General features: G+C 72.9%; 46 protein-coding genes. 24 read left to right on the top strand and 22 right to left on the bottom strand.

Features of this window, described 5'->3' with window-relative positions; all coding sequences use genetic code 11:
• Positions 1 to 742 (top strand): Rid family hydrolase (locus HF577_RS13670; RefSeq protein ID WP_211174229.1); only part of this gene is annotated, 742 nt, incomplete at its 5' end.
• A gap of 34 nt (positions 743 to 776) precedes the next feature.
• Here the strand turns inward: HF577_RS13670 and HF577_RS13665 are convergent.
• A complete protein-coding gene (locus HF577_RS13665) occupies positions 777 to 1610 on the bottom strand; it encodes an HD domain-containing protein (protein WP_211174228.1) in 834 nt (277 codons plus the stop codon).
• Positions 1611 to 1664: 54 nt separating this feature from the next.
• A complete protein-coding gene (locus HF577_RS13660) occupies positions 1665 to 3368 on the bottom strand; it encodes an AMP-binding protein (RefSeq protein ID WP_169396201.1) in 1704 nt (567 codons plus the stop codon).
• 325 nt (positions 3369 to 3693) lie between these two features.
• Between HF577_RS13660 and HF577_RS13655 the strand changes: the two genes are divergently transcribed.
• Entirely contained in the window at positions 3694 to 4881 is a 1188-nt protein-coding gene (locus tag HF577_RS13655) for a nitroreductase family protein (RefSeq protein WP_169396200.1), read from the top strand.
• Positions 4882 to 4918: 37 nt separating this feature from the next.
• Here the strand turns inward: HF577_RS13655 and HF577_RS13650 are convergent, their stop codons facing one another.
• From HF577_RS13650 to HF577_RS13635, 4 genes are all read right to left on the bottom strand, one after another.
• Positions 4919 to 5383, bottom strand: a complete 465-nt coding sequence (locus HF577_RS13650) for a winged helix-turn-helix transcriptional regulator (RefSeq protein ID WP_169396199.1) — start codon at positions 5381 to 5383, stop codon at positions 4919 to 4921.
• 95 nt (positions 5384 to 5478) lie between these two features.
• Positions 5479 to 6936: a GntP family permease gene (locus HF577_RS13645; RefSeq protein ID WP_169396198.1), complete on the bottom strand. Its 1458-nt coding sequence runs from the start codon at positions 6934 to 6936 to the stop codon at positions 5479 to 5481.
• A 45-nt stretch (positions 6937 to 6981) separates the two neighbouring features.
• Positions 6982 to 8589: an N-acyl-D-amino-acid deacylase family protein gene (locus tag HF577_RS13640; protein WP_169396197.1), complete on the bottom strand. Its 1608-nt coding sequence runs from the start codon at positions 8587 to 8589 to the stop codon at positions 6982 to 6984.
• 14 nt (positions 8590 to 8603) lie between these two features.
• Positions 8604 to 9956: a type III PLP-dependent enzyme domain-containing protein gene (locus HF577_RS13635; protein ID WP_312859121.1), complete on the bottom strand. Its 1353-nt coding sequence runs from the start codon at positions 9954 to 9956 to the stop codon at positions 8604 to 8606.
• Positions 9957 to 10081: 125 nt separating this feature from the next.
• Between HF577_RS13635 and HF577_RS13630 the strand changes: the two genes are divergently transcribed.
• Positions 10082 to 10486: a RidA family protein gene (locus HF577_RS13630; protein ID WP_169396195.1), complete on the top strand. Its 405-nt coding sequence runs from the start codon at positions 10082 to 10084 to the stop codon at positions 10484 to 10486.
• 14 nt (positions 10487 to 10500) lie between these two features.
• On the opposite strand, the gene HF577_RS13625 is transcribed toward HF577_RS13630, so the two are convergent.
• The gene (locus tag HF577_RS13625) at positions 10501 to 10746 is read right to left on the bottom strand and encodes a hypothetical protein (RefSeq protein ID WP_169396163.1); all 246 of its coding nucleotides are present in this window, start codon (positions 10744 to 10746) and stop codon (positions 10501 to 10503) included.
• A gap of 8 nt (positions 10747 to 10754) precedes the next feature.
• Complete coding sequence (locus HF577_RS13620; protein ID WP_169396194.1) at positions 10755 to 11807, bottom strand: aromatic ring-hydroxylating dioxygenase subunit alpha; 1053 nt, start codon at positions 11805 to 11807, stop codon at positions 10755 to 10757.
• A 265-nt stretch (positions 11808 to 12072) separates the two neighbouring features.
• Here HF577_RS13620 and HF577_RS13615 point away from each other — a divergent pair, with 265 nt between their 5' ends.
• Both HF577_RS13615 and HF577_RS13610 read left to right on the top strand, forming a co-directional pair.
• A complete protein-coding gene (locus tag HF577_RS13615) occupies positions 12073 to 13410 on the top strand; it encodes an MFS transporter (RefSeq protein ID WP_169396193.1) in 1338 nt (445 codons plus the stop codon).
• Positions 13411 to 13454: 44 nt separating this feature from the next.
• Positions 13455 to 14111 carry a TetR/AcrR family transcriptional regulator gene (locus HF577_RS13610; protein ID WP_312859120.1) on the top strand — a complete coding sequence of 219 codons (657 nt, stop codon included), beginning with the start codon at positions 13455 to 13457 and terminating at the stop codon, positions 14109 to 14111.
• Here HF577_RS13610 and HF577_RS13605 read toward each other — a convergent pair.
• From HF577_RS13605 to HF577_RS13570, 8 genes are all read right to left on the bottom strand, one after another.
• A complete protein-coding gene (locus tag HF577_RS13605) occupies positions 14104 to 14997 on the bottom strand; it encodes a diacylglycerol/lipid kinase family protein (protein ID WP_169396191.1) in 894 nt (297 codons plus the stop codon). The genes HF577_RS13610 and HF577_RS13605 overlap by 8 nt on opposite strands.
• Complete coding sequence (locus HF577_RS13600) at positions 14994 to 15272, bottom strand: hypothetical protein (protein ID WP_169396190.1); 279 nt, start codon at positions 15270 to 15272, stop codon at positions 14994 to 14996. The genes HF577_RS13605 and HF577_RS13600 overlap by 4 nt, the downstream gene beginning before the upstream one ends.
• Positions 15273 to 15455: 183 nt before the next feature.
• On the bottom strand, positions 15456 to 15878 hold the full coding sequence (locus HF577_RS13595) for a VOC family protein (RefSeq protein WP_169396189.1): 423 nt from the start codon (positions 15876 to 15878) through the stop codon (positions 15456 to 15458).
• A gap of 57 nt (positions 15879 to 15935) precedes the next feature.
• Positions 15936 to 16310: a helix-turn-helix domain-containing protein gene (locus HF577_RS13590; RefSeq protein ID WP_169396205.1), complete on the bottom strand. Its 375-nt coding sequence runs from the start codon at positions 16308 to 16310 to the stop codon at positions 15936 to 15938.
• An 89-nt stretch (positions 16311 to 16399) separates the two neighbouring features.
• Positions 16400 to 19642: an HAD-IA family hydrolase gene (locus tag HF577_RS13585; protein ID WP_169396188.1), complete on the bottom strand. Its 3243-nt coding sequence runs from the start codon at positions 19640 to 19642 to the stop codon at positions 16400 to 16402.
• Positions 19639 to 20655, bottom strand: a complete 1017-nt coding sequence (locus tag HF577_RS13580; RefSeq protein WP_169396187.1) for a carbohydrate kinase family protein — start codon at positions 20653 to 20655, stop codon at positions 19639 to 19641. The genes HF577_RS13585 and HF577_RS13580 overlap by 4 nt, the downstream gene beginning before the upstream one ends.
• Before the next feature lie 62 nt (positions 20656 to 20717).
• Complete coding sequence (fucP, locus tag HF577_RS13575) at positions 20718 to 22055, bottom strand: L-fucose:H+ symporter permease (protein ID WP_169396186.1); 1338 nt, start codon at positions 22053 to 22055, stop codon at positions 20718 to 20720.
• Positions 22056 to 22212: 157 nt separating this feature from the next.
• Positions 22213 to 22515: a putative quinol monooxygenase gene (locus tag HF577_RS13570; protein WP_169396185.1), complete on the bottom strand. Its 303-nt coding sequence runs from the start codon at positions 22513 to 22515 to the stop codon at positions 22213 to 22215.
• 143 nt (positions 22516 to 22658) lie between these two features.
• Between HF577_RS13570 and HF577_RS13565 the strand changes: the two genes are divergently transcribed.
• Together HF577_RS13565 and mftD are read left to right on the top strand one after the other, a co-directional pair.
• On the top strand, positions 22659 to 23120 hold the full coding sequence (locus HF577_RS13565; RefSeq protein ID WP_169396184.1) for a hypothetical protein: 462 nt from the start codon (positions 22659 to 22661) through the stop codon (positions 23118 to 23120).
• 39 nt (positions 23121 to 23159) lie between these two features.
• Complete coding sequence (gene mftD / locus HF577_RS13560) at positions 23160 to 24338, top strand: pre-mycofactocin synthase MftD (RefSeq protein WP_169396183.1); 1179 nt, start codon at positions 23160 to 23162, stop codon at positions 24336 to 24338.
• Here mftD and HF577_RS13555 read toward each other — a convergent pair.
• The gene (locus HF577_RS13555; RefSeq protein WP_211174227.1) at positions 24316 to 24579 is read right to left on the bottom strand and encodes a carboxymuconolactone decarboxylase family protein; all 264 of its coding nucleotides are present in this window, start codon (positions 24577 to 24579) and stop codon (positions 24316 to 24318) included. The genes mftD and HF577_RS13555 overlap by 23 nt on opposite strands.
• 156 nt (positions 24580 to 24735) lie before the next feature.
• Between HF577_RS13555 and HF577_RS13550 the strand changes: the two genes are divergently transcribed.
• Positions 24736 to 25140: a MerR family transcriptional regulator gene (locus tag HF577_RS13550; RefSeq protein WP_169396204.1), complete on the top strand. Its 405-nt coding sequence runs from the start codon at positions 24736 to 24738 to the stop codon at positions 25138 to 25140.
• 55 nt (positions 25141 to 25195) lie between these two features.
• Here HF577_RS13550 and HF577_RS13545 read toward each other — a convergent pair whose 3' ends face one another.
• Positions 25196 to 26326, bottom strand: a complete 1131-nt coding sequence (locus HF577_RS13545) for a DegT/DnrJ/EryC1/StrS family aminotransferase (RefSeq protein ID WP_246266329.1) — start codon at positions 26324 to 26326, stop codon at positions 25196 to 25198.
• 77 nt (positions 26327 to 26403) lie between these two features.
• Here HF577_RS13545 and HF577_RS13540 point away from each other — a divergent pair, with 77 nt between their 5' ends.
• From HF577_RS13540 to pucL, 6 genes are all read left to right on the top strand, one after another.
• The gene (locus HF577_RS13540) at positions 26404 to 28062 is read left to right on the top strand and encodes an FAD-dependent oxidoreductase (protein ID WP_169396182.1); all 1659 of its coding nucleotides are present in this window, start codon (positions 26404 to 26406) and stop codon (positions 28060 to 28062) included.
• Between the two features lie 110 nt (positions 28063 to 28172).
• A complete protein-coding gene (locus HF577_RS13535; protein WP_169396181.1) occupies positions 28173 to 29174 on the top strand; it encodes a TIGR03560 family F420-dependent LLM class oxidoreductase in 1002 nt (333 codons plus the stop codon).
• 78 nt (positions 29175 to 29252) lie between these two features.
• Positions 29253 to 30893: a peptide chain release factor 3 gene (locus HF577_RS13530; protein ID WP_169396180.1), complete on the top strand. Its 1641-nt coding sequence runs from the start codon at positions 29253 to 29255 to the stop codon at positions 30891 to 30893.
• Between the two features lie 95 nt (positions 30894 to 30988).
• Entirely contained in the window at positions 30989 to 31477 is a 489-nt protein-coding gene (uraD, locus tag HF577_RS13525; protein ID WP_169396179.1) for a 2-oxo-4-hydroxy-4-carboxy-5-ureidoimidazoline decarboxylase, read from the top strand.
• Positions 31478 to 31621: 144 nt separating this feature from the next.
• Positions 31622 to 31945, top strand: a complete 324-nt coding sequence (uraH, locus tag HF577_RS13520; RefSeq protein ID WP_169396178.1) for a hydroxyisourate hydrolase — start codon at positions 31622 to 31624, stop codon at positions 31943 to 31945.
• A gap of 3 nt (positions 31946 to 31948) precedes the next feature.
• Entirely contained in the window at positions 31949 to 32821 is an 873-nt protein-coding gene (gene pucL, locus HF577_RS13515; RefSeq protein ID WP_169396177.1) for a factor-independent urate hydroxylase, read from the top strand.
• 17 nt (positions 32822 to 32838) lie between these two features.
• On the opposite strand, the gene HF577_RS13510 is transcribed toward pucL, so the two are convergent.
• From HF577_RS13510 to HF577_RS13500, 3 genes are all read right to left on the bottom strand, one after another.
• Positions 32839 to 33378: a GNAT family N-acetyltransferase gene (locus HF577_RS13510; RefSeq protein WP_169396176.1), complete on the bottom strand. Its 540-nt coding sequence runs from the start codon at positions 33376 to 33378 to the stop codon at positions 32839 to 32841.
• Positions 33379 to 33453: 75 nt separating this feature from the next.
• A complete protein-coding gene (locus tag HF577_RS13505) occupies positions 33454 to 34047 on the bottom strand; it encodes a TetR/AcrR family transcriptional regulator (protein ID WP_169396175.1) in 594 nt (197 codons plus the stop codon).
• A 115-nt stretch (positions 34048 to 34162) separates the two neighbouring features.
• Complete coding sequence (locus HF577_RS13500) at positions 34163 to 35716, bottom strand: PucR family transcriptional regulator (protein WP_169396174.1); 1554 nt, start codon at positions 35714 to 35716, stop codon at positions 34163 to 34165.
• 92 nt (positions 35717 to 35808) lie between these two features.
• Between HF577_RS13500 and HF577_RS13495 the strand changes: the two genes are divergently transcribed.
• From HF577_RS13495 to HF577_RS13460, 9 genes are all read left to right on the top strand, one after another.
• The gene (locus HF577_RS13495) at positions 35809 to 36681 is read left to right on the top strand and encodes an FAD binding domain-containing protein (protein ID WP_169396173.1); all 873 of its coding nucleotides are present in this window, start codon (positions 35809 to 35811) and stop codon (positions 36679 to 36681) included.
• Between the two features lies 1 nt (position 36682).
• Complete coding sequence (locus HF577_RS13490; protein WP_169396172.1) at positions 36683 to 37156, top strand: (2Fe-2S)-binding protein; 474 nt, start codon at positions 36683 to 36685, stop codon at positions 37154 to 37156.
• Positions 37153 to 38502 (top strand): 8-oxoguanine deaminase, encoded by a 1350-nt coding sequence (locus tag HF577_RS13485; RefSeq protein WP_169396171.1) that lies wholly within the window; start codon positions 37153 to 37155, stop codon positions 38500 to 38502. The genes HF577_RS13490 and HF577_RS13485 overlap by 4 nt, the downstream gene beginning before the upstream one ends.
• A gap of 2 nt (positions 38503 to 38504) precedes the next feature.
• Entirely contained in the window at positions 38505 to 40826 is a 2322-nt protein-coding gene (pucD, locus tag HF577_RS13480; RefSeq protein ID WP_169396170.1) for a xanthine dehydrogenase subunit D, read from the top strand.
• A gap of 69 nt (positions 40827 to 40895) precedes the next feature.
• A complete protein-coding gene (locus HF577_RS37450) occupies positions 40896 to 41273 on the top strand; it encodes an allophanate hydrolase-related protein (protein WP_211174231.1) in 378 nt (125 codons plus the stop codon).
• On the top strand, positions 41270 to 42583 hold the full coding sequence (allB, locus tag HF577_RS13475) for an allantoinase AllB (protein ID WP_312859119.1): 1314 nt from the start codon (positions 41270 to 41272) through the stop codon (positions 42581 to 42583). Before HF577_RS37450 ends, allB begins: the two co-directional genes overlap by 4 nt.
• Positions 42580 to 43623, top strand: coding sequence for an allantoicase (gene alc, locus HF577_RS13470; protein WP_169396168.1), 1044 nt, complete (start codon positions 42580 to 42582; stop codon positions 43621 to 43623). Before allB ends, alc begins: the two co-directional genes overlap by 4 nt.
• 66 nt (positions 43624 to 43689) lie before the next feature.
• Positions 43690 to 44466 carry a hydroxypyruvate isomerase family protein gene (locus HF577_RS13465; protein ID WP_169396167.1) on the top strand — a complete coding sequence of 259 codons (777 nt, stop codon included), beginning with the start codon at positions 43690 to 43692 and terminating at the stop codon, positions 44464 to 44466.
• Positions 44463 to 45368, top strand: coding sequence for a 2-hydroxy-3-oxopropionate reductase (locus HF577_RS13460; RefSeq protein WP_169396166.1), 906 nt, complete (start codon positions 44463 to 44465; stop codon positions 45366 to 45368). Before HF577_RS13465 ends, HF577_RS13460 begins: the two co-directional genes overlap by 4 nt.
• A gap of 15 nt (positions 45369 to 45383) precedes the next feature.
• Here HF577_RS13460 and HF577_RS13455 read toward each other — a convergent pair whose 3' ends face one another.
• On the bottom strand, positions 45384 to 45869 hold the full coding sequence (locus HF577_RS13455; protein WP_169396165.1) for a MarR family winged helix-turn-helix transcriptional regulator: 486 nt from the start codon (positions 45867 to 45869) through the stop codon (positions 45384 to 45386).
• A gap of 103 nt (positions 45870 to 45972) precedes the next feature.
• Between HF577_RS13455 and HF577_RS13450 the strand changes: the two genes are divergently transcribed.
• The gene (locus tag HF577_RS13450; protein WP_169396164.1) at positions 45973 to 49941 is read left to right on the top strand and encodes an efflux RND transporter permease subunit; all 3969 of its coding nucleotides are present in this window, start codon (positions 45973 to 45975) and stop codon (positions 49939 to 49941) included.
• Positions 49942 to 50010 lie beyond the last annotated feature (69 nt).

The following is a 50010-nucleotide window of genomic DNA, read 5'->3' as shown; positions in this document are numbered from 1 at the left end:
GCACCCCCAGCACCCCCAGCCCCGACAGGAGCACCCGATGCCGCACCGACCGAGCCTGCAGCGCCAGAAGACATCTCCGCTCGCCCGCAGGCGGGCGGTCGCGGCGGGAGCGGCCGTGCTCGTGCTCGCCGCCGGATGTTCGACCGGCGGTGCCGCCGCGGCCGCCCCGGCCCCGCCGGAGGTCGTGTCGCAGGCGGTGCTGGAGCCCGGGCAGGACAACCCCATGATCGCCCAGGGTGTGGCGCTCGGCGCGGGTGCCGCCCTCTACAAGACCAGCGGGCTGGGGCCGACGCAGCTCAACGCCGCCGTCGCGGACGGGACCCCGGAGTCGTTCATCGACACCGACCAGTTCACCGGCGGCAGGCTTCCCGCCGGGGTCACGATCACCGAGGCGCAGGGCATGAACGTGCTGCGCAACATCCGGGAGAACCTGGAGGCGCAGGGGCTGACGCTCGAGAACGTGACGACGATGCGCGTCTTCCTCGACAACGCCCCCGGCTCCGACCGCGCCGACTACGCCGGCTGGAACCGCGCCTACCGGCAGTTCTTCGCCAACACCAACCTCGCCAGCGGCGACACGGAGCTCGTCCCGCTGGGCACCGCGGCCCCCGCCGCGCCGCTCGTGCGCAACCCCGCCCGGCCGAGCCGCTTCGCGCTCGAGGTGCAGAGCCTGCCCGTGGCGGGCTGGCTGGTGGAGGTGGAGGTGGACGCCGTGTTCCCCGCGGGCACCGGCCCCCGCTGAGGGCCGGGGCCGCCGGGGCGCCCCTGCAAGTGGCTCACAGGAAGTTGTTGGGCCAGATCATCGTGCGCCACATGTGCGCCACCGGCGACCCGTCGAACCCGAGCCCTTCCGCGGGCTGGCGGAAGTTGCGCCCGACGATGTCCTCGAACTCCTCGAACCGGACCTCCGCGGCCGGGTCGAACGAGTAGACGTCGTTGATCGTGACCAGCCGGGACGTCATGTACCAGCGGTGCTTGCGCGCTGCCTCGTGCTCGCGGTGGATGTACTCGGGCGGGTCGTAGTCCTCGCCGAAGTACCTGATGTACGCCTCCGGGTAGGAGTAGCCGACCGACTCGTCGGCGAAGTACCGCAGGGCCTCGTGCTTCTCGACGGCCCAGGCCACCTCCTCGTCGACGTAGGGCGCCAGCAGCTGGGCGCCCCAGTACCCGTGGTCGCTGGAGATCAGTCCGGCCACGGCGATGTCGTGGAGCAGGCAGGCCATGACGACGTTCTCGTCCAGGCCGCGGTCCTTGGCGATCTTCGCGCTCTGCAGCATGTGCGAGGTGGAGAAGGCGTCGAACCGCAGGCGGAAGAAGTCGCCGAGCGTCGGGCGCTCGGGCATCTTCGGCAGCGCGGGGTTGTCCCCCATCATGAAGACGGTGTTCGGCTGGTCGAGCTCGGCCTTCAGTGCCGCCTTGGCGCCGTGCGCGGGGGTGCCGATCGTCGCGGTCGAGGGGGGAGCGATCACCCGCCTGCGGCCCCGCACCGCGTCGTCCAGCGGCTCGCGCACCCAGGCCATGGAGCCGATGTAGCGCACGGTGCTCGGGAGTTCCTCTGCCGGGACCTCGGTGGAGGGGACGGGCTCGCCGAGCGTTTCATCGACGGACATGCAAGCTCCTCGGGGTGGTGGGGTGTGCGGTGGTGTCCCGACGTGACCGGCCCGTCATCCGGGAGGGCACTGGTCGAGCGCGGTGCCGTCCCGCAACCACCGCCGGAGCCGGTCCTTCTCGACCTTGCCCATGGTGTTGCGCGGCAGCGCAGGCAGGATCTCGAGGCGGCTGGGCCGGTACCACTCGGTCATCTGCAGGGTCGCGAGATGGTGGCGCAGGTCGGCCAGGGTGACCGGCGCGTCGGGCACGACCACTGCGCATGCCAGCTCTCCGCCGTGCGGATCGGGATAACCCACCAGGGCCACCTCTCGTACTGCCGGATGACGACGCAGCGCCTGCTCCACGTCGAGCACCGGAATCATGGCCAGTCCGCCGATGCGGTCGCCCGTCCGGCCGACCAGCCGGATGCCGTCGCGGCCGTCCGGGACAACGATGTCCCCCGTGTCGTACCACCCGTGGTCGTGCTCGGCCAGCACGACGGTCGCTCCCGTGTCGCGGTTCACGGTGGCGAGGCAGACGCTGGCGCCCCGCACGTAGAGCCGGGCCGGCCGTTCCGGGGTGATCTCCCCGTCACCGCGCAGGTCGATCTCCAGGTCGGCGCGCGGGCAGCCGTCGCTGCGGGTCGGCCAGTCGACCGGGTCGGTGATCCGGGTCCGGGTGCCGCCGATGACCTCGGACATTCCCCACGCCGTCTGCGGGACCACGCGGAACCACTCGCCGACCTCGGTGATCACCTCGGGCGGGACGGGGACGGCGCCGGTCACGATCCGGCGCACGGTCGGCAGCCGCTCGCACCGCTGCCGGGCCACTGACGTCAGTTCGGACAGGAACGCCGGGGTGGCGACGAGGGCCGTCGCGCCGCTGCTGACGAGCAGGCGCAGCGCCGTATCCGGCTCCCAGGTGTCCATGACCACGGAACGGGCGCCGGCGAGCAGGGGGAGGAGGACCCCGAACTTCACCCCCCACCCGTGCGTGAGGGGGTGCGGGGTGAACAGCCGGTCGTCCGGTCCGAGCTCGTCCTCGATCGCGATGGGCGAACAGCCGGCATGGAACGTGTTGAACGTGTGCAGCACGGCCTTCGGTGACCCGGTGGTGCCGGAGGTGAAGGTGACCAGGGAGACCTGGTCCGGGTCCTCGCCCGGGTCGTCGAGGCTGATGCCGTGCCACTGTTCCCACGGCACGTCCTCGAAGTGCCGGACGAAGTCCACCTCGCCGTCCTGCACGTGATCACCGAGCACCACCCGGTGCCGCAGGTGCGGCAGCCGCGGGGCGATCTCGGCCAATGCCGCGGAATGGTCGAATCCGAGCCAGCGGTCGACGGTCACACAGACCGCCGCCCCGAGCATCGCGAGCATGCGTTCCAGCTCGCGGGGACGAATGCTGGTGGTGATCGGAACCGTCACGGCACCGATCCGGGCACACGCCAGAATCAGAGTACTGACCTGCCACCAGTTGGGCAGCTGGATCGCGACCACGTCCCCGCGGCGCACGCCCAGCTCGTGCAGCGCGCCGGCGAACCGTTCGACGTAGGCGGCGTACTCACGGTAGGTGAGGTGCCGGACCCCGTGCTCGGCGCGGTGGGCGGTGATCGCCACGGCGTCCGGGGTCCTCCGGCGCCATCGCCGCAGGTCGGAAACAGGTGTCTGGTCGCGCCAGACTCCGCGTGAGCGGTAGATCCGGGCCCATCGCGGGGTCGGTCGCAGCCCCAGCGGCGCCGTGACCCCGCGCCGCACGACCTCTTCGGTCAGGTTGGCCATCGCATCTCCTCCCAGGACGGAGTCGCACCTTTCGAGGCACTTATGAATTACACGTGAAGGCCGGTGGTATGGATCAGATCATCGGGGGACTGTGATCTTTATCCCACCTGATCAGGCCTGCCCATTGCGATGAGCAGCGGGGAAGAGGAATGCCGTTCTCGTCCCATTCGGAACAGGTATTCGGTCGGACTGGGCAAGATGGCGCAACGTACCGATCAGCGCTGTTCCGTGTGTGGTGCGTAGGAAATCCGTCGATAGATTATGGCAACTATATTGACGGGGTGGGTCAGTCGATCCGCATCGACCAGCTATCGGGAGGGATCTGATGACGTCCTTCGACCTCGACCGGATCGACCACGTGCTCAGCACCACGAGGGCGGTGCGGAAGCGCCTGGACCTCGACCGGCCGGTGCCCGACGAGGTGGTGCTGCGGTTGATCGACCTGGCCGAGCAGGCGCCGTCCGGCTCCGACCAGGCCAGCCGGCGGTGGGTCGTCGTCCGCGATCCGGCCACCAAGGAACGCATCGCCGAGCTGTACCGGAAGGCCGGATCCAGCCTGTTCGCCGGGCTGCGGGCCGCGGCCGAGCAGGCGGACGGGCGACGGCAGCGGGTGGCCGGCTCGGCGACGTACCTCGCCGACAACCTGGAGCGGGTGCCGACCCTGGTCATCGTCACTATCTACGGCACGCACGACGGCAGCGGCAGGCCCGGCCTGTTCGACTCGGTGATCCAGTCGGCCTGGAGCTTCTGCCTCGCGGCGCGGGCTCGCGGTATCGGGACCTCGTGGACGACGCTGCACCTGCACCGCGCGCAGGAGGTGGCCGAGCTGCTGGGCATCCCGGACGGCGTCACGCAGATCGTGTTGTTCCCGGTGGCCTACACGACCGGCGGCGACTTCCAGCCGGCCCCCCGACGTCCGGCGAGTGAGATCGCGTTCTTCGACCAGTGGGGGTTCACCACCAGCACGGTGCCCGAGGAGCAGCGGACCCATCCCGGCGAGGGCCGGGGGGTGAGCCTCGACGTGGACGTGCAGGCGCCGGCCGAGCGCGTGTGGGAGTTGGTCAGCGACATCACGCTGCCGTCGCGGTTCAGTTCCGAGGCCACCGGCGCCACCTGGGACGGGAACGAGCAACCCGGGTCCGGTGCGGTGTTCCGCGGCTCGAACGCCTGCGAGGACGCCGGGCATCCGGCGATCAACCGGCTGGCGGAGGGCACGCTGTCCTGGACCACGTCCTGCCGGGTCGAGCGGTGGGAGCCGCCGCACGAGTTCACCTACGTCGTCGGCGACAGCGACAGCCCGTCGGCCCGCTGGACGTTCCGCCTGCATCCGCTGCTCGGCGGCCGGACCCGGGTCACCCACGCGATGCAGGTCGGACCCGGGGTCACCGGCACGGCGGCCGTCGTCCAGAAGCATCCCGAGCAGGCCGAGGAGATCTGGACCGGGCGGTTCCGTGTCATCCGGGCGAACATCGCCGCCACCCTCGCCGGCGTCAGGACGCTCGCCGAGAGCTGAGTGCGTCCTGGACGCATGGCCGCCGCGCGGCGTGGCGTCAGGCGGGTTGGGAGACCTCCGGCGTCGCGGCCAGGAACACCAGGTCATCTTGCGGGACCTCCGCGCCGGTCTCGTCGACGAGGGCGACCCGCAGGGGTCGTCCCGTGGTACGGGAGCGGCGGAGGGAGGACGGTCCGGCGGGCCGGGGCCGCTCCTCGTCCCCCCACTGCTGCAGGGCCGCCAGGATGAGGCGCAGCCGCATGGCGGACGGGGTGAGGTGATAGCCGACGCGGGAGCGGCTGCCGGGTTCCTGGTACCCGCGTGTCTCGAGGAGGCCGGCGTCGACGAGCGTCCTCAGCCGGGTGCTGAGGAGGTTCGGGGCGATCCCGAGGCTGCGCCGGAAGTCGGCGAACCGGTGCAGGCCGCGGAACGCGTCGCGCAGGATGAGCAGCGTCCATCGCTCACCGAGGATCTGCAGGCTCCGCTCGATCGAGCACGTCGGCTCGTTCCCGTCCACGTCCATGCCGTGAAGACTAGGACGATCCGCTCGATCGGCGGCAGCTGGCTTTAGGCCCGCAATGCAGGAGCGCGCCCCGGCCTGCCACCTCACCCCGGGCGCTACACCACCTGCCACACGAGAACGGCCATGGCGAAGCCGACCACGGACAGGATCGTCTCCAGGACCGTCCAGGTCTTGAGCGTGTCCTTGACCGACATGTTGAAGTACTTGGCGACGATCCAGAAGCCACCGTCGTTGACGTGGCTCGCGATGATCGACCCGGCCGACACCGAGATGACGATCAGCGCGATCTGGGCGTGCGAGTAGCCGCCCGCCGTCACGATGGGTTCGATGATGCCCGCGGTGGTGACGATGGCGACGGTGGCCGAGCCCTGGGCCAGCCGCAGGGCCGAGCTGATCAGGTAGGCCGAGACGATCACCGGCAGCCCGCCTGCCGTCATCGAGCCGGCCAGTGCCTCACCGACGCCGGTGGCCCGCAGCACCGCACCGAAGAACGATCCGGCGCCCACGACGAGCAGGATCATCCCGATCGGCTTGAGCGACTCGCCGGTGAGGCGGCCGAGCTCGGTGACCCCGATGCCGCGCCGCACGCCGAGCAGGTACATGGCCACGAGCACCGCGACGGTCAGCGCGATCGTCGGCGTCCCGAGGAAGACGAGCACCGACTGCGCGGGGCCCCCGTGGAGCGCGACGGTGCCCACGGTGGCCCCGAGGATCAGCACCATCGGCAGCAGGATGACCGAGCTGATCAGCGCCACCGACGGCGGCCGGGTGCGCACCGCGGTGGCGACGCCCCCCGCCGGAGCGTCGTCGGGGCCGTCCTTCTCGGGGTTGCCGGGCCCGGCGCTGTCGGGCTCGGTGGGGACGAACTCGTCGGGCACGTCCACGAGCACCCGCCTGCCGATGTAGGAGCCCCACCATACGCCGCTGACCAGCCAGGCCGGGATGCCGCAGACGAGACCCATGATGATGAGCCAGCCCAGGTCGACCCCCAGCAGGCCGGCGGCGGCGACGGGCCCCGGGTGCGGCGGCAGGAACGCGTGCGTCATCGACAGGCCGGCGAGCATCGGCATCGCGTACAGCACCAGCGACCGGCCGCCGCGCTTGGCCGCCACGTAGACCAGCGGCGCCAGCACGAAGATGCCGATGTCGAAGAACACCGGGATGCCCAGGATCACGCCGGTGAGGCCCATGGCCAGGGGAGCGCCCTTCGGGCCGAACAGCTTCAGCAGCCGGGTGGTCAGCACGTCGGCCCCGCCCGAGCGCTCCATGATCGCGCCGAGCACCGTCCCCAGACCGATGATCGGGGCGATGTGGCCGAGGATCGAGCCGAACCCCGTCTCGAGCAGCGAGTCGGAGGACTTGATCGGGGTGCCCACCAGCTTGGCGATCGGCACGCCCGCGGCCAGCGCGACGAGCACCCCCACCACGATCAGGGCGATGAAGGGTTCGAGCTTGACCTTGATGATCAGCAGCAGCAGGACGGCGACGCTCAGGACGGCGAGCGTGAGCAGACCGGCCGTGTCGTGCTGCAGCCAGTGCACGAAGGCATTCATCAGCGGCTCCGAGGGGGAGGGGAGGGGAGGAGGGGGTCCGGACGGTCAGGTCACGTCGCCGCCGGGGCGGCGGCGCAGCGCCCGGCCCGCCATGGCGTCGGTGCGTGCGCCATCGGCCACGGCGGCCTCACCGTTGACGAAGACGTAGGGGATGCCGGCTGCCTGCTGCTTGGGGTGTTCGAAGGTGGTGGTGGCGGCGACCGTCGCGGGGTCGAACAGCACGAGGTCGGCGGCGTACCCGGGGCGGACCAGACCCCGGTCGCGCAGCCGCAGCCGGGCCGCCGCGCGGCCGGTGAGGTGCCCGACGCACTCCTCGAGCGTGAACAGGCCCAGGTCGCGCGCGTAGTGGCCGAGGTAGCGGGGGAACGTGCCCCAGGCCCGGGGGTGAGGCTTCGCGCCGACCAGGATGCCGTCGCTCCCCGCGGTGTGGCGGGGGTGGCGCATGATCGCCCGGACGTTCTCCTCGTGGCCGACGTGCTGCAGGATCCCGGTGCCCAGGTCGTCGCGGAGCAGGATGTCGACGAACACGTCGAACGGGGCACGCCGCTGCGCACGGGCGAGCTGCGCGATCGTCCGGCCGACGGTGTCGTCGAGCTCGGGGCGGGTCACCCCACTGATCTCGATGGTGTCCCACTCGGCGACCACGCCGTGGCAGCCGTCGGAGCCGTGCACCTCCAGGTCCTCGCGGATCCGGGCCAGGTCGTCGGGGTTGCGCAGCCGGGCCAGCGTGGCGTCCTGGCCGCCGGCCGACGACCAGCTGGGCAGCACCGCCGACAGCGTGGTGGCCCCGGGCAGGTAGGGGTAGGTGTCCAGGCTGATGTCGGTGCCGGCGTCGACGGCCCGGTCGAGCAGGGCGAGCAGCTCGCCCGCGCGGCCCTTGTTCGGGCCGAAGTTCATCGTGGCGTGCGACAGGTGCAGGGCACACCCCGACCGCGTGCTGAGGTCGATCATCTCCGCGTAGGCCTCGAGGGCTCCCTTGCCGTAGGAGCGGTGGTGCGGGGCGAAGAAGCCACCGAGCTCGGCGACCGTCCGGCACAGCGCGAGCAGCTCGGCCGAGTCGGCGTACATGCCGGGGGTGTAGGTCAGCCCGGCGGAGAGCCCCACGGCGCCCTCGGTCATGCCGGTGCGGACGATCCGCTGCATGGCCGTGATGTCGGCCGCGGTGGCCGGGACGTCGTCCCAGCCCAGGACGAGGGCCCGGACCACCCCGTGCGGCACCAGGTACGCGGCGTTGCCCGCGATGCCCTCGTCGAGCCGGTCGAGGTACTCCCCGACGCTGCGCCACGAGAAGTCGAAGCCGGCGGGGTCGCCGTTCCAGCCGGCGATCTTCTTCCGGAGCATGGCCAGCGCGGCGTCGTCGACCGGCGCGTAGGACAGCCCGTCCTGGCCGAGCAGCTCGGTGGTGACGCCCTGGGTGATCTTGGGCAGGTGCTCCGGTGCCGTCAGGATCTGTAGGTCGGAGTGGGCGTGCATGTCGATGAAGCCGGGCGCGAGCACCAGCCCGTCGGCATCGATGACCCGGTCGGCGCCGGGCGGCGTGCCCCCGTCGCGGGAGATCTCGGCGATCCGGGCGCCGTCGAGGAGCACGTGCGCGCCGTAGCGGGGCTGCTCGGTCCCGTCGACGACGGTCGCGGACCGGATGAGGGTGCGCACGCGGGTTCCCCTGCTCAGAAGTAGGTCCGGAGGAGATCGACCACGACCGGGTCGGTCTCGGCGTCGTCGGCGATCACGGGGATCCACTGCCACTTGTCGAACGCGGTGCACGGGTGCGAGAGGCCCAGGCGCACGACCTGCCCCACCCGCAGCGTCGAGGCCGGGTCGATGCGGAGGAAGCAGTGCTGGTCGTTCACGGCGGTGATCTCCGCGCCGGACAGCCGCGTGACCGGGCCGCCCAGCCGGTCGGCCACCAGCTGCGGCTCCGGCAGCCCCTCGTCGAACGGGACGTCACGCTTCCCGGCGTCGAGCAGGGCCAGCGCCGGCTCGGGGCGGGAGACGACCCGCGCCCAGGCGTGCATGGCCGAGCGCAGCGGCTCGCCGTGGTCCCGGGAGAACGGCGAGATGCCCCGGTAGAAGCCGTCGTCGTGGATCACGTAGGCGCCCGGGCGCAGCAGCACGCGGGTGGGCACGCCCGCCGCGCCCGCGGGATCGGCCAGCGGCCCGAGCACGCCGGCCACGTTGTCGAAGTAGGCGCTGCCACCCGCGGTGACGACCACCTCGGACGCTCCGGAGTAGGCCCCGGCCCCGACCAGTGCCCGGTGCAGCGCCGCGAGGTCGCCCAGGTAGCCGCGGACGGCGTGGAGCGCGCCGGGGGAGGCGTCGTGGGCGAGCGCGCCCTCGTAGCCGCTGACCCCGCCCAGGACGAGGTGCGGGCTCGCGGCCACGGCCGCGGCCACCGCCTGCGCGGTCGGCAGGTCGCGGGCACCCGTCCGGCCACCCGGTGCGCCCAGCTCCACCAGCACGGTGAGCGGGCGGCGTGGACCGACGCCGGCGAGCACGGTGGTCATCGCCTCGACGGCGTCGACCGAGTCGACCCAGCTGAGCACCTGCAGCCCCGCGTCGGCGTCCAGAGCGGCGCTGACCCGGGTCAGCCCGACCGGGTCGACCAGCGCGTTCGCGAGCTGGATGCGGCGCACGCCCGACGCCACCGCCACCCGCAGCTGGCTCGGCGTCGCCACCGTGATGCCCCAGGCTCCGGCCCGGAGCTGGCGCTGCCAGATGGCGGGCGCCATCGTCGTCTTGCCGTGCGGCGCCAGGTCCACCCCGCGCGCGGCGCACCACCGGGCCATCCGGGTCACGTTGGCGTCGATCACCGACGACGTCAGTACCAGGAGCGGGGTGCTGAAGGCCGAGAGCCGCGGGCGGCAGGCGAGGAACTCGGCGACCGTCGCCCCGTCCGCGGCAACGGGCAGCGACTTGTCCAGCGCGTCCGGTCGGCGGGCGTCGACGATCGTGGCCACGGTGAGTCCCTTCACGCTGCGTGGTTGCGTCAGGCGCAACGTCCGGTGCAGGGTGTGATCCACGGGTTGTAGCATTGCTAACCGAACGCGTCAAATGATCACATGCCCGTCACCGGGCGGATCTCCCGCGACTGCGGCTGGCAGCAGGCAACCGACACCCGGTCCCCGACCGAGACGAAAGGCCAGGCATGACCGGCAAGACCATCGTGAGCACGACGGACGCACCCGCCCCGGCGCACACCTACAGCCAGGGGGTGCGCAAGGGCGGCATCCTCCAGGTCTCCGGGCAGACCCCGATGGACCCGGCGACCCGCGAGTACGTCGGGGTGGGGGACGTCAGGGCACAGACCCGGCGCACGCTCGAGAACGTCCGCGCGATCCTGGAGGCCGGCGGCGCGGGCGTCGAGGACGTCGTGATGTTCCGGGTCTACCTCACCAGCCGCGGCGACTTCGCCGCGATGAACGAGGTGTACGCGCAGTTCCTGGCCGAGCACGTGCCGAGCGGCGAGCTGCCCGGCCGCACCACGCTGATCGTCGGCCTGCCCCACGAGGCCATGCTGGTCGAGATCGACGCGCTCGCCGTGGTGGGCTGAGACGCCCGCGCGGATCAGGCGAACGCGGGCACGGGCGACGGGGAGCTCCGCCCCGGGGTGGGCGGCTCCTCCTCGTCGGGCCGGCGGCCGGGGCCGTGCCCCACGGGGTGGGCGAGCAGCCAGTCCCACACCTCGACCGGCCCGTCGGCCACGTGCGCGGCGCCGCAGTGGCAGGTGCCCTGCAGCTGGTCGCTCCCCGGCAGCCACACCACCCGCAGCACCCCGGGCCCGGTGAGCATGCGGACGGGCTCGATGTCCATGCCCGGGCTCACCTCGCCGCCGCCGTGGCCGGCTCCTGCAGCATCGCCGTGAGCATCCGCCGGGCGGCGAGGCCGCCGGTGTCGATGTTGATGGACAGCTCCTGGTAGCCCGCCGGTTCGGTGGCGATCACCTGCTCCAGCACGTCGAGCGCGGCGACGTCCTGCAGCACGACGGTGCGGTTCTGCTCGGCGATGAAGTCCGAGACCGAGGTGTCGTCGAGCGCGAAGTCACGGGCGACCGCCCAGAAGTCGTGGGTGCGGTTCTCGGTCTCCGGTGTGATCGCGTAGACGACCTCGACGTGGAAGGCGTCGGGGTCGGTGCCGTCCGGGTTCGGCAGGGAGCCCACCGGCGCGATCCGGCTGTGCAGCTTGTACAGGCACGGCGGCGCGTACTCGATGTCCTGCCAGCGCGCGATCCGGCCGGTCAGGCCGGTCGAGTTCGCGTAGAAGGGCGGGCACTCGGCGTCGTCCATGTGGCGGCTCACGTAGACGATGCCGGCGGCGTCGTCGACCTCGGTGGTGATCGGCGTGCCGGCCACCTCGGGCGTGCCGATGTAGCCGCCGTGCAGGTAGGTCTCGTGCGAGAGGTCCATGAGGTTGTCCACCAGCAGGCCGAAGCGGGCCGCGAGCGGCTCCATGCCCGAGACCGTCGCGTAGTCGGGGGAGTCGAGCCACGGCGCGCGCGGGATGCGCGTGGCGTCGGCCCGCGCCGGGTCACCGATCCACACCCAGACGAAGGAGTCCTGCTCGACGACGGGGTAGCTGCGCAGCCGGGCGGTGCGCGGCACCCGGGTCTGGCCGGGCACCGCGACGCACGCGCCGTCGGCCCCGTAGGTGAAGCCGTGGTAGCCGCAGACCACCGCGTCGCCGACGAGCCGGCTCGGCGCCTGGGACAGGGGGAAGCGGCGGTGGACGCACCGGTCCGACATCGCCGTGACCTCGCCGGCCTCCGTGCGCCAGAACAGGATGGACTCCCCGCAGACGGTGCGGGAGAACAGGTCGTGCCCGATCTCGCGGCCGTAGGCCGCGACGTACCACTGGTCGCGCGGGATCGTTGTCATACCTATGCATGCTCCGGCGGGGAGGCCGGCGACCGAACCCCCTTGCCACATGGCGGAAAGGTAATCCGGGGTTGCCGAGCGGATCAACCGGTTGGTGCAGTCCGCCCCGGCGGCGGCGTGGCGTAGACGTTCGCGACGATCGCCGGAAATGCCTTTTCAGCATGCGGAAGTGTGATAGCGCACTGATCGTCCCCGGAGCAGGGTGCTGCCAACCGTCGCCGCGGCCGGGCGACGGGGGCCCCCGGCGTTCCACAGAGGAGTGCAGATGTCTTCGTCCACCGAGTACCCGCCGGATGCACCGGCCCCGGCGGCGACGCCGGCCGAGGTGCGCAGGGTGGCGGTGGCCAGCCTCGTCGGCACGTCCATCGAGTGGTACGACTTCTTCATCTACGGCCTCGCCGCCGTGATCGTGTTCCGCGGCCAGTTCTTCCCGGGCGCCTCTCCGCTGGCCGGCACCCTGGCCGCTCTCGGCACGTTCGCCGTCGGGTTCCTGGCGCGCCCCATCGGCGGGGTGGTCTTCGGCCACCTCGGCGACCGGATCGGGCGGAAGCGGACCCTCGTCACCACGCTCGTGTCGATGGGCGTCGCGACCGCGCTCATCGGGGTGCTGCCCAACTTCGCCCAGATCGGGGTGGCCGCCCCGATCCTGCTCGTGCTGCTGCGGGTGGTGCAGGGCCTCGCCGTCGGCGGTGAGTGGGGTGGGGCCGTGCTGATCTCGGTGGAGCACGCCCCGGAGAACCGGCGCGGCCTCTACGGCAGCTTCCCCCAGCTCGGCGTGCCGATCGGGCTCATCACCTCGAACCTCGTGTTCCTGGTGCTGGCCGCCACATTGAGCGACGAGCAGTTCACGTCGTGGGGCTGGCGCATCCCGTTCCTCGTCAGCGCCGCGCTGGTGGCCGTGGGGCTCTACGTCCGGCTCAAGGTCACCGAGAGCCCCGAGTTCGTGGCCGCTGCCGCCGCCGCGAAGGCCGCCCCGTCGATGCGGCTGCCGATCATCACGGTCGCGCGCGACCACTGGCCGCAGGTGCTCTGCGGCATCGGGATCTTCGCCGGCATCACCACGATGGGCTACATGGCGGCGACGTTCGCCATCCAGTACGGCACCGCCACCCTGGGGCTCCCCAACACCTTCATGATCTCCGCCGTGCTCGTGGCCGCGCTGCTGGAGATCCCGCTGTCGCTGTACTTCTCCTCGCTGTCGGACCGCATCGGCCGGCACCGGATGATCCTGTTCGGTGCCGTCTCCACCGGGCTCGTCGCGATCGTCTTCCTCCCGCTGCTGGCCACCGCGGTCCCGGTGGTCGTCTTCATCGCCGTGGTGCTCGGGCGCACGGGCGCCGCGCCGATGTACGGGCCGTCGGCCGCGGTGGCCGCCGAGGCGTTCCCGGTGGAGGTCCGCTACAGCGGCGCCTCGATCGGCTACCAGCTCGGCTCGGTGCTCGGCGGCGCACTGGCGCCGATCATCGCCACCCTGCTGCTGGCCTCAGCCGCCGGTGTCTGGGGCGTGTCGGTCTACCTCACGTTCATGGTGGTCCTCGCCGGGATCGGCACGGTCGTGGCCGGCCGGCTGCAGGCGAGGACGGCAGCCGTGCCGGCGGCGTGAGAGCCGGGGACGGAATGCGCGTCGCACCCCCCGCAGACCCACCGGTGACCGAAGCCGCGGCGAAGCGCCCCCGGCCCTCGCGGCCGGCTGCCGGCAAGTTCGCGGAGCGTCGCAAGGAACTGGCCCAGGCGGCGATCCAGACGCTGTCCGAGCTCGGCTACGCCCGCACGAGCCTGCGGGAGATCGCGCAGAACTCCGCGTTCTCCCACGGTGTCCTGCACTACTACTTCACCGACAAGGTCGACCTGATCACGTGCTGCGTCCGGGAGTACAAGGCGCAGTGCGTGCTCCGCTACGACCGGCTCGTGGTGGAGGCCGACTCACCCGAGGGGCTCGCCGTCCGGTTCGCTGACGGCCTCGTCGAGTCGGTGCGCGAGGAGAGCAAGCTGCACCGCCTCTGGTACGACCTGCGGGCGCAGGCACTGTTCGAGGAGTCCTTCCGCGCCGACGTCCTCGAGATCGACGCCAGCATCGAGCGGATGATCTGGCGGGTCGTCAGCCGGCATGCCGAGCTGCTGGGCGTGCGGCCGGGGCTCACGTCGTCGTCGGTCTACACGATGTTCGACGGCGCCTTCCAGATGGCGCTGCTGCGGCATCTGTCGGGCCGGCCGGACGCGCTGACCGACCTGCACGCATCCGCCCTGCTGATGCTCCGCCACGCCACCTGCTCCGCGCCGCCGCCCACCGGGCCCGTCAGCTGATCGTCGCGAGCGCCCGGGGGGCCACCTCGACGCAGACGGGGGTGCCGGGGTCGAGTGCGATGACCTCGCCGTCGAGCTGCATCGGGGTGGGCTTGAGCGTGGTGAAGCCGTAGCGCGTGGCGGTGGGCTGCGGCCCCAGGCCGCGTGTCGCCGCCCTGATGGCGACACCGAGGATCCGCCACTTCGCCGTGTGCGGCACCGTGATCACCTCGAACCGGCCGTCGTCGGGCCGTCCGCCGTCGCTGAGGGTGGCGAACTTGGCCATCTCGGAGATGTTGGCGAAGAGCAGGCTGTCGACGCTGCGGCGGCTCCCGTCCTCCAGCTCGATCGTGAAGGGACGGAAGCGGGCGAAGGTCCGCACCACCGACACGATCTCCCGGAAGGAGCCCTTGCCGCCCTTCTCCAGGTCGACCGCGACGACCGGCGTCAGCCCGAGCCCGATGTAGGAGTGGGCGTAGTGCGTGCGCGCATCGGGGCCGGTGCCGATGGTCATGCGGAGCAGGTCGATGCGGTACACCTCGCCGGCGACCACGGCGTCGGCGAGCGGCCGCTCCCGGATGGTCCGCCGGTGGTCGTTGGCGTTGCCCGCCGCCATCACCGCGCAGACGACGTCGGGGTTGCCGGCCTTCATGACGCCGTCGACGACCTCGTTGTACCCGCCGTCCCCGCTGACGGAGACGATCAGCGGGCGGCCACCCGCCGCTGCCGCCTCGCGGGCCAGGTCGCGACCGTGCCCGGCGTGCTGGGTGGGGCTCATCGTCACCGGCAGGTCCGGCGACCGGTCCGCCAGCTCGGCGCGCAGCTCCTCGGCGAGCTCGGGAGCACGCCCCGTGCTGTTCGGGTTGAAGATCACGACCATCCGGTCGAACCCCTCGGTGCCGGTCATCGCAGCCGCCGCCAGACCGTGCGCAGCAGTCCGACCGCACCGGCCGTGACGAGGAGCGGGATGGGCAGGCAGCAGCCGCAGCCCCCGACCGAGACCTCCGACCCGCGGCGGGTCCTGGTCGAGTAGTAGGGCACGGGGCCCCAGAAGCCGAACCGGCCGCGCCTGCGCCTGCCGGGCACCGCGGGGTCCCCCTGGACGTACGGCCGGGGCACCACGCGGCCATCGGGCGCCCGGTCGCGGGAGGAGCGCCGGGCGAAAGGACCGAATCGATTCACACGGGCGTTGTACCCGGAGTTGGGCCAATCCATCCGGGCAGGGGTGTCTCCCTGCGCGGCGTCATGGGCACATATCGCGGCATCAAGCCGCACTGGAACAGCAATATGGGACCACAACGCTGTCACCGTGGCCGCCCGCAGCAGGAAACGGGCGACTCGCGCACGCGAAACGGGCGACTCGCGTCAGGCGTCGGCGGGTGGGTTCAGCTTGCCGATCCGGATGGCGTTACCGAACGGGTCGCGGATCCCGAAGTCCGTGCCGTAGGGCTTCTCGGAGGGCTCGTCGGTGATCTCGACGCCGCGGGCCTTGAGCGTCTCGAAGGACTTCTGCGGGTCGTCGGTGCTGATGCACAGCCAGCCGCCCATCGCGCCCTTCGTGACCAGCTCGCGCACCTGCGCCGCGGTGGCCTCGTCCATCGCGGGCGGACCGGGCTTCTCCAGCAGGATCTGCCGCTCGGGGTCGCCGGGGACGTGGACGGTCAGCCAGCGCATGAAGCCCAGGTCCTGGTCGGCGTGGAGCTCGAGCCCGAGCTTGTTGACGTAGAAGTCGAGCGCCTCGTCCTGGTCGAGCACGACGATCGAGGACTGCGTGATGTTCTTCAGCATGCGGAGAAACCTAGGGGGCCGGCCGCGCGTGCTGCTTATCCGAAACTGCTCCGGTCCTCAGCGCGGGCCGGCGGGGCGCAGCCACGCCCTCGCGAAGCAGGTCGGCACCGCGTCGGCCGGGTGGTCGCCGCCGCGCTTGCGGTAGGCCGAGGGCGACTCGCCGACGATGGCGCGGAACGTCCGGCTGAACGTGCCCAGGCTCGTGAAGCCGACGTCCACACAGATCTCGGTGACGCTGCGCCCGCTCGTCCGCAGCAGGAACATCGCCCGCTCCACGCGGCGCCGCTGCAGGTAGCGGTGCGGCGTCTCGCCGAACGTGGCCCGGAACGTCCGGCTGAAGTGGGCGGGGGAGACGAACGCGATCCGGGCGAGGGCCGGCACGTCGAGCGGTTCGGCGTAGGTGCGGTCCATCGCGTCCCGCGCGCGGAGCATGCGGCGGTTGCTGTCCTCGACCGCGCTGCGGGCGCCGGGCCGTGGCCCGCCGTCGGAGCGCGTCACGGGGGCAGGTTAGCCGCCGCCTTTCACGAGAGGCGGTCCAGCGGCAGCTCACGCTCCTGACCGGGTGCGAGCTCGACGGCCTGACCGTGCACGAGGAGGTGGACGGGGGTGGTGCCACCCGGCCGGGCGCTGAGCCGGATCCGGTCCTCGGCCAGGTCGACGTCCACGCGCTGGCCGCGGTAGTGGACGCTGAACCGCAGCTCCTTCACCTCCGGCGGCAGTGCGGGCTCGAAGCGGAGCACCGAGCCGAGTGCGCGCATGCCGGTGAGGCACCGCAGCACGATGTCGACCGTCCCGGCCATCGCCCCGAGGTGGATGCCCTCGGCCGTCGTGCCGCCCTGGACGTCACTGACGTCGCTCTCCAGCGCCTGCTGCAGGAACCGCCAGGCCTCCTCGGGGTGATAGCGGGCCATCACCCAGGCGCTCACCACGCCACTGAGCGTGGAGCCGTGTGAGGTCCGGTCGAGGTGGTACTCGACGGTCCGGGCCAGCTGTTCCGCGCTCACCTCGTAGCCGAGGTTGTGCAGCAGCCCGCGCAGCTCGTCGCGGGAGAGCAGGAACAGCAGCATGAGGACGTCGGCCTGCTTGGCGAGCTTGTACCGGTTGGTGCTGTCGCCCTCGGCCTCCAGCAGCCGGTCCAGCCGCTGGATGTTGCCGTAGCGCTCCCGGTAGCCCACCCAGTCGAACTCGGGCAGGTCCTCGTAGCCCTCGAACTGGGTGAGCACGCCGTCGGCGTGGAAGACGACCTTCATCTTCCTGGTGATGTCCCGCCACCGGTCCGGCTCGTCGTCGCGGATGCCGAGCTCCGCGACGAGCTCCTCGCGGTAGTGCGGCGGCAGGACGTCGAGCGTCTCCAGAGCCCGCTGGAGCACCCACACCGCCATGACGTTGGTGTAGGTGTTGTTGCGCAGCCCCGGCTCGTCGGAGTCCGGGTAGCCCTCGTGGTACTCGTCCGGCCCCACCACGCCGTGGATCTCGTACCGATCCTCGCCGGCGTCGTAGGTGGTGGCGCTGGCCCAGAACCGGGCGATCTCGATCAGCAGCTCGGCACCGGTGAAGCGCAGGAACCCGGTGCTCCCGGTGACCATGTAGTGCTGCCAGACGTTGTAGGCGATGGCGATGTTGACGTGGCGCTGGTTGTGCGAGTGGTCCGGCAGCCAGCGGCCCGACTTCGGGTTGAGGTGGACCTCCTGGGTCTCCTCGCGACCGGTGGCCCCGCTCTGCCACGGGAACATGGCGCCCTCGTACCCCGCGGCGCGGGCCGCGGCCCGGGCCGTGTCGAGCCGCTCGTAGCGGTACTGCAGCAGCGCGGCGGCCAGGCTCGGGCGTTCGAAGTTGAAGAACGGGAAGATGAACATCTCGTCCCAGAAGACGTGGCCCCGGTAGGCCTCCCCGTGCCAGCCGCGGGCCGGTACGCCGACGTCCAGGTGCTGCGTGTGCGGCGAGATGGTCTGCAGCAGATGGAAGATGTGCAGGTGCAGGACCGTCTCGGTCCACTCGTTGGCGCTGTCGAGCTGGATGTCGAAGCGGTTCCAGAGGCTGTTCCACGCGCCCTCGTGCCGTGCCAGCAGCGCGGCGAAGTCCTCCGCCGTCGCCGCGGCCAGCCGGGCGTCGTCGCGGCTCTCGGAGATCCCGCGGTCCCGCGAGGTGTACAGCGCGACGATCTTCTCCACGGTCGCCGGGCGCCCCTCCTCGAGGTCGATGCCCAGTCCGTGGGCGACGTACCCGGGCTCCTCGACCAGCCGCCGGTCGACGTCGAGCCGCTCCCCGTCGCGCAGCACCCGCGTCCGGGCGGCCACCGCGACGCGCACGTGCGACTGCAGCGTCTCGACCTGCAGGTCGACGGTCTCCCGGTCGACCTCACCGTGTCCCAGCACCTGCAGGTGCCGCCCGTTCAGGTCGCGGTAGCGCTTCACGCCCGAGTTGACGACCCGGCCGTCCAGCCCGGAGGAGACCTCGAGCCGGCCCGACCAGTTCTCCGCGGTGAACGTGGTCTCCAGCCCGCCGAAGTGCTCGTCCTTCATGCTCACGAACCGGCGCTGGGTCATGCTGGTCCGGCGTCCCTCGGCGTCCTGCCAGGTCATGTCCCGCGTCAGCACGCCCCGGCGGATGTCGAGCTCGAAGCGGTGCTCGGCGACGTCGGCGCGGCGGGCGTCGAACCACTCCCCGCCCTCGATCCGGAACCGCAGCGGCAGCCAGTTCGGGACGTTGACCAGATCCTCGTTCTCGACCATTCGCCCGGCGACCTCGGTCTCGGCCCGGTCGTAGAGGCCCGCGACGTACGTGCCGGGGTAGTGCACGTCGTCGGCGACCGACTCGGGCAGGGCGCCGCGCGTGACCAGGTAGCCGTTGCCCAGCGCGAGCAGCGCCTCCCGCAGGCCCTGCCGGGCGGGGTCGAAGCTGTCGTACCGCAGGCACCACACGCTCGACGGCTGCTGCGTGCGCCGCTGCCGGATCTCTGCGGCCGCGCGCCGCTCCTCGAGGTACCCGTGGCGCAGGGCCCGCCTCGAGACGTCGTCCAGCGTAGTCACGACGAGGTCGGCGCCCGCCTCCAGCAGCATGTCGCGGTCGTCCAGCCGGGCCACCCCGAGCGCGGCCATGCCCGCCGCCTTGGCGGCCTGGATGCCGCTGGTCGCGTCCTCGGTGACGACGCAGTCGGCCGGGTGGACACCGAGCTCCTCCGCGGCGGTGAGGAAGATCGTCGGGTCCGGCTTCCCCTTCGCGAAGTCCCGCCCGGAGATGTCGGCGTCGAAGAGCTGGGACAGTGTCATGCCCGGGTGGATGAAGTCGTGGTCGATCCGCTGCTCGGCGGCGAACAGGTCGAGGCGGATCCGGTCGAGGAACAGCTTGGCGTTCTTCGACGACGACGCGGCCGCCACCGGGACGCCCATGGCCTTCACGTCGAGGATGAACCGCAGCGCGTCCGGGAACGCCATGAAACGGCCCTGGTCGATCAGGATGAGCACGTGCTCCTGCTTCGCATCCGCGTACTGCTGGATCCGCGCGTCGATGTCGGGCACCCCGAAGTGCTCCATCGCCGCCCGGGCGCCCGCCATGCGCGGCATCCCGGCCATCACCTGCTGGTAGACCGCGGGGGTGAAGCGTTCCGGGGTCCAGCTCGTCCGGTCCCGGATGTCGCTCCACGCGCCCTCCATCAGTGCCGCGAAGGCCTCCCGCCAGGCCAGCTCGTGCGGGGAGTCGACGAGCACGCCGTCGACGTCGAAGATCGCGCCGCGGAAGCCCCCGGCCCCGTTCATCCGGTTCATCGCTGTCTCCCTTGCTCGAGCTCGGGACCGGGTGGGGCGATCCCTCGTGAGCCGCCGAGCGGCGCCGTGGCGGTCGTGGACGATCGCGCGGTGTCGGCGGCGGCGTCGACCTCGGTGCGCGTCGGCGGATCGGCACCCGGCCGGGAGCAGGTGATCGCCGCGACGAGGGCCGCCGCATCCACCACGCTGAGGAGGGTGGACTCGTCGACCGCCGCGAGGGCAGCGCGCCGCGAGCCGCCGATCAGATCGGCCCGGCGAAGGCCGTCGAGCAGGCCGGAGGTGAAGGAGTCACCCGCCCCGACCGTGTCCACCAGGTCGATCGGCTGGGCCGGTCGCCGCAGCTCCAGGTTCGCCGTGACGGCGTGGACGCCCCGGCCGCCACGGGTCACGACGACGAGCGCGGGCCCCCGTCCCAGCCACTCCCTGGCCACGTCCTCGTCCCGGCGGTCGGGGTAGAGCCACAGCAGGTCCTCGTCGCTGACCTTCACCACGTCGGACAGGCCGACCAGGCGCTCGATGCCGGGGCGCGCGTGGTGGGGTGAGCCGAGCAGGGCGGGCCGCACATTGGGGTCGTAGGAGATCGTCACCCGGCCCCGCCGCTGCTCCCGCTCCATGAGGTCCTCGACGTTCCTGCTGCCCGGTGTCAGTGCGGTCGCCAGCGAGCCGGTGTGCAGGCAGCGCGTCTCGATCGGGAGGGGCTCGAGCGCGTCGATGTCCCACTCGATGCGGAAGTCGTAGGTCGCGATCCCCGCGGCGAGGGTGGCGATCGCGAGACTGGTGGAGGTGGACCGGTCGGTGCCGCTCTCGACATGGACACCGCCGGCCCGCAGATGCGCGGCGACCATCTCACCCAGCGCGTCGCGGCCCAGCCGCGTCATGAGCGTCACCTCGTCCCCCAGGCGGGCCAGCCCGAGTGCCACGTTGGCCGGGCTCCCGCCGGGATGCGCGACGAGGGTGCGGCTGCCACGCTGCCCGACCAGGTCCACGAGCGCTTCCCCGACGACGACGAACATCCGCGCCACTCCTCTCGACGAGAACCGTGTACCGGTGTGCCTGCCGGGGCCGCGTCACCTGCTCACTGCGCGACGCCCTCGTCCACGGCCAGGTCCGGATGCCGGCTGCTGCGGAGGTCGAACAGCGCGTAGCACGCCACCAGGGCCAGGCAGATCGCCGGGACGATGAAGGCGGCCGCGGCACCGGACGCGTCCATGATCCAGCCCTGGACCAGCGGGAGGAGCGCGCCGCCGAGGATGGCCATCACGAGGCCCGCCGCGCCGAACTTGGTGTCCGGGCCCAGGCCACGCAGGGCCACGCCGTAGATCGTCGGGAACATCAGGGACAGCGAGAGCGAGATCCCGACCACGGCGAGCAGGCCCACGATGTTCGGCGAGAACACGGCGACCAGGGCGAAGACCACCCCGAGTGCGCCCATGGCGAAGAGCAGCTTCGTCGGCCGGAAGATGCCGAGCAGATAGGTCATCACGAACCGCGAGATGAGGAACAGGATGAGGCTGGCCTGCAGGTACCAGCCCGAGTTCGCGGTGCTGACGCCCACGACGTCCTGTGCGTACTGGATCGTGAACGTCCAGGTGCAGACCTGGGCTCCGACGTTGAGGAACTGGGCGGCCACGCCGTAGCGGTAGTGCCGGTTGTGCCAGAGCCGGCCGAGCACTCCGGTCCGTTCCGTGTCCAGCCCGAACTCGGCGTGTTCCTCGGGAACGGAGATCTTGCGGAAGGCGATGAGAATCCAGATCAGCAGCAGTACGCAGGCGATTCCGGTGTAGGGCCCCAGCACCAGCGACAGGTCCTGTTCCTGGGTCTGGCGCAGCTGCTCGGGCGTCATCGACGTCTTCGCCGATTCCGGCGTGATCTGCGGGAGGATCAGTACCGCTCCGAGGAGCACCCCGATGTTCGCGCCGACCGGGTTGAACGACTGGGCGAGGTTCAGCCGCTGGGTCGCACTCTGTTCCGGGCCCATCGCGATCACGAACGGGTTGGCCGAGGTCTCCAGGATCGACAGTCCGGCGGCCAGCACGAACAGGGCGACCAGGAAGAACCCGTACGTGAGCAGAATGCTCGCCGGGATGAACATCAGCCCGCCGAGCGTCGCACAGGCCAGACCGGTGAGCACGCCGGCCTTGTATCCGTAGCGCCTGTTGATCAATGCGGCCGGGATGGCGAGTGAGAAGTAGGCGCCGTAGTACGCGAACTGCACGAGCGCCGACTCGAAGTTCGACATCGCGAAGATGTGGCGGAACACGCCGACGAGGACATCGGTGAGGTTGGCCGCCGACCCCCACGCCGCGAAGCAGAGGATGACCAGGACGAACGGAACGGTGAGGCCCGGATAGACGAGCCTCGGCTTCCGTGCCTCCTCGTGCGGCTGTACCCGGGTGACCGAACCACGGGACATGAGATCACCCCTCGCAGGCGCTGGACCGGTACCCATCTCGGTGTGATGTGGGACACAGCTGGGCGAACCCTAGTCCGCACCTGTGCGGGATTCCACCGGAAGCGCCACAAACTACGTTCCGTGTTCGCACTCGCGAAGCGGGTAGCAGTTCCGGCGGCTACTTCTCGTCGAACAGCCGGAGGTCCGAGGGTTCCCGGAGCAGATCCTGCAGAATGATGTTGCCCTCGGTGTTGTAGGGCTGTCGCATGTGTTCGTCCCAGGCCGCTCGGGAGCGGAACATCTCCAGCATCACCCAGGTTTGCGGATCGTCCTGGGGCTGCACCAGATGCATGAAGACACACCCGGGCTCGGTGAGCGTGTTCCGTCGCATGGACTGCAGCTGGGCTTCCGCTTCCGCCATCCGATCCAGCCGCGGCTTGATCGTCACCACCAGGAACAGCGGCCGGTCCGATTCGTTCATGCGTGCATTCCTACACCCGTTCGGCCCCACCCGAACCATTCTCCCGTCGGGCGCGCAGCGGTACTGTTCGCGCGCCGAATGTGGCGCCGTTCCACGATGTCGTCGGCGCCGGCGGCACAGGCCCGACACCTTCGGGAGGCGTCATGCACCGTTATCTCGTCGTCGCGAACCAGACGCTGGGCAGTGCCGAGCTCGCGGACCTCGTCCGGGAGCGGGTGGCCGCAGGCCCCGCCGAGTTCTGGCTCGTCGTGCCGGCGACCCGCGTGAAGGACCTCTCGGCGAGCGCGATGGCCGTCCCGATGCCGGTCATGGGTGGGGTCCCCGCGATCCCGGCGCCGCCCGAGGAGGCCCGTCGGCTGGCGCAGGTGAAGCTCGACGCGGCGCTGAAGGAACTGGCCGCCGCCGGTGCCACCGCGGGAGGTGAGGTGTGCGACCCCGACCCCGTGCGCGCGGTCGAGGCGGCCGTGTCCGGCCGGGAGTTCGACGAGATCATCGTCTCGACGCTCCCGGCGCGGATGTCGCGTTGGCTGCACCAGGACCTGCCCGGGCGCCTGGCCCGCAAGTTCGGCCTGCCGGTCACGCACGTCGCCACCCGCGACGTCTGAAAGATCGAGGTCGACCCCGCCGCTGGATAGTGTCTTCCCATGGCCAGCACCAGGGAGTGGTTCGAGTCGGTCGCCGAGGCGCAGCGCCGGGCGAGGAAGCGGCTCCCGAAGTCGGTCTACCTGGCACTCGTGGCGGGGTCGGAGCAGGGCGTCACGCTCGAGGACAACGTGCAGGCGTTCCGCGAGATCGGCTTCCGCCCGCACATCGCCGACCTTCCCCGGCATCGCGAACAGGCCACCTCCGTGCTCGGCCAGGAGATCGCGTTCCCGGTGGTCATCTCCCCGACCGGCGTGCAGGCGGTGAGCCCGGAGGGCGAGGTGGCCGTGGCCCGCGCCGCCGCCGCCGCGGGCACGGCCATGAGCCTGAGCTCGTTCGCGAGCCGGTCCGTCGAGGACGTGGTGGCCGCCAACCCGGTGACGTTCTTCCAGACCTACTGGGTGGGCGGGCGCGACCGCATCCTGCAGCGCGCGGAACGCGCGCGGGCGGCCGGCGCGAAGGCGCTGATCGTCACCCTGGACTGGACGTTCGCCACACGCCGGGACTGGGGCAGCCCGCCCATCCCCGAGCGGCTCGACGTCCGTGCGTTGCTCCGGTTCGCCCCGGAGGGCCTCGTGCGGCCCCGGTACCTGCTCGAATGGGCGCGCCACCGCGCCCTGCCCGACCTCACCACGCCCAACATGGCGGCGCCGGGCGAGGACGCGCCCACGTTCTTCGGTGCCTACGGCGAGTGGATGCAGACCCCGCTGCCGACCTGGGACGACATCGCGTGGCTGCGCGAGCAGTGGGGCGGCCCGTTCGCGGTGAAGGGGATCATGCACCCCGACGACGCCCGGCGCGCCGTCGACGCCGGTGCCACCGCGGTCAGTGTGTCCAACCACGGTGGCAACAACCTCGACGGCACCCCGGCGTCGATCCGTGCCCTCCCCGCTGTGGTCGACGCCGTCGGCGAGCAGGTGGAGGTCCTGCTCGACGGCGGCGTCCGGCGGGGAAGCGACGTGGTGAAGGCCCTCGCCCTCGGGGCCCGCGCCGTGCTGATCGGGCGCGCCTACCTGTGGGGGATGGCGGCTAACGGCGAGGCGGGGGTGGCCAACGTCCTGCAGATCCTGCGCAGCGGGATCGACGAGACGCTGCTCGGGCTCGGCCGGGCGTCGGTGCACGACCTGCGGCCCGAGGACCTCATCGTGCCGCCGGACTTCACGCGGTCGCCCCAGAAGTAGCAGCGGCGCCCCGGTGGGAGCCGGGCACGAGGCGCAGGGTCACGCCGATGCGGTTCCAGGCGTTGATCGTGGCGATCGCCGTGACGAGCGCGGCGAGGGTCGGCGGGTCGTAGTGTGCGGCCGCCTCGGTCCAGACCTCCTCGCTCACCCCGTGCGCGTCGAGCCGGGTGGCCTCCTCGGTGAGGGCGAGGGCGGCGCGCTCGGCGGGGGTGAAGAACGGCGCCTCGCGCCAGGTGACCACCGCCTCGCACCGGATCCACCACCAGGACGGTGGGGCGGCCGCGGATGTGACAGACGGCCGCCGGGATCCGTGTGGATCTGCCGAGCGTCGTGCCGCTGCCGGGCCCGGGTCGGCGGCTAAGCTCGGTCAACTCGCTGGGAAGGAACGACGAGAGTGATGCAGATCGGCGAGGTCGCCACGCGAGTGGGCTTGTCGCTGCGGACGATCCGGCACTGGGACGAGGTCGGGCTCGTCGTGCCATCGAAGCGTTCGGCAGGCGGCTTCCGCCTCTACACGGAGGCCGACATCGATCGGCTGGTGCTGGTCAAGACGCTCCGGCCGCTCGACTTCAGCCTGGAGCAGCTGCGTGAGCTGCTCGCCACCATGGACGCGCTGGAGGACGACCTCGGCGACGACGCCCGGGTCACCGCCGAGCTGGCCGGACGGCTCGGCGTGTTCCGCACCGCGGTCGACAGCCGGGTGGAGGCACTGCGCGCCCAGGTGCAGGGCCTGGAGATGCTGTCACGGGAGCTCCGCAGGCTGGCGGGGGAGAGCAGGCGCCAGATCTCCGACACGGGCTGACCCACCCCTCGGGGACGAGGTCGGCCCGTGCCGGAGCCCGTCGTCGTGGCGGGGGTCAGCGGCCCATCGCCCTGGTCAGGAACCGGAACGCGGGTGTCGGCACCTCCGGGGCGAGCTCCACGGAGCAGGTGCGGGAGAGGATCTCCAGCGTGGCCGGGCAGGCGTCCGGGCCGTAGTCCACCTCGCGGCCCGCCCAGCCGTGCGGGTCGAACAGCGGGTGGTAGGAGCGCTTGGCCTGGACCGACTGCCAGTTGGTGTAGACGTGTCGGCCGCTGTCGATCAGCCGGCGAGCTCCCCGCAGCGCGCCGAACGTGCGGGCCCGCTCCGGGTCGTCGAAGGTCAGGGCGAGCCCGACGGCGTCCGGCTCGTCGTGGTGCGGTGCCGTGGCCACCCCCCGCCAGGGGCCGGACGCGATCCGGTCGAGCACCATCTGCCGGCGCCGTCGCCTGCGGTCCAGCTGGGCGTCGAGCGCGGCGAGCTGGGGGCGCAGAACGGCGGCCGAGAGCTCCGGCATGCGGTGGTTGACGCCGGGGAACAAGGCCTCGGTCTCGATCCAGCCGGGCCGCTCGTAGCTGCCGACGTCGTGGTGCATCGCGGCCCGCGCGTGGATGCGCCGGTCGTTGGTGACGACCGCGCCACCCTCACCGCAGGTGATGTTCTTGTGCTGGTTGAAGCTGAACGCCGCGACGTGCCCGATCGACCCGACCCGGCGGCCGTGGTGGCGCACGCCGATCGCCTGGCACGTGTCCTCGATCACCACGATGTCGTGCTCCGCGGCGACCTTCATGATCGCGTCCATGTCGCACACGAGGTTGAGCATGTGCACCGGGATCACCGCGCGGGTGTTCGGCGTGATCTTGCGGGCGAGGTCGGCCGGATCCATGGTCAGGCTCGCGTCGATCTCGACCAGCACCGGCACGGCGCCGACCGCCAGCGGTGCCGCGGCTGTGGCGACCCACGTGAAGGCCGGCACGAGCACCTCGTCGCCCGGCCCGATCCCGGCGCCGACCAGCGCACCGATGAGCGCGCTCGTGCCGCTGTTCACCGCCAGCGCGTGCTCGACCCCGAGCATCCGGCCCAGCTCGGCCTCGAAGCGGGACGTCTCGGACGTGCCGCCGCCGCTGTAGCGGGCCAGGTCGTTGCGGGCCAGCACCCGCACGGCCGCACCCATCTCCCGAAATCGCATCTACGTACCTCCGGGGCCTGAGTCTCCACGGAACCGGAAGGGGGGACGAAACCGGCCTTGCTCTACCCTCGGTGCACGTGTTGACCGATGCTCGCGGGATCACGCCCGGAGGCCGCGTGTCGGCCGATGTCTGTGTCATCGGCACCGGGCCGGCTGGGGCGGTGGTGGCCGCGGAGCTCGCCCACCGTGGCGTCGACGTGGTGGTCGTCGAGGGTGGCGGCCAGCGGTTCGGTCCGCGGCAGGCCGACACCTACCGGGGCGAGACGGTCGACCCGCACGATCCCCTCGATGCCGTCCGGCAGAAGCGCCTCGGCGGCACGAGCGTCGTATGGGGCGGGCGTTGCTCCCCCCTGGACGACCTCGACCTCGGGCCGCGCGAGTGGCTGGACAGCGCGGGATGGCCGGTCTCCGGACCGGAGCTGGAACCGTTCTACCGGCGCGCGCAGCGCCACCTGCAGGCGGGGGAGTACGAGTACTCCGCGGCCCGCTCGGGCTTCCCGCTCTTCGCTCCCCTGCCGTCCGAGACACTGGACGTCGACTCGACCTGGCGGTGGAGCCCGCCCACCAGCTTCGCCGGCCGGATGCGGGCGCTGGCCGGGGCCGCCAACGTCCGGCTGCTGGTGGAGGCCACCGTCGTGCGCCTGGAGCGCGACCCGGTGAGCGGGGCGATCACCGAGGCGGTCGTCGCGCCGCGCCCCGGCGTCGAAATCACGGTGGTGGCGCGCACCTACGTCCTCGCCGCGGGTGGCCTGGAGTCGGCCCGGATCCTGCTGGCGTCCGACCGGCAGTCGCCCGCGGGCATCGGCAACGAGTACGACCAGGTCGGACGGCACTACATGACCCACCCGGTCGGCGAGGTCGGCACGGTCGTGCTGAGCGAGCTGGGGCGCAACCTCGCGCTCGGCTACGTGGCCACCCGCGACGGTGTGTACGCCCGGCGCAAGCTCGCGCTCACCGCCGCGGCGCAGGCCCGCCACGAGCTGGGCAACCTCAAGGCGGCGCTGTGGTTCCCCGACCCGATGGACCCCAGCCACGGGGACGGGCTGCTGTCCACGTTCTCCCTCACCTACTACGCGCTGAACCGGGCCCGGCTCGGCTTCAAGTCCGCCGGCACCCACGCGCGCTACGCGAGCACGTCCGGCCTGGGGCAGCACATCGGCAACGTCGCGCACGACTGGCGGCGGGTGGGCAGGTTCGCCGTGTCCTGGGCCGCTCCCCGGATCACGGGCGGTCGCATCCTGCCGTCGTTCATGCCGCTGGACGGCGCCACCTGCCGCCTGCGGTTCGACGCCGAGCAGTCGTCGGACCCGGCCAACCGCGTCACGCTCTCGCGTGATCGCGACCAGCTCGGCCAGCGGCGCCTGCAGGTGCACTACGGCGTGTCCACCGACGACCGGGCCCGGATCCGCCGCAGCATGGAGCTGATCGGCGAGGAGTTCGCCCGCCTCGGCTACGGCACGGTCGACATGGCCGACGCGGCGCGCATCGACGACATGCCCTTCACCGACGGCACCCACCAGATGGGTCTGCTGCGGATGGCAACCTCCCCGCGCCAGGGCGTGGTCGACGCCGACTGCCGTGTGCACGGCAGCGCCAACCTCTACGTCGCGGGCAGCGCCGTCTTCCCGACCGCGGGCGCCGTCGGGCCGACGCTCACCATCGCCGCGCTGGCCTGCCGGGTCGCCGACCACATCGCCGCCGAGCGTTCGGTGCGGGAGCCGCTCGCGGCGAGCTGACCGGATGGGGGCGGGCGACGGTCCGCCGTGATCGACAGCACGTCGCCGGCCCGTCTCCCGCCCTCCCCGCGACGTACGGTCGTGATCGGTCGTCCTCGGGGAGCGTGGGTATGCGGTTCGGGATGTTCGTGCCACAGGGGTGGAGCCACGACCTGGCGGGCATCCACCCGGCAGCGCACTGGGACGTGATGAAGGGCCTGGCGCAGCACGCCGACGCCGGTCCCTGGGAGTCGATCTGGGTCAACGACCACTTCCACGCCCTCCCCACGCCCCCTCCCGACGAGACGGGGACGCACGAGGCGTGGAGCCTCATGGCGGCCTTCGGCGCCGTGACCGGACGGGTGCGGCTGGGCCAGGTCTGCACGTGCATCGGCTTCCGCAACCCGGCCTACCTGGCGAAGGTGGCGGCCACCTGCGACATCGTCTCCGGTGGGCGCCTCGAGATGTGTGTGGGCGCCGGGTGGGACGAGGCCGAGTGGACCGCGTACGGCTACGGCTTCCCGCCCGCCCGGGACCGGCTCGGGATGCTCGAGGAGGGCGTCGCGATCATGCGGCAGGCCTGGACCACGGGCCGGGCAACGCTCCGCGGCAAGCACTACCAGGTCGAGGACGCGATCGTGCGCCCGCTGCCCCTGCAGGACGGCGGCATCCCGCTGTGGATCGCGGGCCAGGGCGAGAAGGTCACCCTCAGGATCGCCGCCCGGTACGCGCGGTACACGAACTTCGACGGCTCGCCCGAGGGCTTCGCGCGCAAGTCGGCGGTGCTGGCCCGGCACTGCCGCGACGTCGGCACCGACTTCGACGCGATCGTGCGCTCCACCGTGTACTACGTGATGGCCGGGTCCACCGAGTCCGAGGTCGAGGAGCGGATCGCGGCGCACCGGGCGCGGCTCGCGCCGGTGCTGGGCGAGGACGGCGCCGAGGCGTTCGTCCAGCGGTTCCTGCGCAACGGTTCGGTCGCCTCCTGCGGGACGCCGGAGCAGATCGTGGAGCGGCTCGAGGGCATGCAGCGGCGAGGTCTGGCGTACGGGATCTTCGTGTTCCCGGGCGCGGCCCACGACCGGTCGAGCCTGGAGCTGTTCGAGCGCGAGGTCATCCCGGCACTGTCGTGACGATCGCCCGGTCAGGGCCGCCGTGGCCGACCACGGACGTCGGGGGGCGACAGGCCGCCGCGTAGGATCGGCGGTCTGATGTCTGGAGCTGTGGTGGAGAAGTCGGCGGGGGAGTCGGCCCGGGTATCGGGCGACGCTCGTATTGCGGTCGAAGCGGGACGGCGACGGACGTTCGCGGTGATCAGCCATCCCGACGCGGGCAAGTCCACGCTCACCGAGGCGCTGGCGCTCTACGCCGAGGTGATCGACGAGGCCGGTGCCGTGCACGGCAAGTCCGGGCGGCGCGGGGTCACGTCGGACTGGATGGAGATGGAGCGCAAGCGGGGGATCTCGGTCACCTCCGCGGTGCTCCAGTTCGCCTACCGCGACTGCGTGATCAACCTGCTCGACACTCCCGGCCACGGCGACTTCTCCGAGGACACCTACCGCGTGCTCGCCGCCGTCGACGCCGCGGTGATGCTGCTCGACGCGGCCAAGGGCCTGGAACCGCAGACCCTCAAGCTGTTCGACGTCTGCCGCACCCGCGGCATCCCGGTGCTCACCTTCGTCAACAAGTGGGACCGGCCGGGGCGCGAGGCGCTCGAGCTGCTCGACGAGGTGGAGCAGACGATCGGGCTGCGCCCGATGCCGGTCACCTGGCCGGTCGGGGTGGCCGGGGAGCTGCGCGGGCTGGTCGAGGTCGCCACGGGGGAGTTCCGCCGCTACTCGCGTACCGCGGGCGGGGCCACCCGCGCCACCACCGAGCTGGTGCCCGCCGAGGTCATCGCCGCGGAGGAGCCGCAGTACTGGGCCGCCGCGCAGGACGAGCTCGCGCTGCTGGAGGAGATCGGCGCCGGGTTCGACGAGAAGGACTTCCTCACCGGCACGGCCACCCCGGTGCTCTTCGGAGCCGCGTTGAACGGCGTCGGCGTCGCCCGGCTGCTCGATGCGCTGGTCGAGCTCGCCCCCGCGCCCGAGGCCCGCGACGACGCCGAGGGCAACCCGCGCCCGCTGGAGGCGTCCACGTCCGGGCTGGTGTTCAAGGTGCAGGCGGGCATGGACCGCGCCCACCGCGACCGGATGGCGTTCGTCCGGATCTGTTCTGGCCGGTTCGAGCGCGGCATGGTGCTCACCCACGCCGCCACCGGGCGCCCGTTCGCCACGAAGTACGCCCAGGCCGTGTTCGGCCAGCAGCGCACCACCGTGGAGGAGGCCTTCCCCGGCGACATCGTCGGGTTGGTCAACGCCGGTGCACTGCGGCCCGGTGACACGCTCTACTCCACGGAGCCGGTGCAGTTCCCGGCCATCCCGAGCTTCGCGCCCGAGCACTTCGCCGTGGTGCGCGGCGCCGACGCCGGCACCTACAAGCAGTTCCGGCGGGGGATCGAGCAGCTCGACAGCGAGGGCGTCATCCAGGTACTGAGCTCTGACCTGCGCGGCGACCAGGCACCGGTGCTCGCGGCGGTGGGCCCGCTGCAGTTCGAGGTGGTCACCGCCCGGCTGGAGTCGGAGTTCCGGGCCCCGGTCACCCTCGAAACGCTGAGCTACTCCGTCACCCGCCGCACCGACGCGGCGGGAGCGGAGCTGCTCAAGGGCCAGAGCGAGGTGGAGGTCCTCACCCGCCGGGCCGACGGCGCGGTGCTGGCGCTGTTCAGCAACAAGTGGCGGCTGGAGACGATCCGGCGGAAGTTCGACGGTCTGGTGCTCGACGCTCTGCCCGCGGGGTCGTCCGAGCGCTGAACCTCGTGCGCTCCGCGTACGTGGATACGGTGGGCGGGCGAGACGATCCGGCGGCGGCCGCCCGGTGGAGCCTCGCCTCGCACGGAAGGACCCGCGTGGACCTGCACACGTTCAACGCGCTGCCGCTGCCCGAGGCTGAACGGACGCTGCTGACCTGCTGCTCGGCACCGCGCTGGGCGCGGGCGGTGGCGACGGGCCGGCCGTACGCCTCGACCACCGCCCTGCACACGGCCGCAGCCGCGGCGCTGGACGACGCCGACCTCGACGCCGCGCTGGCGGGCCACCCCCGGATCGGTGACCGGCAGGCCGGCGGGCAGTCCCGCCGCGAACAGAGCGGTGTGGGCGACGCCGCCGCGGACGTGCTGGCCGCGCTGGACGAGGGCAACCGGGCCTACGAGGAACGGTTCGGCCACGTGTACCTGGTCTGTGCCACCGGCCGCAGCGCCGAGGACCTGCTGGCCACCCTGCGCGCCCGGCTGTCCCACGACCCCGCCACCGAGCGGGCCGTGGCGCTCACCGAACTGGCCGCCATCAACCGGATCCGGCTCGACCGGCTCCTGGCTCCGGCCGAGGCCGTGCGATGAGCGAGCTTGCGAGCGAATCATCGGTGCAGTGCTTGCGCGCAGCGCCGGCCGAGCGCAGCGAGGGCGTGCGATGAGCGAGCTTGCGAGCGAATCATCGGTGCAGTGCCTGCGCGCAGCGCCGGCCGAGCGCAGCGAGGCCGTGCGATGAGCATCTCGACGCACGTGCTCGATGCGGCGCTCGGCCGCCCCGCTGCGGACGTGGGGGTCCGGCTCGACGCGCTGCCCGGCGGTGAGCTGCTGGCACAGGCCCGCACCGACGCCGACGGCCGCGTCCGCGACCTCGCCGCCGACCTGCCCGTGGGCACCTACCGGATCACGTTCGACACCGGCGGCTACTTCGCCGCCACCGGCCGGCAGGGGTTCTACCCCGAGGTGGCCGTCACGTTCGCCGTCATCGACGCGGGGGAGCACCACCACGTACCGCTGTTGCTGTCCCCGTTCGCCTACTCGACCTATCGCGGGAGCTGACACATGGGAATCGTGCTCGGAGGCCACCAGTACGGGAAGGCGGAGAACCGCCTGGTCCGCATCTACCGGGAGACCTCCCGCCACGAGATCCGCGACGTCACGGTCACCACGACGCTGCGCGGCGCGTTCGAGGACGCGTACCTGCACGGTGACCAGCAGGCGGTCCTGCCCACCGACTCGCAGAAGAACACGGCCTACGCCTTCGCCAAGGAGAAGGGTCTGGGCGAGATCGAGGACTACGCCCTCACCCTCGCCCGCCACTTCGTGTCGACGGTGGAACCGGTGAGCAGCGCCCGGATCGCCGTGGACGAGTTCGCCTGGGACCGCGTGCAGGTGGGCGGCGCCGGCCACGACCACACGTGGGTGCGCCGGGGCCAGGAGGTGCGCACCGCCGTCGCCGAGGTGGAGGACGGGCACGCCCAGGTGGTCTCGGGCCTGCGTGACCTCGTCCTGCTCAAGTCCACCGGCTCAGAGTTCGCGGGCTTCCTCAAGGACCGCTACACCACCCTCCCCGAGGCGCACGACCGGATCATGGCCACCGCACTCGTGGCCCAGTGGCGCCACGACCCGGCCCCCGACGGCGGCTGGGACGGCTTCCGGGACGTGGACTGGGCCAAGAGCTACACCGACGTCCGGCGGATCATGCTCGAGCAGTACGCCACCGTGCACTCCCTGGCACTGCAGCAGACCTTGTGGGAGATGGGCCGGGCCGTGCTGGAGGCGCACCCGCGGATCGCGGAGATCACCCTGCAGGCGCCGAACAAGCACCACTTCGCCGTCGACCTGTCCCCGTTCGACGTCGAGAACAACAACGAGGTGTTCTACGCGGCGGACCGTCCCTACGGCCTGATCGAGGCCACGGTCACCCGCAGCTGACCGACCAGCTCGGCGGATCAGCGGCTCACCAGGTCGGCCAGGACGTCCTCGTCGGTCACCGTCCACGCCGCGGGGCCGAGGGGGACGGCGAGCTGGATCACGTCGCCGTCGAAGTGTCGCGTGGCCGGCGGGAAGACCGACCGCGCCAGGCCGAGCATCGCGACGTTCTCCGGCAGCACCCCACCCCGCAGCGCCGTGTAGCCGAGCTCCTCGCCGAGCGTGGCGACGGCGGAGACGAGGAGGCGTCCGATGCCCTGACGCTGCCAGTCGTCCACCACGGCGACGGCGATCTCGGCCGTCCCGGGGTCCGTGCGGGCGATGCGGGCGATGCCCACCGGCGCAGGGCCGCCCGGCCCGCAGGTCTCGGCCACGACGGCCGCGCGGGACCGGCCGTCGAGGTCGACGAGTGCGGCCCGGACCGGACCCGGCAGGCGCGGGACGGCACTGTGGAAGCGCAGGTAGCGGCTGCGCGGCGAGAGCTGGGCGAAGACCGTGTCGACCGCGTGACCGGCGGTCCATCGGTCCAGCGGGCGGACGTGGACCGCAGCGGGGCTCACGGGACCCTCGAAATAGTACGAACGATCGTTCGTCGGCGGGTGTACGTCATCGGGGACTCCTGGTCGCACAGAGGGTCAGGGGGCGGCCGGCGCCGCGGCGGCGGCCAGCAGGGCGTCGAGCCCGCGGTGGGCCCTCGCGGCGGCGTCCGGATCGGACAGGAGGCGGCTGGCGACGTGGAAGGCCAGCATGATCCCCTCGATGTCCTGGGCGAACTGCCGCGGGTCGGTGTCGGGCCGGAAGTGCCCCTCGGCGACTCCGGTGGAGGCGATGGTGGCGAGGGTGTCGAACCAGTCGCGCTGGTTGTGGAGCAGGCGGTCGCGCACCGGACCGGGCTGGTCGTCCAGCTCGAACGCGGCGGCGACGAGCGGGCAGCCGCCGTCGGCGGAGTCCCACGCCAGCCACCCTTCGAACAGTGCGCGGACCCGTGGCTCACCCCGCGGCGCCGAGAGCGCAGGGCGCACCACCTCGGAGGTGAACCGGTCCGTCTCGTGGTCGAGCACCTGCAGCTGCATGGCCTCCTTCGAGCCGAAGTGCGCGAACAGGCCGCTCTTCGACATGCCGGTGCGGGTGGCGAGGGATCCGATCGTCAGCCCGCCCAGGCCGACCTGGCGCGCGAGGCCGGCCGCCTCGTCGAGGATGATCTCGCGCGTCGCGTCCCCCTTGCCCATGGGGTCCTTTTTAGCACGATCGTTCGTCAGAAGCCACGGCCTCCGGAGTTGCAGCAAAGCCACGTTGAGGCAACGAGGTTGCAGGAAAGTGGCTTTGCTGCAACGAGGGAGAGGGTCACCCCGCGTGGCCCCGCAGCGACTGCAGGGCCAGGAAGACGTCCACGCGGTCCGAGGGCTTCCCGAGGTCGCGGCCGGTGAGCTCCTCCACCCGGCGGATGCGGTAGCGCACGGTGTTGACGTGCAGGTGGAGCCGGTCGGCGGCCCGGGTCCACGAACCGGAGCAGTCGAGGAACGCCTGCAGCGTCTCCTGCAGGCCGGCGCCGGTCCGGGCGTCGTGGTCGAGGACGCTGCCGAGCACCCGCGCGGCGAAGGCGCGGCGCACCTCGTCGGGGACGGCGGCGAGCAGCGACACGTGCGAGGTGGTCTCCTCGCCGGTGACGACGTGCAGCACTCCGGGGCGCAGCGCGGCGACGTCACGGGCGTGGCGGGCCTCCTGCAGCGCACCCGACAGGGCATCGGGACACGCCGGGCGACTGACGCCGACGGCCAGCGGTTCGCCCGCCAGCCCGGGGACGAGCCGGCCCAGCGCCCGGCTCAGCGCGGCCCCGGCCGCGTCATCCCCGCCGGTGGCCGGCAGCAGCGCCACGGCCAGACCGTCGTAGACCCCCACCACGGGTGGTCCCCGGTGCGCCGCGGCGTCGAGCAGCACCGCGCGAGCCGTCTCCACCCGTTCGGGCCGCCCGGCGAATCCCGCCACGGCCACGACCAGCGGCCCGGCCGGGTCGAGGCCCGCGTGCCGCAGCCGCACCGACGTCTCCGCCACGGTCGCGGTGCCGCCCGCGACGAGCGCGACCGCGTCGTCGGCGATCGCCCGGGCCACGCGCAGCCCCTCGCTGCGCCGGGCGCGGTCCAGCGAGGCGACCGCGACCAGCTCACCCACGGTGTCGGTGGTCTCGGTGTCCCAGCAGGCCGCGTCGCCCTCCGCCACGACGAACCAGGACGTCAGCCGCTGCTCGGAGGCGGGGCCGACGGGGAACACGGTGACGTCGCCGCCGCTCAGGGTGGCGGGTAGCTGGTCGGCCGTCAGGAACGCCGCCACCACCCGGTCGACCACGTCGTCGGGCAGGGGCTGCGGCCCGGCGGCGATCTCGCGGCCGGTGGTGCTGAGCACCCGGCACGTCGTCCCGGTGGCCGCCGACACCTGCGTGGCCAGCTGGTCGAGGCCCAGCCCGGCCGCGACGGCCGAGAGCAGCCTGCGCTGGCGGCCCACCGTGACCGCGAGCCGGTCGCCGCGCGCCGCGGTCAGTGAGGTGATCACCAGCTCGGTGACCGTGGCGAACGACAGCTCCTCCGGCACGGCGACCAAGGGCAGGTCGTGCCGCCGGCAGGCCTCGACGACGTCGTCGGGGACGCCGTGGAACACCGCTTCCCCCGCGGCGAGTGCGGCAGCCCCCGAGCGGGCCACTGCCGCGACGAAGCGCTCGCTGTCGCCGGGCTCGCGGCGCCACACGAGCCCGCTCAGCACCAGTTCGCCGCCGGACAGGTAGCGGGCCGGGTCGATCAGGTCGGTCGTGTAGACCCACCGCAGCGGCCGGTCCAGCGCGGCCGCGTCGCCGTGCAGCAACCGCAGGCCGAGCCCGGGACGGGTGACCAGGTCCCGCAGGTGCATTGGAGGAACCTACAAGCGCCGGCGACCGATTGGTGCACGTTTCATCTCGGCAGTGACTTCTGTACGTATCCGGGCAGGGCTGTACTTCCGTCATGGAGTTCCTCGCGCCGACGACATGGGCCGACGCCCTCGCGGCCAAGGCGGCGTGTCCCGGCGCGCTCCCCGTGACGGGCGGCACCGACGTCCTGGTCGAGATCAACTTCGACCGGCGCCGTCCACCCGCGCTGCTCGACCTGACCAGGGTGGCGGAGCTGCGCGACTGGGCCCCGGACCGGGGCCGGATCCGGCTCGGCGCCGCCGTCACCTACTCCCGCGTGATCGACGAGCTCGCCACCGCTCTCCCCGGCCTCGCGATGGCCGCACGCACGATCGGGTCACCGCAGATCCGCAACCGTGGCACGGTGGGCGGCAACCTCGGCGCCGCGTCGCCTGCTGGCGACAGCCACCCGCCACTGCTGGCGGCCGACGCCGTGGTCGAGGTGGCCTCGGCCGCCCGGGGGGTGCGGGAGGTGCCGGTGGCGCAGTTCTATACGGGGGTGAAAACCAACGCCCTCGCGCCCGACGAGCTCATCGCCGCGGTGCTGGTCGCGCCGCCGCGCGGGCCGCAGCAGTTCTGCAAGATCGGGACCCGCAACGCGATGGTGATCGCCGTGTCGGCCTTCGGGTTCGCGCTGCATCCGGACCGGCGCGCCGTGGGCACCGGGATCGGTTCCGCGGCACCCACCCCGCGCCGGGCCGAGGCGGCCGCCGAGTTCCTGGCGGGCGAGCTCGACGCGGCCGGGCTGTGGGAGTCGCGGGGGGAGCTGCCCGACGGGCTGGCCCGCGAGTTCGGCCACCGCGTGCGCGCCGCCGCCGCCCCGATCGACGACGTCCGGGGCAGCGCCGCCTACCGCCTGCACTCGCTCTCGGTGATGGCGCGCCGCGCCGCCACGTGGGCCTGGAACGACTACCGGAGAGCAGCCTGACATGCGGATCACGCTGACCGTGAACGGCACGCGGCGCGAGGTGGACGGCGTGTGGGAAGGCGAGAGCCTGCTGTACGCGCTGCGCGAACGGATGGGGCTGCCCGGCTCCAAGAACGCCTGCGAGCAGGGCGAGTGCGGGTCGTGCACCGTCTACCTGGACGGCCTGCCGGTGTGCTCCTGCCTCGTCGCCGCCGGCCAGGCGGACGGGCGTGAGGTGACCACCGTGGAGGGCCTCTCGGCCGACGGCGAGCTGCGCCCCGTGCAGCAGGCGTTCCTCGCGTGCGGCGCCGTGCAGTGCGGCTTCTGCACGCCCGGGCTGATCGTCTCCACCCACGACCTGCTGGAGCGCAACCCCCAGCCGTCCGACCCGGAGATCCGCGAGGCGCTCGCCGGGAACCTGTGCCGGTGCACCGGCTACGAGAAGATCATGGACGCGGTGCGGCTCGCCTCCCGTGCGCAGGAGCGGGCGTCATGACGACGACGGTCATCGAGGGCGCCCACGTCGTCACCGTCTCCGGCGCCGAGTACCCCGGCGGCCACGTCGTGGTGGAGGGCAACCGGATCACCGCGGTCGGTGCCGGTCCCGCGCCCGCCGTCGAGGGTGCCACGGTCGTCGACGGGCGGGGCTGCCTGCTCACGCCCGGGTTCGTCAACACCCACAACCACCTCTACCAGTGGGTCACCCGCGGGCTCGCCGTGGACTCCACGCTGTTCGAGTGGCTCACCACGCTCTATCCCGTGTGGGCCGGCATCGACGAGCACGCCGTGCACACCTCCGCGAGCGCTGCGCTGGCCCAGCTCGCGCTCACCGGCTGCACCACCACCACCGACCACCACTACGTCTTCCCCTCCGACGGCGGGGACGTGTTCGCCGCGGAGATCCGGGCCGCGCAGGACGTCGGGCTGCGGTTCCACCCGTGCCGCGGCTCGATGGACCTCGGCCGGAGCGACGGCGGCCTGCCCCCCGACGGCGTCGTGGAGGACCGCGACACCATCCTCGCCGGCTCCGAGGCCGCGATCGACCGGTGGCACGACCCCGCGCCGGGCTCGATGCTGCGGGTCGCGCTCGCGCCGTGCTCGCCGTTCAGCGTCACCGGGGAGCTCATGCGCGAGTCGGCGGAGCTCGCGCGGCGGCGCGGGGTCATGCTGCACACCCACCTGGCCGAGACCCTCGACGAGGAGGCGTTCTGCCGCGAGCGGTTCGGCTGCTCACCCCTGGAGTACGTGGAGCGGTTCGGCTGGACCGGCGAGGACGTCTGGTTCGCCCACGCCGTGCACCTCGACGACACCGCGGTGAAGAGGATCGGGGAGACCGGCACGGGCGTGGCCCACTGCCCGTCGTCCAACGCGCGGCTGGGGGCCGGGATCGCCCGCACCCGGGACCTGCGCGCCGCGGGCGCCCGCGTGTCACTCGGCGTCGACGGAGCCGCGAGCAACGAGGCCGGGAGCCTGCTGGAGGAGGTGCGGCACGCGCTCCTGTTCGCCCGCGCGGTCGGCGGGCCGCAGGCACTGACCGTCCGCGACGTCCTGGAGCTGGCGACGCTCGGCGGTGCCGCCGTGGTCGGGCGGACCGACGAGATCGGCTCCCTGGAGGCCGGCAAGCTCGCCGACCTCGCGCTGTGGCGCATCGACGGCCTGCAGCACGCCGACGTCGCCGACCCGGTGGCCGCGCTCGTGCTCGGGGCGCCGCCGCCCATGGAGCTCCTGCTCGTGAACGGCCGCACGGTGGTCGAACGAGGCCACGTCCGCACCGTCGACGTCGAGGCGCTGGCCCGCGAGTGTGTCGCCGTCCACCGGACCCTGATCGAGAAAGCCGGCTGACCATGACGTCCGCGGTACCGAACTCTGCAGGAGCGAGCGAGACGACCGCCAGCCGCGGCCGGGTCGGCGACAGCCCGCTGCGGCCGGACGGGCTGCTCAAGGTCACGGGCGCGTTCGCCTACGCCAGCGACCTCTCGCGCGACGACATGCTGTGGGGCGCGACGCTGCGCAGCCCGCACCCGCACGCGCGGATCGTCGCGATCGACACCGCACCGGCGCTGGCCGTGCCCGGCGTGCACGCGGTGCTCACGGCGGCCGACGTGCCCGGGGAGAACGCTGTCGGGCTGGAGCACCTCGACCAGCCGGCGCTCGCCGAGGGTGTGGTGCGCTACCAGGGTGAGGCCGTGGCGCTGGTGGCGGCCGAGCACCCGGAGACGGCGCGCCGCGCCGCGGCCCGGATCGTCGTCGAGTACGAGGAGCTGCCCGCGGTCACCGACCCACGGCGGGCGCTGGAGCCCGGTGCGGCGCTGGTGCACCCGGCGCGGCGGGATGCGGGCGGCAACCTCGTGCGGGAGGTGCGGATGCGCCGCGGTGACCCCGCGCCCACCGCGCCCGTGGTCGTCGCGCTCGACTTCGAGGTCGGCATGCAGGACCAGGCCTTCCTCGGCCCCGAGTCCGGCCTGGCCGTGCCCGGCGCGGACGGCGGCGTGGACCTCCACGTGGCCACGCAGTGGCTGCACGTCGACCAGCGGCAGGTCTGCCACGTGCTCGGCCTGCCGCCCGGGAAGGTGCGGCTGCACCTGGCAGGGGTCGGCGGGGCGTTCGGCGGCCGCGAGGACCTCTCGATGCACGCCCACGCCTGCCTGCTCGCCCTGCGCACCGGCCGGCCCGTCAAGATGAGCTACTCCCGGGAGGAGTCGTTCTTCGGGCACGTGCACCGGCATCCGGCCTGGCTGCGCTACGAGTTCGGGGCCGAGCGCGACGGCACGCTGGTCTACGCCCGTGCCGACATCCTCTTCGACGGGGGCGCCTACGCGTCCTCCACGGGTGCGGTGGTCGGCAACGGCGGCTCGCTCGGGCTGGGGCCCTACCGGATCCCGAACGTCCACGTCGACGCGCGCGGGGTGTACACGAACAACCCGCCGTGCGGGGCGATGCGCGGTTTCGGCTGCGTCCAGGCGGCGTTCGCCCACGAGGCGCTCATGGACGAGCTCGCCGACGCGGTGGGTGTCGATCCCGTGGAGATCCGCGCGCGGAACGGGATGCGCGAGGGCGACACGAACATCACCGGCCAGGTGATCGACTCGGCAGCCCCGGTGGCCGAGCTGATCCGGATCGTGCGGGACATGCCGCTCCCGCCCGGGTCCCCTCCCGAGCCGGACCTGCGCGAGCTGCCCGGCGGGGTCGGCAACACCACCCACGGCGAGGGCGTGGTGCGGGGGATCGGGTACGCCGTCACGTACAAGAACGTCGGGTTCTCCGAGGGCTACGACGACTACTCGACCGCGCGGGTGCGCCTCGAGGTCAGCGCCGGTGAGCCGGTGGCCACCGTCCACACCGCCGCCGCGGAGGTGGGCCAGGGGCTGATCACCGTGGAGCAGCAGATCGCCCGCACCGAGCTCGGAGTGGAGCGGGTGGTGGTGCAGCAGGCGGACACCACGGTGGGCTCCGCCGGTTCGACGTCGGCGTCCCGGCAGACCTACGTCACCGGCGGTGCGGTCAAGGCGGCCTGCGAGGCCGTCCGGGACACCGTGCTGGCGCGGGCGGCCGGGATGCTGCAGCGCGCCGCCGCCGACCTGCGGCTCGACGGCGACAAGATCGTCGACGTCAGTGGCGAGGTCCTCACGGGGGTCGCGGACGTGCTCGGCGACGAGGCCGTGGAGGAGACCCTCGAATGGCGCCACCGCCCGACGGCGCCGCTCGACGAGGAGACCGGGGCGGGCGACGCCCACGTGCAGTTCGCGTTCTCCGCCCACCGTGCGGTGGTCGACGTCGACGTCGAGCTGGGGCTGGTGAAGGTGGTGGCCCTGGACACCGCGCAGGACGTCGGCAGGGCGGTCAACCCGGACGCGGTGCTCGGCCAGATCCAGGGCGGCAGTGCGCAGGGCATGGGACTGGCCCTGATGGAGGAGGTCGTCGTGACCGACGGGAGGGTGCGCAACCCGTCGTTCACCGACTACCTCATCCCGACGATCCTCGACACGCCGCCGATGCGGATCGAGGTTCTGGAGTACGCCGACCCGCACGCGCCCTACGGTGTCCGTGGGGTCGGTGAACCCCCGACGATCTCGAGCGGTCCCGCCGTCGCGGCCGCGATCCGGGCGGCCACGGGAAAGGCGCTGCGGCGCGTTCCCGTGCGGCCCGAGCACATCACCGGCGCCTGACGGGGGCGTGTGCGCCGGCACGAGTGATGGCTCACTCGCCGGCGCATGCGCACGACGAAGGAGTGCACGATGCCCTTGATGTTCCTCAACGGCACCGCCATGTCCGGCGGCGCCGACCACCATCTCGTCGGCGACGCGACGCTGGTCGGGCGCACCACCACGGCGCCGCGCTACCGCTTCCACGCCGTCGGCGGGCGCTATCCGGCGCTGGAGGACGTCGGGGACGGGGGTGCCGCGGTGCAGGGCGAGGTCTACGACCTGTCCTACGAGCAGCTGCGCGAGGTGCTGCTGCCCGGGGAGCCCGACGGGCTGGAGCTCGGCGTGATCGAGCTCGCCGACGGCAGCGGGTCGCTGGCCATGGTGCTGCGCCGGGAGTACGCCACGCTGCCGCCGCTCACCGACATCTCGGAGCTGGCGAGCTGGCGCACCTACCAGGAGCAGGCGTGATCGTCGTCCGGGCGCGGCGCGCCGTGATCGAGGGCGCCGAGCGGCCCGCCGCGGTGCTGGTGGAGGGCGAGCGGATCGAGGCCGTGCTGCCGTTCGACGCCGCGGTCGACGCGCCCGAGGTGGTGCTCGCCGCCGACGAGGTGCTGCTCCCCGGCCTGGTCGACACCCACGTGCACGTCAACGAGCCGGGGCGCACCGAGTGGGAGGGCTTCGCCACGGCCACCCGGGCCGCGGCCGCCGGTGGCGTCACCACGATCGTCGACATGCCGCTCAACGCGCTGCCGCCCACCGTCGACGTGGCGGCGCTGGAGATCAAGCGCAAGGCGGCCGACGGCCAGTGCGCGGTGGACGTCGGGTTCTGGGGCGGGGCCGTGCCGGGCAACGCGGGGGAGCTGCGGGCGCTGCACGAGGCCGGCGTGTTCGGCGTGAAGTGCTTCCTGCTCGACAGCGGCGTGCCGGAGTTCCCGCCGCTGCTGGGGCAGGACCTCACCACGGCCCTGCGTGCCGTCGCGGAGTTCGACGGGCTGATGATCGTGCACGCCGAGGACGGCGACCTGGTCCGGGACGCGGCGGGGCGGCGCTACCTCGACTTCGTCGCGTCGCGGCCGCCGGCCGCCGAGGACAGCGCCATCGCGGGCCTGCTGGCGGCCGCGCGCGAGACGGGGGCGCGCGTGCACGTGGTGCACCTGTCGTCGGCCGACGCGCTGCCGCAGCTCGCGGCCGTCCGCGCCGAGGGTGTCCGCGTCACGGTCGAGACCTGCCCCCACTACCTCGCGCTCACCGCCGAGGAGGTGCCCGACGGCGACACCCGCTTCAAGTGCTGCCCGCCCGTCCGCGAGGCCGGCAACCGGGACGCGCTGTGGCAGGGCCTCGCCGACGGGACGATCGACCTGGTCGTCTCCGACCACTCGCCCTGCACCGCCGACCTCAAGCGCCTGGAGTCGGGCGACTTCGGCCAGGCGTGGGGCGGGATCGCCTCGCTGCAGGTCGGGTTGCCGGTGGTGTGGACCGAGGCGCGCCGCCGGGGTCACGGTCTCGCCGAGGTCGTCACGTGGATGGCGGAGCGGCCCGCTGCGCTGGTCGGGCTCTCCCTCAAGGGCCGGATCGCCGCGGGGCAGGACGCCGACCTCACCGTGTTCGCCCCCGACGCGACGTTCGTGGTGGGCCGCCTGCACCACCGCAACCCGATCACGCCGTACGCCGGGCGGGAGCTGTACGGCCAGGTGCGCCGCACCTGGCTCCGGGGTGCACCCGTGGAGGAGCAGGAGCCGCCCCGCGGGCGGCTCCTGCGCCGAGAGGACCTGCGATGAGCGACCAGCGTGACTTCCGGCAGCTGCCCGACCTGGCCCTGCGCACCCTCGGTGGGGGCGTGGTGTGGGCCAACGACGAGGCCTTCGCCGCGCGCGAGAACCTCATCTCGCCCGGCCCCTCGGTGTTCGACGCCGGCTCGTTCGGGCACAAGGGCAAGGTCTACGACGGCTGGGAGACCCGCCGTCGCCGCGAGCCGGGGTACGACGAGGCGATCGTCCGGCTGGGCGCCCCGGGGATCGTCCGCGGCGTGGTGGTCGACACGTCCTGGTTCACCGGCAACTACCCGCCGGAGGTGGCGGTCGACGGGCTCGCGGTCGAGGGGCATCCGACGGTGGCCGACCTCCTCGCCGCCGACGACTGGACCCCGCTGCTGATGCGCACCGGGGTCGCCGGCGACACCGAGAACGAGTTCGACGTGACGAGCGACCGGCGCGTCACGCACGTGCGCCTGCGGATCTTCCCGGACGGCGGCGTGGCCCGGCTGCGGGTGCACGGGGAGGCGCTGCCCGACCCCCGGCTGCTCGACGCGCTCGGCACCGTCGACCTCGCGGCGATCGAGCACGGCGCCCGGGTGGTCGGCTGTTCCAACATCTTCTACAGCTCACCGAACAACCTCCTCGTGCCCGGCCCGCCCCGCTCCATGGGCGAGGGCTGGGAGACCGCGCGGCGCCGCGACGACGGCAACGACTGGGTGGAGGTGGCGCTCGCCGCCGAGTCGGTGGTCGCGGTGGCGGAGGTCGACACGAGCTACTTCCTGCACAACGCACCTGGCTGGGCCACCCTGCGCGGGCGCGCGGGGGAGGGCGGGTGGTTCGACCTCGTGCCCCGCACGCCGCTGCAGCCCGACACCCGCCACCGCTTCGTGCTCGACGCCGCCCCCGCGGCCACCCACGTCCGCCTGGACATCTTCCCCGACGGCGGGATGGCCCGGCTGCGGCTGCACGGCCACCTCACACCGGACGGCCGAACCGCCCTCGACCGCCGCTGGACCGACGCGCGAGTTGCAGCAAAGCCACTTTCACGCAACGAGATTGCATGAAAGTGGCTTTGCTGCAATCGGGCCGCCCGCTCGCGGCGCCACCCCTACGACAGTCAGGATCTGGGTATGACCACCCGCTATGCCGTCAACTGCTCCATCATCTTCACCGAGCTGCCGCTCCTGGAACGGCCGGCCGCCGCCCGGGCCGCCGGGTTCGACGCCGTCGAGTTCTGGTGGCCGTTCCCCACCGCCACTCCCTCCCCCGCCGAGGTGGACGAGTTCGTGCGGGCGATCGAGGACGCCGGTGTGCAGCTGACCGGGCTCAACCTGCCGGCGGGGGACATGGGCGGTGGTGATCGCGGGCTCGTCTCGTGGACCGGCCGCACCGAGGAGTTCCGCACCGGGGTGGAGGTGACGGCGGGGATCGCGCAGCGGCTGGGCACCGCCGTGTTCAACGCGCTGTACGGCAACCGGCTCGACGGCGTCGACCCGGCGGAGCAGGACGACCTGGCCACCGAGAACCTCACGTTCGCCGCCGAGCGCCTCGACGGCGCGGTGGTCCTCGAACCGCTCAGCGGCGCCGAGCGCTACCCGTTGCGCACCGCGGCCGACGCGCTCGCGGTGGCCGACCGGGTGGGCGCGCCGAACGTCCTGCTGCTCGCCGACGTCTACCACCTGACCGTCAACGGCGACGACGTCGACAGGGTGATCGCCGAGAACGGCAGGCGGATCGGCCACGTCCAGTTCGCCGACGCGCCGGGCCGCCACGAGCCGGGCACCGGCAAGATCCCGTTCGACCAGCATCTCGACGCCCTCACCCGCGCCGGGTACACGGGCCTGGTCGGCCTGGAGTACGTGCCGTCGACGTCGAGCGACCGGGCGTTCGACTGGCTGAGCCGATGAACCCGGCGGAGAAGCCGACGGTCGCCGTGATCGGCCTCGGCATCATGGGCGGCCCGATGGCCGCCAACCTGGTGGCCGCCGGTCACGACGTGGTCGGGTACAACCGGTCGCGTCCCGCCGTGGACCGGCTGGTCGAGGCCGGGGGCCGGGCCGCCGACAGCGCCGCCGAGGCCGTCCGCGGCGCCGGCGTGGTGATCACGATGGTCCCCGACAGCCCCGACGTCGAGGCGCTGGCCCTGGGCGAGGACGGGATCTACGCCACCGCCGGCCGGGGCACGCTGCACATCGACTGCTCCACGATCCGTCCCGACGTGGCCCGCCGGCTCGCCGCCGCGGGTGCCGAGCACGGGGTCCGGGTGGTGGACGCCCCGGTCAGCGGGGGCGAGGCGGGCGCCGTCGAGGGCACCCTGTCGATCATGGTGGGTGGCGAGGAGGCCGACGTCGAGGCCGCCCGGCCCTACCTGGACGTCGTGGGGAGCACCGTCGTGCACGTCGGTCCCGCCGGGGCCGGTCAGACCGTGAAGGCCGCGAACCAGCTCATCGTCGCCGGGAACATCCAGCTCGTCGCCGAGGCGCTGGTGTTCCTGGAAGCCCACGGCGTGGACACCGAGTCCGCCTCCGCGGTGCTGGCGGGCGGCCTCGCGGGCAGCGCCGTGCTGGATCGCAAGGCGCCCGGGATGCGGGCCCGCGAGTTCGCCCCGGGCTTCCGGATCGACCTGCACCACAAGGACCTCGGGATCGTCACGGCGGCCGCGCGGGAGGCGGGTGTCGCGATCCCGCTCGGCGCGCACGTGGCCCAGCTGGTCGGGGCCCTGCGCGCGCAGGGCCACGGCGGGCTCGACCACAGCGCGCTGCTGGTGCTGGTGGAGCAGCTGTCGGGGCGGGCCGGAACCGGCGACTGACCACCGGTCGCGCGGTCAGGGGGCCGGGAGCTCCGCCAGCGCCTCGTGCAGGGCGGCGAGGCCGCGTTCCAGGCCGCGCAGCGCGTCGAGGTCGATGCGGGCGAGCAGCCGGGCGCGCACTTCCTGCCCGGCGCTCTCGATCCGGTCCAGCAGCGCCGTGCCGTCGGCCGAGAGCGCGGCGTGGCGCACGCGGCGGTCCCGGGGGTCCTCGGTGCGCTCGACCAGGCCCCGCGCCACCAGCCGGTCGACGAGGCCGGTGACGGTGGCGAGCCCGACGCCCAGCGCGTGTGCGAGGTCGCCCTGGGGGAGGGGGCCGTCCGCGCCGAGCACCACGAGCACGCGCAGCTGCTGCATCGTCAGCCCGCTGTCGAACAGCGGGTTCGGCCTGCGTGCTGCGCTGCGCCGCAGCACGGCCTCGTGCGCCGCGATCGCCGCGACGAGGGCGGCGCGCTCGTCGTCGGCGCAGTCGTCGGCACGGTCGTCTCCGGCGTTCCCGCTCATCGCAGCCACCTCCTTTTCGCTACACCCGTCCCGGTGTAAGTGCTCAGTGAAGTCTCAGCCGCCGACAGATGGTTTGTCCGAGACGTAGTATTCACTGGTTTCCATGACCTGGCTCGCCCGCCTCAGCGTGGCCAATCGCGCCATCGTCGGACTGGTGACGGTTCTCGTCATCGCGTTCGGGGTGGTCAGCACCACCTCCCTGCGGCAGGAGCTGCTGCCGTCGCTGGACCTGCCGATCGTCAGCGTCGTGACGCCCTACCCCGGGGCCTCGCCCGACGTGGTGGAGCAGCAGGTCACCACGCCAGTCGAGGATGCGGTGGCGAGCCTGCGCGGGGTCACCGGCACGAGCTCCACCAGCACCGGCAACAGCTCGGTGGTGCGCCTGGACCTCGCCTACGGCACCGACCTGACGGAGTTCGCCACGCAGGCCGAGCGCGCGGTGCAGGGGGTGCGCCTGCCGGCCGACCTCACGTCGACCGTGGTGAGCGGCAGCACCGACAGCCTCCCCGTGGTGCAGCTCGCGGTCTCCTCGGACCTGCCGCCCGACCAGGTCGCCTCGGTGCTGCGCGACCAGGTGCAGCCCCTGCTGGCCGGGCTGCCCGGGGTGGCGGACGTGTCGCTCTCGGGCATCGTCGACCCCCGGATCACCATCGACCTCGACCCGGCCGCCGCGGCGTCGCGTGGGGTCGCGCCCACCGCGATCACGAGCCTCCTGCAGCAGAACGGCGTGCGCGTGCCGGCCGGGCAGCTCACCCCGGACACCTCCCCGCTGACCGTCGAGGTCGGCAGCCCGATCACGTCGGTGGCGCAGCTCGGGGACCTCTACGTGACGTCCACCCGTGGCGCGCCGGTGCGCCTCGGTGACATCGCGGCGATCACCGAGGCGCCCGCGCCCGCCACCGGCTACACCCGCACCGACGGCGCTCCGAGCATCGGTATCGGCGTCACCAAGCAGGAGGACGCCAACACCGTCGCGGTGTCGCACGCGGTGAGCGACGCCCTCCCGCAGGTGGTCGACGCGCTGGGCGGCAGCGCCCGCAGCGCCGCCGCCACCGTGGTGTTCGACCAGGCCCCGTTCATCGAGCAGTCGGTGGAGGACCTCACCACCGAAGGCCTGCTCGGCCTGCTGTTCGCGGTGCTGGTGATCCTCGGGTTCCTGCTCTCGGTGCGCGCCACGCTGGTGACGGCCGTGTCGATCCCGCTGTCCGTGCTGATCGCGATGATCGTGTTGTACGTCGGGGACTACACGCTCAACATCCTCACCCTCGGCGCGCTCACCGTGGCGATCGGCCGGGTCGTCGACGACTCGATCGTCGTCATCGAGAACATCAAGCGCCATCTCGGCTACGGCGGCCCGCGCCGCGCCGCGATCCTCACCGCCGTGCGGGAGGTGGCCGGGGCGATCACCGCGTCGACGATCACGACGGTGGCGGTGTTCGCGCCGATCGGGCTGGTCGGCGGCCAGGTCGGGGAGCTGTTCCGGCCCTTCGCGGTGACGGTCACGGCCGCGCTGCTGGCGTCGCTGCTCGTGTCGCTCACCGTGGTGCCGGTGCTGGCGTCACTGCTGCTGCGCAGCCCGGCCACGCCGGAGCCCGAACCGGCGGCGGACGCCGAGCCCGTCCGCACACGGCTGCAGCGCGGCTACCTGCCCGTGCTGCACGCGGCGATCCGGCGGCCGGTGATCGCGCTCGGCGTCGCCGTCGCGATCCTCGCCGGCACGGTGGCACTGGTCCCGCTGCTGCAGACCAACTTCCTCGGTGACGCAGGCGGCGACACCCTGTCGGTGAGCCAGGAGCTGGCGCCCGGCACGGGCCTCCCCGAGGCCGACACGGCGGCCAAGCGGGTGGAGCAGGTGCTCGGCGACACCGCGGGCGTGGCGAGCTACCAGGTCACCGTCGGCTCGCCCGACGGCGCGTCGGGCCGGTTCGGGTTCCCCGGTGGCTCGGGCGGCACGGCCACCCGGTTCTCGGTGACCCTCGCCGACGATGCCGACGCCACCGCGGTCGCGGACTCCCTGCGGGACCGGCTCGCGAGCCTCGGGACGTCGGATCAGGTCGGGACGCTCACCGTGCAGGCCGGGCAGGGCGCTTCCGGCGGCGACCAGCTCGCCGTGGACGTGCGCGCGGAGGATCCGGCCGTGCTCGCGCAGGCCGCCGACCAGGTGCAGCGGGCCGTCGCGGCCATCCCGGGAGCCAGCGACGTGCGGAACGACCTCGCCGCGGCCCAGCCCGTTGTCGATGTGGCGGTCGACCGGCAGCGGGCCGCGGCGGCCGGCCTGACGGAGGCCCAGATCGGGCAGGTGGTCGCCACCGCGCTGCGGGGGTCCACCGTCGGCACCCTGACGATCGACGGCGTCGACCAGGACGTGCTGCTGCGCACGGGGGACGCACCGGCCGACGTCGACGGGCTGCGGGCGCTGCCGCTGGCCGGCCGCGGCGCGCCGATCACGCTGGGCGACGTCGCCACCGTCACGCAGAACAGCACCGCCCCGAGCATCACCCACACCGACGGCTCCCGCAGCGCACAGATCACCGCGCGGCCCGCCGCCGACGACCTGGGCGCGGTCACCGCCGACCTGCGCACCACTCTCGACGGGCTCACGCTCCCGCCCGGCGCGACCGCCGAGATCGGCGGCGTCAGCCAGCAGCAGAGCGACGCCTTCGCACAGCTCGGCCTCGCCCTGCTGGTGGCCATCGCGGTGGTCTACCTGGTCATGGTCATCACCTTCCGGAGCCTGCTGCAGCCGTTGCTGCTGCTCGTGGCGATCCCGTTCGCCGCCACCGGGGCGCTCGGGCTGCTGCTGCTCACCGGCACCCCGCTGGGTGTCCCGGCGCTGATCGGCATGCTGATGCTGATCGGCATCGTGGTGACGAACGCGATCGTGCTCATCGACCTGGTGAACCAGTACCGGCGCAGTGGCCGGAGCCTGGCCGATGCGGTCACCGAGGGCGCCGCACAACGCCTGCGCCCGATCCTCATGACCGCGGTCGCCACGATCTTCGCCCTGCTCCCGATGGCCTTCGGGCTCACCGGCGGCGGCGGGTTCATCTCCCAGCCGCTCGCCGTGGTGGTGATCGGCGGCCTGGTCTCGTCGACCCTGCTGACCTTGGTGCTCGTGCCGGTGCTGTACGTGCTGGTGGAGCGCGTGCGGGGCCGGCGGCGACCCGACGGCGAGCAGGCAGCCGTCCCCGGTGCGGGGCCCGACGGGGGACCGGCCGGCGGGTCCGCCACCCCGGCGGTGCTGCCCGCCGCCCCGGCCGCCGTGCCGTCCCGGGAGCCGGTGCTCACCGGACCGGGCGTGCGCGGGGTCATCGCCGACCGCGACGGGATCGCCCTGGCGGGCGCCGCGATCACCGTGTTCGACGGCCGGGGCACCCGGATCGCCGCCACCGTCTCCGCCGAGGGCGGCCGGTACGCGGTGCCGCTGCCCGGTCCGGGGGAGTACGTGCTGGTGGGGCAGCACGAGGGCCGCGAGCCCACCGCCGACTGGGTGCAGATCGGCGCCGAGCCGGCAGGCCACGACCTGCGGGTGGAGGGCCCGGCCTCCATCGCGGGCCAGGTCCGCCACGCGGCGGGCGCGGGCGTCCCGGCGATCGTCACGGTGGTGGACCAGACGGGGGAGCTGCTGTCGGGCACCCGCGGCGACGACACGGGCCACTACCTGATGATCCACATCCCCCCGGGCGAGCACCACCTGCTGGTCTCCCCGCCGAACGGCGCGTCGACCTCGCAGCGGGTGAGCGTCCCGCTCTCCGGAACGCTGCGGCACGACGTCGTCCTCCCGCCCACCGGGATGCTCGCCGGCACGGTCCGCTCCCGGCGGGGGCATGCCGTGAGCGACGCGATCGCCACCGTGACCGACGGGGCCGGCGCGGTGGTGGCCACCGGCCGTACCGCGGCGGACGGCTCGTTCCGCCTGTCCGGGCTGCCCGAGGGCATCTACACGGTGACGGCCACGGTGGGCGCCCCGGCCGTCACCGCCGTCCGGGTGCGGGACGGGTCGGTCACCTCCGCCGACCTCGAGCTCGGCGAGCAGCCCCCGGGCGAACACACGGGCAACGGCCACAGGTAACCGGACACCCCCCGCCCGCGGCCCCCGCCCGGGCGGGGGGTGTCCGGTTACCTGTGGCCGTTGCCCGTG

The sequence above is a fragment of the Pseudonocardia xinjiangensis genome (genome assembly GCF_012911925.1).
GTDB lineage: Bacteria > Actinomycetota > Actinomycetes > Mycobacteriales > Pseudonocardiaceae > Pseudonocardia > Pseudonocardia xinjiangensis.
The sequence above is the reverse complement of the archived record's forward strand: the minus strand, read 5'-3'. Positions and strand labels throughout refer to the sequence as shown.

Coding starts and splice junctions, on each gene's coding strand:
- HF577_RS13535 (WP_169396181.1), top strand. CDS start 28,173: ATGCGGTTCGGGATGTTCGTGCCACAGGGGTGGAGCCACGACCTGGCG.
- HF577_RS13615 (WP_169396193.1), top strand. CDS start 12,073: ATGTCTTCGTCCACCGAGTACCCGCCGGATGCACCGGCCCCGGCGGCG.
- uraH (WP_169396178.1), top strand. CDS start 31,622: ATGAGCATCTCGACGCACGTGCTCGATGCGGCGCTCGGCCGCCCCGCT.
- HF577_RS13500 (WP_169396174.1), bottom strand. CDS start 35,716: ATGCACCTGCGGGACCTGGTCACCCGTCCCGGGCTCGGCCTGCGGTTG.
- mftD (WP_169396183.1), top strand. CDS start 23,160: ATGGCCAGCACCAGGGAGTGGTTCGAGTCGGTCGCCGAGGCGCAGCGC.
- HF577_RS13490 (WP_169396172.1), top strand. CDS start 36,683: ATGCGGATCACGCTGACCGTGAACGGCACGCGGCGCGAGGTGGACGGC.
- HF577_RS13625 (WP_169396163.1), bottom strand. CDS start 10,746: ATGGACATCGAGCCCGTCCGCATGCTCACCGGGCCCGGGGTGCTGCGG.
- HF577_RS13585 (WP_169396188.1), bottom strand. CDS start 19,642: ATGAACCGGATGAACGGGGCCGGGGGCTTCCGCGGCGCGATCTTCGAC.
- pucD (WP_169396170.1), top strand. CDS start 38,505: ATGACGTCCGCGGTACCGAACTCTGCAGGAGCGAGCGAGACGACCGCC.
- HF577_RS13620 (WP_169396194.1), bottom strand. CDS start 11,807: ATGACAACGATCCCGCGCGACCAGTGGTACGTCGCGGCCTACGGCCGC.
- HF577_RS13450 (WP_169396164.1), top strand. CDS start 45,973: ATGACCTGGCTCGCCCGCCTCAGCGTGGCCAATCGCGCCATCGTCGGA.
- HF577_RS13590 (WP_169396205.1), bottom strand. CDS start 16,310: ATGCTCCGCGCGCGGGACGCGATGGACCGCACCTACGCCGAACCGCTC.
- pucL (WP_169396177.1), top strand. CDS start 31,949: ATGGGAATCGTGCTCGGAGGCCACCAGTACGGGAAGGCGGAGAACCGC.
- HF577_RS13460 (WP_169396166.1), top strand. CDS start 44,463: ATGAACCCGGCGGAGAAGCCGACGGTCGCCGTGATCGGCCTCGGCATC.
- HF577_RS13595 (WP_169396189.1), bottom strand. CDS start 15,878: ATGCTGAAGAACATCACGCAGTCCTCGATCGTCGTGCTCGACCAGGAC.
- HF577_RS13655 (WP_169396200.1), top strand. CDS start 3,694: ATGACGTCCTTCGACCTCGACCGGATCGACCACGTGCTCAGCACCACG.
- HF577_RS13485 (WP_169396171.1), top strand. CDS start 37,153: ATGACGACGACGGTCATCGAGGGCGCCCACGTCGTCACCGTCTCCGGC.
- HF577_RS13550 (WP_169396204.1), top strand. CDS start 24,736: ATGCAGATCGGCGAGGTCGCCACGCGAGTGGGCTTGTCGCTGCGGACG.
- HF577_RS13605 (WP_169396191.1), bottom strand. CDS start 14,997: ATGACCGGCACCGAGGGGTTCGACCGGATGGTCGTGATCTTCAACCCG.
- HF577_RS13580 (WP_169396187.1), bottom strand. CDS start 20,655: ATGTTCGTCGTCGTCGGGGAAGCGCTCGTGGACCTGGTCGGGCAGCGT.
- HF577_RS13505 (WP_169396175.1), bottom strand. CDS start 34,047: ATGGGCAAGGGGGACGCGACGCGCGAGATCATCCTCGACGAGGCGGCC.
- HF577_RS13530 (WP_169396180.1), top strand. CDS start 29,253: ATGTCTGGAGCTGTGGTGGAGAAGTCGGCGGGGGAGTCGGCCCGGGTA.
- HF577_RS13645 (WP_169396198.1), bottom strand. CDS start 6,936: ATGAATGCCTTCGTGCACTGGCTGCAGCACGACACGGCCGGTCTGCTC.
- HF577_RS13545 (WP_246266329.1), bottom strand. CDS start 26,326: ATGCGATTTCGGGAGATGGGTGCGGCCGTGCGGGTGCTGGCCCGCAAC.
- HF577_RS37450 (WP_211174231.1), top strand. CDS start 40,896: ATGCCCTTGATGTTCCTCAACGGCACCGCCATGTCCGGCGGCGCCGAC.
- HF577_RS13455 (WP_169396165.1), bottom strand. CDS start 45,869: ATGAGCGGGAACGCCGGAGACGACCGTGCCGACGACTGCGCCGACGAC.
- HF577_RS13565 (WP_169396184.1), top strand. CDS start 22,659: ATGCACCGTTATCTCGTCGTCGCGAACCAGACGCTGGGCAGTGCCGAG.
- HF577_RS13650 (WP_169396199.1), bottom strand. CDS start 5,383: ATGGACGTGGACGGGAACGAGCCGACGTGCTCGATCGAGCGGAGCCTG.
- HF577_RS13660 (WP_169396201.1), bottom strand. CDS start 3,368: ATGGCCAACCTGACCGAAGAGGTCGTGCGGCGCGGGGTCACGGCGCCG.
- alc (WP_169396168.1), top strand. CDS start 42,580: ATGAGCGACCAGCGTGACTTCCGGCAGCTGCCCGACCTGGCCCTGCGC.
- HF577_RS13665 (WP_211174228.1), bottom strand. CDS start 1,610: ATGTCCGTCGATGAAACGCTCGGCGAGCCCGTCCCCTCCACCGAGGTC.
- fucP (WP_169396186.1), bottom strand. CDS start 22,055: ATGTCCCGTGGTTCGGTCACCCGGGTACAGCCGCACGAGGAGGCACGG.
- HF577_RS13630 (WP_169396195.1), top strand. CDS start 10,082: ATGACCGGCAAGACCATCGTGAGCACGACGGACGCACCCGCCCCGGCG.
- HF577_RS13465 (WP_169396167.1), top strand. CDS start 43,690: ATGACCACCCGCTATGCCGTCAACTGCTCCATCATCTTCACCGAGCTG.
- HF577_RS13570 (WP_169396185.1), bottom strand. CDS start 22,515: ATGAACGAATCGGACCGGCCGCTGTTCCTGGTGGTGACGATCAAGCCG.
- HF577_RS13495 (WP_169396173.1), top strand. CDS start 35,809: ATGGAGTTCCTCGCGCCGACGACATGGGCCGACGCCCTCGCGGCCAAG.